The following is a 56070-nucleotide window of genomic DNA, read 5'->3' on the forward strand; positions in this document are numbered from 1 at the left end:
CCCGAGCACGACGTGGAGCGGACCCTGGACCGCGACCACTTCATGACCGCGCAGCAGGCGGTCGACTGGGGGCTGATCGACCGGGTGTTCGCGGAACGCAGCGCCGCCTGACGGTCTCTGGCGGCGGCCGTCCGGCAAACCTCGCCACGCTCCAGCTGGTTGGCCCGGTTGAGCGTATTCCGTGAGCATTTGTGCGAGGGGCCCGATATTCCGCAGCACGGCCAGCCCTGCAATAGGCGCCCGCCTTACAGAAATACCTTTCTGCTGCCCGACGCGTGAGCACCAATGTGTCGGCAGCTTGTCATGCCTTTATTTTAATCAGACGTGGTTAGGTATTGAGCGCGGCGTAATGGCGCACTGCACCGCAATACGCGTCAAACGCGAAAACACCCGTTTTCATAGTCCGTTAGGCAACACGCCCGATCTGGCACGGCATTTGATTCTATGGGTCCTGGCTGTGCCCGCGTAGTGAACTTTCTCCCTCGTGGCGAACCAGTCGAGAAACGCCCGGCCACGTCCGGACCGGGCCCAAGCGGGGATAGGACCCATGAAAATTGTTATGGCGATTATTAAGCCATTCAAGCTGGAAGAAGTCCGTGACGCCCTGACCGCCATCGGCGTTCACGGTCTCACGGTGACGGAAGTCAAGGGATATGGCCGCCAGAAGGGCCATACGGAAATCTATCGCGGCGCCGAATATGCCGTGAGCTTCCTGCCCAAGATCAAGATCGAGGTCGCTGTCGCCTCCGACCAGGTCGACAAGACCATCGACGCCATCACGTCTGCCGCGAAAACCGGACAGATCGGCGACGGCAAGATCTTCGTCATCAATCTCGACCATGCGGTTCGCATCCGCACCGGCGAGGCCGATGCTGCGGCCCTTTGATTTCGCGCTCTATCAAAATTCAATCAGGAGTAAATGAAATGACGTTTAAGCGTCCCTATGGCGCGGGATTGGCGGCTCTCGCAGTCGGCCTGTTCGCTGCGACCGCAGCCTACGCCGAGCCAACGGTCAACAAGGGAGACAACGCCTGGATGCTGACATCGACAGTGCTCGTGCTGTTGATGACGATCCCCGGCCTCGCGCTTTTCTACGGCGGCCTCGTCCGCTCCAAGAACATGCTCTCGGTCCTGATGCAGGTGTTCTACACCGTATGCGTCGTCACCGTGATCTGGGCCGTGTACGGCTACAGCCTCGCCTTCACCGGCGGCTCGGACTTCATCGGCGGGTTCTCCAAGGCCTTCATGATGGGCGTCACCACCGATTCGAAGGCAGCGACCTTCTCGGTCGACGCCAACATCTCGGAGCTCATCTATATGTGCTTCCAGATGACCTTCGCGGCGATCACGCCCGCCCTCATCGTCGGCGCCTTCGCCGAGCGCATGAAGTTCGCGGCGCTCGCGCTCTTCGTTCCGCTCTGGGTCACGCTGATCTACTTCCCGATCGCGCACATGGTCTGGTATTGGCCCGGCCCGGACATGATCCAGGATGCTGCCAAGGCTCTGGCTGCTGCGACTGACGCGGCGGCGAAGACCGCGGCGCAGGCCAAACTCGACGAGATCAACGCCGACGCAGGCTGGATCTTCAAGAAGGGCGCGATCGACTTCGCGGGCGGCACCGTGGTGCACATCAACGCCGGCATCGCAGGCCTCGTCGGTGCTCTCCTGATCGGCAAGCGCGTCGGTTACGGCAAGGAGCTGATGGCTCCGCACTCGCTGACGATGTCGATGATCGGCGCCTCGCTGCTCTGGGTCGGCTGGTTCGGCTTCAATGCTGGCTCCAACCTCGAAGCCAACGGCGGCGCAGCCCTCGCCATGACCAACTCCTTCGTCGCCACCGCAGCCGCCGCGCTGTCGTGGATGTTCGCGGAATGGATCATCAAGGGTCACCCGTCGGTGCTCGGCGTCATCTCCGGCGCTGTCGCGGGCCTCGTGGCCGTCACGCCTGCCGCCGGCTTCTCCGGCGTGATGGGTGCGATCGTCCTCGGCCTCGTGGTCGGCGTGGTCTGCCTGTTCTTCTGCACCGTCGTGAAGAACGCGCTCGGCTACGATGACAGCCTCGATGTGTTCGGCGTGCACTGCGTCGGCGGCATCATCGGCGCCCTCGGCACCGGCATCCTCGTCAATCCGGCGCTGGGTGGTGCGGGCATCATCGACTACACCGCGATCCCGCCGAAGGTTGCCGATTACGACTTCGCGGCGCAGATGATCTCCCAGATCTGGGGTGTCGGCACCACGCTGGTGTGGTCGGGTATCGGTTCGGCGATCCTCTACAAGGTCGTCGATGTGATCGTTGGCCTCCGCGCCAATGTCGAGAGCGAGCGTGAAGGCCTCGACATCACCGAGCACACCGAGCGCGCCTACAACATGTAAGTCTCCTCCCGGGCGCGGCCTCCTCGGAGGTCGCGCTCACAACTACGGTTTGGGGCACATACCCGGCAATGTCCCGACCGTTGAGGGGCTCCAGCGCAAGTTGGAGCCCCTTTCTTTTTGGTCCCGTGCCGCTGGGCCGTCATAAGTTAAATTGCATTGCTGCGAGCTTGCTGAATATCATGCTCCCCGTTTGGAGCAGGATTTCATGCGTCTGCCCTATTGCCTGGTCTGGTGTTTCCTGTTGCTCGCTTTGTCGAGCCTCGAGGCCCGCGCGGACAAGCGCGTCGCGCTGGTGATTGGCAACGGCGCCTACCGAAACGTTCCCACGCTCGCCAACCCGACCAATGATGCGGCCGATGTCGGCGCGGCCCTCAAGCGATCGGGGTTCGATCCTGTGGTCGCGACCGACCTCGACCAGCCCGCCATGCAGGACACCATTCTTCGCTTCGCGCGTGAGGCCCGCGGCGCCGATGTCGCCCTGTTCTACTACAGCGGGCACGCGCTCCAGTTCGCCGGCGTCAACTATCTGGTGCCTGTCGATGCCGTCGTTCGCGACGAGGTCGATCTGCGCCGCCTGGTACGTGCCGACGAGATCCTGGCGGATCTGCAGCAGGCCAAGAACCTGCGAATCCTCGTGCTCGACGCCTGCCGCGACAATCCATTTGCTGACGAGTTGCGGCGAAACGTCGGACAGGGCCGCGGCGTCACCGTCTCACGCGGCCTCGCCAAGATGGAAAGTCCCGAGGGCACCATCATTTCCTATGCGACACAGGCCGGCCGGACCGCCGACGACGGCAGCGGCCGCAACAGCCCCTATACCAGCGCGTTCCTGGAGCACATCGGCGACAAGGGCAACGTCAACACGGTATTTCAGACGATCAGCGCCGGCGTCTACCAGCGCTCGAAAGGCTCGCAAGTGCCGGAGCTGTCGCTGTCGTTCTTCGGCGAGTTCTACCTGAACGGCAAGCCCGAGACGGCGGCGTTGTCGCCTGCGACGCCTCAGGTGGATCCCTGCGCGGAGGCCGGAGACCATTGGCGCAGCGCGGAAGCGCTGGGAACGCTCGCGGCATTCAAGGATCACCTCGTACGCTTCCCGGCCTGCGCCTTCGCAGATCTGGCGAAATCACGCATCGAGAGCTTGGCGAAACCAGCGGACGCCGCCAAGCGCGTAACCGCGTTCGATGGAACCTGGATCGCGAAGGAGACTTGCGAGAACAAGCCTCCATTTTCCGAGGCCTATTTCCAGTATGCCCTGCGCGTCAAAGATGGCGTCCTGCACACTCTCTCCGGGGAAGAGGGCAAGCCCGGTGCGACAATCTATGACGGGAAGATTGAAGCGGATGGCAGCGCGACTGTCACCGTCAGCGGGCTGGTTGGTGAGAATGATCCGCTGCGCCGCACCGCCGGCGCGCCCTATCGGTACAAGCTCGCACTCGAGCTGAAAGGAACCACCGGCGCCGGCGTCCGCACCGAGACCAGCCGACCGTGTCGGATGGAACTCTCCAAGCTGACGACACAGAGCCCCGCCGCAAGTCCGGGCCAACCTGATTCGAAGCGGGCGCCCACGCGCGACGACAAGAGGGCGGTGCTGCCGCCAGATCAGGCCGGAGCAGGGCAACCGCGGCAGACCGGAAGCGGCATGAGCTGTTCGTTCATGCGAAGCAGGTGCGCCACGGCATGCGCCAGTATGGGCGGCCGCGCGGATTGCGCTTCAACCGCTTGTCCACGGCTGGAGGCCGAGTGCATGAGCAGCGGGTGCTGGCGCGGCCGGGGATTCAACGGCTGCGGACTTGCCAAGAAATAGATGCACGAACCGGCTGCGGATGGTCTGCCTTTGTCCGCTCGCAAAGAAAAAGATTGCCATTCCAAGCCGCCGGGGCAGAAATATCGACCTCAAGAATAACAAACCGGGAGGTCGTCATGCGTTTGGAAGGCGGATGCTATTGCGGCGGAGTGCGCTATGTCGCCGAAGGCGACCCGATGATGCAGGCGCAGTGTCATTGCCGCGAGTGCCAGTACATCTCGGGCGGCGCGCCCAACACCTTCATCGCGATGCCGGCGGCCGGCTTCAGCTACATCACCGGGCAACCCAAGCAGTTCACACGCAAGGACCTCGAACGCGCCGTGACGCGCGAATTCTGCGCCGAATGCGGCACGCATCTGGTGACCAAGGTCCCCGGATTGCCGGCCGCGATCCTGAAGGTCGGCACGCTGGACGAGCCTGCGCAGTTCCATCCGCAGATGGCAATCTACACCTGCGACAAGCAGGACTTCCACGCGATCCCCGCGGGCATGGCGACCTTCGAGAAGCTTCCGGCCCGCTAGGCGCGCCTGGTCACGAGCCCGTCGTGCCCGGGCCTGTCCCGCCTGCGCGGCCGAAGCCGCTTCGGCGAGGCGAAGGCCCGGGCATCCACATTCTTGGGCACAGCACGAAGTTCTTGGGCACAGCAGGAAAGGCCGCGGATGCCCGGGCCTTCGCCGCCCATCCCGTTGTTATCCGGCCTCATTATTCCTGCTCTGGACGGAGGCGGCGACCGATGGTTAATCGCGTCTTAACCTCGCCCTATCTATGGTGAACTGAACCGCTTCCCGCCGGCGCCGTGCTGCGACCGGCTGTTCCAAGAGTGCTGGCGTCCAGAATGGCTATGACCGCTTCATCCCGTGCGCCGCAGGACAGTGGAAGCTCCGATAGCGAACGCTCTCCCTTCGTCCGGCTGAACGAGCTGCTGGCACCCCATCAGCCGGGCAAGCCATTGATTTCGCTTGCCGTCGGCGAGCCGCAGCATCCCGTACCCGACTTCGTCGGCCCGGTGCTGGCCAAGCACATCGCCGATTTCGGCCGTTACCCCGCGAATAAGGGCACCGACCCGTTCCGCAAGGCAGCGGGCGCCTGGCTGTCGTTGCGCTTCAAGCTGCCGCGCGCCCTCGATCCCGAGAGCGAGATTCTCGTCCTCAATGGCAGCCGCGAGGGGCTGTTCCTCGCCGCGATCGCGGCGGCGCGCTATGTCGGCCCGCGTCCCGGCAAGCCCGCGATCCTGATGCCGAACCCATTCTATCCGGTCTATGGCGCCGGCGCCGGCGCCGCGGGCTGCGAGCCGGTGTTTCTGCCGACCACCGCCGAAAATGGTTTCCTGCCCGATCTCGACGCCATCGACGAAGCGACGCTGGCGCGCACGGTGGCGTTTTATCTGGCTTCGCCCGCCAACCCGCAGGGCTCGGTGGCCTCGCGCGATTATTTCACGCGCCTGAAGCAGCTCGCCGACCGCTACGGCTTCGTGATCCTCAGCGACGAATGCTATTCTGAGATCTACACCCGCGAAGCGCCCGGCAGCGCGCTCGAATGCGCAGGCCCTGATTTCACCCGCGTGGTTGCGTTCCAGTCGCTCTCGAAGCGCTCGAACCTGCCGGGCATGCGCGTTGGCTTCGCCGCCGGCGACAAAAAGTTCATTGGCATGTTCCTCGAGCTGCGCAACATTGCGGCGCCGCAGGTGCCGGTCCCGCTGCAGCATGTCGCGACCGTCGCTTACGGCGACGAGGCGCATGTCGAGGAGAATCGCAGGCTCTACCGGATCAAGTTCGATCTCGCCGACCAGATCATCGGCGATCGGTACGGCTATCGCCGACCTGACGCCGGCTTTTGCGTCTGGCTCAACACGTCCGCAATCGGCGACGACGTGTCTGTGTGCCTAAAACTCTTCACGGAAGCAGGCGTCCGCGTGGTGCCCGGCAGCTATCTGGCGCGGCTCCAGCCCGACGGCTTCAATCCCGGCGCGGGCTACATTCGCCTTGCGCTGGTGCAGGATGGCGAGACCACGGCGCAGGCGCTGCACCGCCTGGTCGAGACTCTGGGTTAGGCGGGGCCCGTGAGCATGTCGACGATCGAACGTGTTATTCCCCTGGTCGGCCATCTGCCGCCCTCGATCCGCGAGGGGCTGGCGCGGCGCGTGCGCGAGCTCAGCGGCCTCGGCCTGATCGCATTGTCGGGCGTCGCCTCGGCGGCGTTGATGACCTGGTCGGTGCAGGATCCCAGCCTCAGCCACGCAACGTCGCGGCCGATCCGCAACATTCTCGGCTATGCCGGCGCGATCGGCGCCGACCTTGCAATGCAGATCCTCGGGCTCGGCGCGATCATGCTGGTCCTGACGGTCGCGGTCTGGGGCTGGCGCATGCTGACCCATCGCCCGTTCGACCGCGAGGCGCTGCGGCTCGGCTCCTGGATTCTCTGCACGGTGATCGCGGCGGGCTTCGTCAGCTGCTGGCCGCATGGCGGCGCCTGGCCGCTGCCGACAGGCCTCGGCGGCGTGGTCGGCGATGCCCTGGTTCGCGCGCCCGCGGTGATCTTCGGACCGGCGGGCATGATCTATCGCATCGTGCTCGGCACGATCCTGTTCGCGGCGATGTCGGCGACCTTCCTGATCGCCTGCGGCCTTGGCGCACGCGAGCATGACGACGAACTCGCGGAAATCGAGGATGACGACAAGCCGCTCGACCAGGACGAGGAGGGCGATCGCGGTTCGGTATCGCTGGGCTGGCTGTTCCACGCCTTGATGAGCACGAAGGCACGGCTGACCTGGTTGCTTGGCGCTGCCTACCGCTCGCTGGTCTCGAGCGGACCGAAGACCAAGGCCGTTGCATTCAGCCGCCAGGAGCCGAAGCTCGGTGGCGGCCGCTCCGCGCCGCCGATCTCGCCGCAGTCGCAAGACGAGGACTACGACGACCAGCACGAAGAGGTCGAGGAAGACGAGGAGGAAGAGGAGGAGCCGGTTGCGCGCGCCCCACGCAAGAAGGCAGCGCCGAAAGCCGCTTCCAAGAAATCCTCCGACAAGTTCGAGCTTCCCTCCGTATCGGTGCTGGCCGCGCCCAAGGCCGGCGATCGCCAGCCGCTCAGCAAGGCCGAGCTGGAAGCCAATTCGCGCGCGCTCGAAGGCGTGCTGCAGGATTTCGGCGTTCGCGGCGAGATCGTGAAGGCCCATCCGGGTCCCGTGGTCACGCTGTACGAGCTGGAGCCGGCGCCGGGAATCAAGTCGTCGCGCGTGATCGGACTGTCCGACGACATCGCGCGTTCGATGAGCGCGCTGTCGGCGCGCGTCGCCGTCGTGCCCGGCCGCAACGCGATCGGCATCGAGCTGCCGAACGCCCATCGCGAAAAGGTCTATCTGCGCGAGCTGCTGGTCGCCAAGGAGACCGTCGATTCGGTTGCGAAACTGCCGCTTTGCCTCGGCAAGACCATCGGCGGTGATCCCGTCATCATCGACCTCGCGCGCACGCCGCACATGCTGATCGCCGGTACCACCGGCTCGGGCAAGTCGGTCGCCATCAACACCATGATCCTCAGCCTGGTCTACCGGCTGCGCCCGGACCAGTGCCGCCTGATCATGGTCGATCCGAAGATGCTCGAACTCTCCGTCTATGATGGCATTCCCCATCTGCTCACGCCCGTCGTGACCGACCCGAAAAAGGCGGTGGTCGCGCTGAAATGGGCCGTGCGCGAGATGGAAGAGCGCTACAAGAACATGGCCAAGCTCGGTGTGCGCAACATCGACGGTTACAACACGCGCCTGCTCGAATTGAAGGCCAAGGGCGAAGAGCCGACGCGCACGGTGCACACCGGTTTCGACAAGGAAACCGGCAAAGCGATCTACGAGGAAGAGAAGCTCTCGCTCGACCCGCTGCCCTACATTGTCATCATCGTCGACGAAATGGCCGACCTGATGATGGTCGCCGGCAAGGACATCGAAGGCGCGGTGCAGCGCCTCGCGCAGATGGCGCGCGCCGCCGGCCTGCACGTGATCCTCGCAACGCAGCGTCCGTCGGTCGACGTCATCACCGGCACCATCAAGGCGAACTTTCCGACCCGCATCGCCTTCCAGGTGACGTCCAAGATCGACAGCCGCACGATTTTGGGCGAGATGGGCGCAGAGCAGCTGCTCGGCCAGGGCGACATGCTCTACATGGCCGGCGGCGGTCGCATCAGTCGCGTGCACGGTCCTTTCGCGTCGGACGACGAAGTCGAGAAGGTGGTGCGCCACCTCAAGACGCAGGGACAGCCGGAATATCTCGAAGCTGTTACAGCCGAAGAACCCAGCGAGGACGAAGACGGCGCGGTGTTCGACGCTTCCGCCATGGGCGCGGATGGCGGCGGCGATTTGTTCTCGCAGGCCGTTGCGATCGTCAAACGCGACCGCAAGGCCTCGACCAGCTACATCCAGCGCCGCCTGCAGATCGGCTATAACCGTGCCGCATCACTGATGGAGCGCATGGAACTGGAGGGCATCGTCGGACCCGCCAACCACGCCGGCAAGCGCGAGATTCTGGTCGAGGAAGAAGACAGCCATATGTGAGGCGAGCCGCCTCAGACCACCATTTCACGCAAAAACGTTATCTGCTTTTGGCCGAAATCACGCTAAAAGGGCGCCCAGCCACACAGGACGACGCGTTGATCAGACATCCGGACATTCGATTCGCTGCCATCGTCGCCGCGCGGAGCGCGCGCATGGCGGGCGTGATTCTCGTCACCGCCGCGATGGTGATCACGGCGTCGTTCGCGCAGACCGTTCCCGTGCCGAAGCCCGCACCGAAGGGCCGCGATGGCGGTCCGGCCGGTGGCGGGCCCACTGTCACCGGCGCGACCCAGGCGCCGCCGAATCCGGTGATCCCGGACCCACGCCGCAACGTGCCGAGCAGCATCTTCCAGACCTTCGATGCGAACCAGAAGGCCCAGGCCGCCAAGGTCAGCGCCTACCTGTCGTCGTTGTCGACGTTGGTTGGAAACTTCGTCCAGGTTGGCCCCGACGGCAGCAAGACGCAAGGCGACTTCTACATCCAGAAGCCGGGCAAGGTGCGCTTCGAATATGACGCGCCGAGCCCGATCGACATCGTCGCCGACGGATCGTCGCTGGTGGTGCGCGACCGCAAGCTCGCGACGCAGGACGTCTATCCGCTGTCGCAGACGCCGCTGCGGTTCCTGCTGTCCGACCGCATCGACCTGATGAAGGACACCAACGTCGTCAACGTCTCGGCCGACGACGTCTTCGTCAGCGTCACCATCGAGGAGAAGCAGGCGCTGGTCGGCACCAGCCGCCTCTTGCTGATGTTCGGCGCCAAGGACGGCCAGTTGAAGCAGTGGACCGTCACCGACCCGCAGGGCTACGACACCACGATCGCGGTCTATAATCTGGACACGAGCAAGAAGCTCGATCCCGGCATGTTCAAGATCGACTTCACGAATTACGGCGCGTCGCCGGGATAGGTGCCGTAGGGTGGGTTAGCGAAGCGTAACCCACCGTCTCGGTCCGCAGATGTGGAAGCATGGTGGGTTACGCTGCGCTAACCCACCCTACGAATCCACTTGCTGTGGACAAGCATTTTCTCCGCATCAATCCATGCTAAGACGCATCCCTCATGCGTTTTTCCCTGACAACCTGGAACATCAATTCGGTGCGGCTGCGCATCGATCTGGTCGCAAAATTTCTCAAGAGCGCGCGGCCGGACGTGCTGTGTCTCCAGGAAACCAAGTGCATCGACGACGCCTTTCCCCTGAAGCGCTTCAAGCGGCTCGGTTATGAGCATGTCGCGTTGAACGGGCAGAAGGGTTATCACGGCGTCGCCATCGTCTCGAAGATTCCGTTCGAGTCGAAGGACATCCGCACCTTCTGCGACAAGGTGGATTCACGCCACATCTCAGTATCGTTCGGTGAGAAGGCTGGGATCGCGAAGCCCCTGGTCGTGCATAATTTCTACGTGCCGGCCGGCGGCGACATTCCCGATCCCGCGTTGAACGAGAAATTCGATCACAAGCTCCGCTTCCTCGACGAGATGAAGGCGTGCGAGCCGTTGCATCCGCGCGGCGAGGATCGCCACATCCTGGTCGGCGATCTCAACGTTGCCCCGCATGAGAACGACGTCTGGTCGCACAAGCAGCTTCTGAAAGTGGTGTCGCACACGCCTGTCGAAACCGAGAAGCTGCAAGCCGCGCTCGCCGCCGGCGAGTGGGTCGACGTCGCCCGCGAGCGCATTCCGCTGTCGGAAAAGGTCTACACCTGGTGGAGCTACCGCTCCGCCGATTGGACCGTCGGCGACCGCGGCCGCCGGCTCGACCACATCTGGGTCTCGCGCGCGCTGAAAGATGCGGTCAGTGATTTCAGGATTTTGCGCGACGCGCGGAGCTGGGAGCGGCCGTCGGACCATGTGCCTGTTACGGTGACGCTCGATCTGTGATTACCGGAGATCCGTAGCCCGGATGGAGCGAGGCGCAATCCGGGACGGACTTTCCGTAGGCGAGAATCCCGGATTACGCTTCGCTCCATCCGGGCGACGAAGCTAAGACACTCAACTCGTCAGCTTCGCACCGGCCATCAATATATCGCTGGCGATCTGGCTGGAGCGCACCGCGAATTCATCGCGCAGGCGGACGGCGGCGGCGGGATCGCTTTCGAGCACGCGCTGAAACAGGCTGCGCGCGACGCGGATGACGGAGGCGTGCTCGATTGCGATCGCGCTCGACGGCCGCTTCATCGGCACGATCAGCGCGAGCTCGCCGATCAGCGCACCGGGACTTGCGATCATCTCCGCGCCGGCGCCGTCGTCGACCCGGAAGGCGCCGCGCTGGACCACGAAGCCGGCATCGGCATCGTCGCCAAGATTGAACAGGACGTCGCCGCGGACGAAGTCACGCTGCTCGGAGCCGATCGCCAGCATGCGCAACGAAGCGTCTCCCAACAGGCGCAGTGTCGGGACACGCTCGAGAAGCGCTACATCGTCGTCGATTGACATTCAGGTCCGGGGCTCAAGGGCATGCGATCTAAAACGATTCGCACGCCCCAGAAGCGTATCACGGCACCAGCTTGTAGCCACCGGCTTCCGTGACCAGGATTTCCGGGTTGGCGGCGTCCTTCTCGATCTTCTGGCGAAGGCGGTAGATGTGGGTTTCCAGCGTGTGGGTGGTGACGCCAGAATTGTAGCCCCAGACCTCCTGGAGCAGGGTCTCGCGCGAGACCGGCATCTGGCCGGCCCGGTAGAGGAAGCGGAGGATGGCGGTTTCCTTCTCCGTCAGCCGGACCTTGCGCGCGTTGGCGGCGGTCAGCATTTTGGAGCCGGGCCGGAAGGAGTAGGGGCCGACCGAGAACACCGCGTCCTCGCTGGCTTCGTGCTGCCGGAGCTGGGCGCGGATGCGCGCCAGCAGCACGGCGAAGCGGAAAGGTTTTGCGACATAATCGTTGGCGCCGGATTCCAGCCCCAAAATCGTGTCGGAATCGGTGTCATGCCCGGTGAGCATGATGATCGGAGCCTTGAACCCACCCTTGCGTAACGAACGGACCACTTCGCGGCCATCCGTGTCGGGCAGGCCAACATCCATCAGGACGAGATCGGGGGCATTGGCCTTCGCGGCGCTCGCGCCCTTGGCGCCGGTATCGACCGCGGAGGCTTCGAATTCTTCGTGCAGCGACAATTGCTCCACCAACGTATCGCGCAGATCGGTATCGTCATCCACGATCAGGATCTTGCGGGCATTGGCCATAGGGGGTCATCCTTTTGGGGTCCGGCGCGGCGCGCATCCATGCTGCACCCAGCCGAGAGGGAAGTTTAGGGGTCGCAATTATTATTGTTGTTCGTCTTGAAGTAGTGGGCTGTTACCGATTCACAAGCCAGAACCACTCTAACCCAGAATAGCAGGCCGTTTTGATGAATGTCCTGTAATGAATTCGACATCGCACGTTCACATGAAAAATAAAGCTGCTTCAGCTAGTTACACCATGAACCGAAGCGCCGGGCCGCTCTCGGCGATCCGCGTTAAGCCTGCCGCCGGGAATCCGCGCCGGGGTTGGCTGACTGCCGGAGCGCTGACGATTCCGGTGGCGCTCGGACGCGGCGGCATTCTGGCGAACAAGCGCGAGGGCGATGGCGGCACCCCGAGGGGCAGCTTCCGTCCCAGGCGATTGTGGTGGCGGGGCGACCGGCACAGCCGCCCGCAGACCTTCCTGCCGGCCCGGATCATCACCGGCGAGGACGCCTGGTGCGAGGATCCCAAGGACCGCCACTACAATCAGGGAATCCGGCTCGGCGAGGGGCAGGGCGGTGACCGGCTCAAGCGGTCCGACCATCTCTATGACTTCATCATCGAGATCGACCACAATACGAAGCCGCGGATCGCCGGCCGGGGCAGCGCGGTGTTTTTGCATCTGGCGCGCGACAATTTCGGCCCGACCGCAGGCTGCGTCTCGATGAGCAAAGCGGCGATGCGACAATTGCTGCGGCGGCTGGGACCAAAAACAAAAATCATCATCGGGTGAGGACACATGCTCGACAGGGATCAGATCGCCGCCGCCTCGCAGGTTCTGGTCAAACATTGGCGCGACGGCACCAAGTTAGACGCACTGGAGCCACGGTTGCGGCCTCAGAACCGCACCGAGGGTTACGCCGTGCAGGCTGCGCTCAGCGGGACATTATTCGGCTGGAAGATCGCGGCGACGAGCGAGTCCGGACAGAAGCACATCAATGTCGCGGGACCGCTGGCCGGTCGGATCATGAGCGACACCGTGATCGCCGATGGCGGCACCGCCTCGATGAAGGGCAACGCGATGCGCGTCGGCGAACCCGAGTTCGCTTTCCGCATGGCGCGCGATCTGCCGCCGCGCGCGGCGCCGTATCCTGTCGACGAGGTGCTCGCCGCCGTGGACAGCTTGCATCCCGCGATCGAGATTCCCGATTCGCGCTTTGCTGATTTTGTCAGCGCCGGCGAGGCGCAGCTGATCGCCGACAACGCTTGTGCGCATCTGTTCGTGCTGGGCGCAGCGACGAATGCGAACTGGCGCGCCATGGATCTCGTCGAGCAGCGGCCGCAGATCACGCTGCGCGGCCAGCGCTATCTCGGTTACGGCAAGAACGTGCTCGGCGATCCCCGCATTGCCCTGGTCTGGCTGGCGAAGGAGCTGCGTGGCCTCGGCATCACCTTGCGGGCAGGGGAGGTGGTGACCACGGGCACGTGCCATCCGCCGCTGCCGATCCAGGCGGGCGATCATTTCGCGGCGGATTTCGGCGTGCTGGGGATGGTGTCGGTGAGGTTCGAATAGGTCCCGCATACACCACCGTCATTGCGAGCGCAGCGAAGCAATCCAGAGTCCCTCCGTGGAAAGATTCTGGATTGCTTCGCTGCGCTCGCAATGACGAAATCGATAGCCGTTGCCGGGCGCGACCCAGGCTTACAGCTCTCACCGGTGCCCGAAGATCGCACTTCCCACGCGCACATGGGTGGCGCCGAGCATGATCGCGGTCGCATAATCCGCGCTCATTCCCATCGAGAGCTTCTTCAATCCATTGCGCGCGGCGATCTTGGCGGTCAGCGCGAAATGCGCCGCCGGCGGCTCGTCTACCGGCGGGATGCACATCAACCCCGATATCGTCAGCCCATAGCTGTCGCGGCAGCTCGCGATGAAAGCATCGGCCTCGCCGGGGGCGATGCCCGCCTTCTGCGGCTCCTCACCGATATTGATCTGGACAAACAATTCCGGGTGCTTGTTCTGGGATTCGATTTCCTTGGCTAACGCCTGGCAAATGCTCGGACGGTCGACCGAATGGATGGCATCGAACAGCGCGACCGCCTCTTTCGCCTTGTTGGATTGCAGCGGCCCGATCAGATGCAGCGCGATATCGGAGTAACCAGAAGTTAACGCGGGCCACTTGCCTTTGGCCTCCTGCACGCGATTCTCCCCGAATACGCGCTGTCCGGCGTCGATGACCGGGGTAATTGCATCCGCGGCGAAAGTTTTCGATACCGCGATCAGCGTCACGGAGCCACGTTCGCGGCGCGCATCCTTGCAGGCGCGCGCGATTTCGGCTTCGACCGCGGCGAGCGCGTTTGGTGAATGGCCGGTTAGCGGCGCGGCGTTGGCTTCAGTCATGATGTCGCATCGGAGTTGTTGTTGCGGAGCTAGTTCTAATTTTACCGAGTTCAAGAAAGAGTTTTTGAACCCTTTGCTTTACCTTGGCTGCGGGGTGGGCAGCGAAGATGGCAAACGTCAGTTTCAACCGCAAACGAGCGAAACTCAAGCAGGTTCTCGGAATCCGGGCGCGGCTTGCGTTGCTCGCGGTGATTCTGGTGACGCCTCTGATGTTCGAGCGCATCCGTTCGCTTGAAGACACGCGCACGCGGCAGATCGCGCAGGCCACGGCCGAATTCACCACCGTTGCAAGGCACAGCGCCGATGCGCAGCGCGAGGTGATCTCGTCGGTCGAGACCATCCTGAAATCGGAAGCTTTCATCCGCGCCTCCGCCGGCGGCATCAGCAAGAGCTGTGACGTGCTGCGCGCGAGCCTGCCGTCAAATCTCCCCTGGATCCGCACGCTTCTGATTGCCGGCCAGGACGGACGCATCCAGTGCGCCACCAACAACATGTATGTCGGTCTCGACCTCAGCGACCGGCCCTACTTCCAGCAGGCGCAGGAAACCGGCCGTTTCGTGCTGAGCGACTTCATCCTGTCGCGCCCGGTGCTAACACCGACCGTCATGGCGGTCTACCCGGTGTCCGCCTTTAGCGGCGTAGCGGATGCCGTCGTGCTCGCCACCGTCAACCTCGACTGGATGTCGAAGGTCATGAGCAATCTGGGTGGCCGCGCCGGCATCACGGCCGTGCTGGTCGACAGCGCAGGCATCGTACTGGCGGCACCGGCCGACCAGCATAGCGCGATCGGCCGTCCGCTCGACAACATGCCGCTGATGTCCGCGATCGCCGACAAGGCGCTGAGGTCGGACCAGGACGAAGGCTCACTCTCTTTCCTCGCTGCCGACGGCTCCCGCCGCGCGGTCAGCTATATCCGCATCGCCGGGACCAATGCCCGCCTGATCGCCAGCATCGACGAGGACAAGGTGTCCGCGGCCGTGAGCCGCGACATCCGCACCGCCTATCTCCAGCTCGCTTTCGTCGTGCTATTCGTGCTGCTCGGCGCGCTGATCGCAGCCGAGAAACTGGTGATCAAGCCGATCAGGATGCTCGCCGACATGGCCAAGCGTCTGGGCGAGGGCGATCTGTCGGCGCGCGCCGCGCGCAATCGCCTGCCGGCCGAGTTCGTGCCGCTGGCCCGCGCGTTCAACGCGATGGCCGCGCAGCTCAGCCAGCGCGAACGCGAGCTGATGGCGAGCAATGACCGGCTCACGGTGATGGCCTCGATCGACATGTTGTCGGGGCTCGCCAACCGCCGCGGCTTCCAGAGCCGCCTCGACTTCGAATGGATGCGCGCGCAGCAATATGGCAGCGACCTCGCGCTTCTGATGATCGACGTCGACCATTTCAAGCTGTTCAACGACACCTATGGCCATCTCGAAGGCGATTCGTGCCTGACCAGGCTCGGCGAATCACTGTCCGGCATCGCCGCCGACACGATGGGCTTCGCGGCCCGCTACGGCGGCGAGGAATTCTGCCTGTTGCTGCCGAACACCGACGTGGCGCGCGCCGTCGAAATCGGCGAACAGGCGCGCGCGGCCGTGCTGAAGCTCTGCCTGCCGCACATCACCTCCGACCACATGATCGTCACCGTCTCGATCGGCGTTGCCGCGACCAAGCCCAACGAGAGCTTGCGTCCGGGCGATTTGATCGAAGCCGCCGACGCCGCGCTCTACGCCGCCAAGCACCGCGGCCGCAACAACGTCGTCGAACACGGCATCACGGTGATCGACAACGGCGCGGCGGAAATGATGATGGCGGGTTGAGGGCTAACCCGCAGCCCCGGTGCGATCGAGTTCGCTCTCGGTGACCACGCGATTGCGGCCGCTGTTCTTGGCGAGATAGAGCGCGCGATCGCAGCGCTCGATGAAATCGGTGATCGCTTCGCCGCTCCGGTACTGCGCAACACCAATCGACACGCTGATATGGGGAAGGACCTCGCCGGTCGACCGGCGCGTGATCCTGCATTCCGCGATCGCGTGCCTGATGCGCTCGGCAATCTGGGCGCAGACGGTGAGATCGGCATCCGGCAATACCGCGATCAGCTCCTCGCCGCCATAACGGGCCGACAGGTCCTGCTCGCGGACTTTTTCGCGCAGCACCTTGGCCATAAGGCGCAGCACCTGGTCGCCGACGCCGTGACCGAAACTGTCGTTGAAGGTCTTGAAGTGGTCGATGTCGAGCATCAGCACGCTGAGCGGCTCGCCCCAGTCCGCAGTTGTCTGCGCCTTGCGCAGGAATTCATCGAGCGCCCGCCGGTTGGCGAGACCTGTGAGCGTATCGGTCCGGGCACGCTCCTCGGATCTGGAGAGAGAGGCGCGGATCACGTCGAGCTCGCGGGTCTTTTCCGCGAAGCCTGCCTCGAGCCGCGTCGCGCGGGCGGCGGCGCGGCCCAACTCGTTCATGAGCTGGGCAACGAGCGCTTTGGGGTCGACACCGGCCTTGCCCTGGTCCGCGACCTCGTTGATCGCCTGCATCTGGGAGTGGTTGTCGGCAATCGCGGTTGCCAGAAAATCCTTCGCCGCGCCCATAAGGGTGTGGAGCCGCTCGGACGTGTCGACGACGATGGCACTCACCTGGGGCGCGACGTAGGTCTCGAACAGATCCTGATTGGTCCTGAGGTCGAAGGGCCGATTGTGATCGATCAGGAGATCGATCGCGTTGCGCAGATCGTCATGGCTTCCCGCGAAATATTGGAACCAGACGGCGAAATTGGCCGGCGTGGCAGGGATCCGCTGTTCGGCCATGCTCCGCATCGCCCGTTCGGCAACGGACGCGGCATAGTCGTAATCGGGATCGTCGAAGCTGGCGTCCATCACAAGTCTTGAGAATTCTGGTCAGTCGCAAACTCGCATCGACCCCTTAATCACGCCCCAACGCGGCCTCAGTAGTTATGCGGTGCAGCGCCGAAGGTTCCCGAATTGCGGCAACCCATTGACCCCTTGAGGACTTCTATGGCCTAGTCCGCCGTCTTTAGACGGCCCAGATCCACGAAAACCCAACGATTCCATGACCTCCGAACGCTATAACGCCCGCGACGCCGAACCGCGCTGGCAAGCCGCCTGGGACCAACAGGCGATCTTCGTCTCCAAGAACGACGATCCGCGGCCGAAATACTATGTGCTGGAGATGTTCCCCTACCCGTCGGGGCGCATCCATATCGGCCATGTCCGCAATTACACGCTCGGCGACGTGCTGGCCCGCTTCATGCGCGCAAAGGGGTTCAACGTGCTGCACCCGATGGGCTGGGACGCTTTCGGCCTGCCGGCCGAGAACGCCGCGATCGAGCGCAAGGTGGCGCCGAAGGCCTGGACCTACGACAACATCGCCGCGATGAAGAAGCAGCTCCGCTCGATCGGGCTGTCGCTGGACTGGAGCCGCGAGATCGCGACCTGCGATCCCAGCTACTACAAGCACCAGCAGAAGTTGTTTCTGGACTTCCTGCGCGAAGGCCTCGCCGAGCGCGAAAAGCGCAAGGTGAACTGGGACCCCGTCGACATGACCGTGCTCGCCAACGAGCAGGTGATCGACGGCAAAGGCTGGCGTTCGGGCGCCGTCGTCGAACAACGGGAAATGAGCCAGTGGGTCTTCAAGATCACGAAGTACTCGCAGGAGCTGCTGTCGGCACTGGATACGCTGGACCGCTGGCCCGACAAGGTGCGGCTGATGCAGCGCAACTGGATCGGCCGGTCCGAGGGCCTGCTGATCCGTTTCGCGCTCGACGCGGCGACGACGCCGGCCGGCGAGAGCGAACTGAAGATTTTCACGACGCGCCCCGATACGCTGTTCGGCGCGAAATTCATGGCGATCTCGGCCGATCATCCGCTGGCACAGGCGGCCGCCGCGAAGAATCCGAAGCTCGCCGAGTTCATCGGCGAGATCAAGCGGATGGGCACGGCGCAGGAGATCATCGACACCGCCGAGAAGCAGGGATTCGATACCGGCATCCGCGCGGTTCACCCGTTCGATCCAAGCTGGAAGCTGCCGGTCCATGTCGCCAACTTCGTGCTGATGGAATACGGCACCGGCGCCATTTTCGGCTGTCCCGCACACGACCAGCGCGACCTCGACTTCGTCAACAAGTATGCTCTCGGCAACACGCCGGTGGTGTGCCCCGAAGGCCAGGATCCCAAGAGCTTTGTCATCACCGATACCGCCTATGACGGTGACGGCCGCATGATCAATTCGCGCTTCCTCGACGGCATGACCATCGATCAGGCCAAGGACGAGGTGGCGAAGCGTCTCGAGAGCGAGCTGCGCGGCAACGCGCCGGTCGGCGAGCGCCAGGTGAATTTCCGCCTGCGCGACTGGGGCATATCGCGCCAGCGTTATTGGGGCTGCCCGATTCCTGTCATCCACTGTCCGAGGTGTGACGTGGTGCCGGTGCCGGATGCCGACCTCCCGGTGGTGCTGCCGGAGGATGTGAGCTTCGACAAGCCGGGCAACGCGCTCGATCATCACCCGACCTGGAAGCACGTCAGCTGCCCCAAATGCGGCGGCAAGGCTAGCCGCGAAACCGACACCATGGACACCTTCGTGGATTCGTCCTGGTACTTTGCGCGCTTCACCGATCCCTGGAACGAGAACGCGCCGACGACGCCAGAGGTCGCCAACCGCATGCTGCCGGTCGACCAGTATATCGGCGGCGTCGAGCACGCGATCCTGCATCTGCTCTACAGCCGCTTCTTCACCCGTGCGATGAAGGCGACCGGGCACATCGCACTGGACGAGCCGTTCGCCGGCATGTTCACGCAGGGCATGGTCGTGCACGAGACCTACCAGAAGGCCGACGGCACCTACGTCCAGCCGGTCGAGGTGAAGGTCGAGACCGGCGCGAACGGTCGCCGCGCCACGCTGCTGACGTCAGGCGAAGACATCCAGATCGGCCCGATCGAGAAGATGTCGAAGTCGAAGAAGAACACGGTCGACCCCGACGACATCATCGAGACCTACGGCGCCGACGTTGCGCGCTGGTTCATGCTGTCGGACTCCCCGCCCGAGCGCGACGTGATCTGGAGCGATGAGCGCGTCCAGGGCGCCTCGCGGTTCGTGCAGCGGCTGTGGCGGCTGGTGAACGACTCAATTGAGCCCGGCAAGACCGCGCCGGCGGCCCGGCCGGCCAGCTTCGGCCCGGACGCCACCGCCTTGCGCAAGGCCGCCCATGGCGCGCTGGACAAGGTCACCACCGGGATCGAGCGGCTGCACTTCAACGTCTGCCTCGCCCATATCCGCGAATTCACCAATTCGTTTGCGGAGGTCTTGCAGCGTCCCGGCCAGCCGGCTCCAGACTTGGCCTGGGCGATCCGGGAGGCCAGCCAGATCCTGGTCCAGCTGTTCTCCCCGATGATGCCGCATCTGGCCGAGGAGTGTTGGCAGGTTCTGGGCCACAGCGGGCTGGTTTCCGAGGCCAATTGGCCCCAAATCGAACGCGATTTGCTGGTTGAAGACAGTGTGACCCTGGTGGTTCAGGTCAACGGCAAGAAGCGAGGCGAGGTCACAGTTGCAACAGCGGCCGAGAATCCGGAAATCGAGGCTGCCGTTTTGGCCCTCGATGCGGTAAAACTGGCCTTGGACGGCAAGCCCGTCCGCAAGGTGATTATCGTCCCCAAGAGGATCGTGAATGTTGTCGGCTAGGATCCGCATCGCAGCCCGCTTGCTGGCGGTCGCCGCACTGGCGGCCATGACGGCCGGCTGCTTCCACCCGATGTATGCCGAGCACACCGACGGCACCCCCGGCCTGCGCGAAAAGCTGATGGGGGTCGATCTGCCCCCGATCGCCAAGGCCAATGCGTCGCGCGAGGCCCGCGTCGGCGTCGAGGTCCGCAACGCGCTGGCCTTCAAGCTCTATGGCACCGCCACCGGCATGCCGCCGACCCACCGCCTCGAGATCCGCTTCGCAAGCAGCAAGACGTCGCTGATCGTCAATCCCAATACCGGCCTGCCGAGCAGCGAAAACTACGGCCTCGACGCCCAGTACAATCTGATCGAGGTGGTCAGCGGCAGGTCGGTGATGACCGGCACGACGTTCTCCCGCGTGTCCTACGACATGCCCGGCTCCTATCAGCGCTTCAGCCGCAACCGCGCGATACGTGATGCCGAGGATCGTGCCGCCAACGAGATCGCAGAGAACATCACGACTCGCCTCGCCTCGTTCTTCACCGCGGGCACTTAATTCATCCCGTCATCCCGGTTCGCCCGGAATGACGAAGCCCAGGCAACATGGTCGCGCTGCGCGGAAAAGAGATCGACGCCTTTCTCGCCCGCCCCGATGCGGGCCGTCCGATCATCCTGCTCTATGGTCCTGACGCCGGCCTGGTCCGCGAACGCGCGGATGCGCTGATCGCCTCGGCTGTCGACGATCTCAACGATCCCTTTTCACTGGTCAAGGTCGACGGCGACGAACTCTCTGCCGAGCCGTCGCGCCTCGTCGACGAAGCCATGACGGTGCCGCTGTTCGGGGGCCGCCGCGCCATCCGGGTGCGCGCCGGCTCGCGCAGCTTTGCGAGCGCTATCGACACGCTGGCGGAGATGGGCGTCAAGGATTGCCGCATCGTGATCGAGGCCGGCGAGCTGCGCCCGGAATCGCCACTGCGCAAGGCCTGCGAACGCGCCAAGACGGCCGTCGCGATCGCCTGCTATCCCGATACCGAGCGCGACCTCGCCAAGCTGATGGAAGACGAGCTTCGCATCGCCAATTTGCGCATCGCGCAGGATGCCCGCGCGGCGCTGATGTCGTTCCTCGGCGGCGACCGCCAGGCCTCCCGCAACGAGCTGCGCAAGCTCACGCTCTATGCCCATGGCAAGGGCGAGATCACGCTGGATGACGTGATGGCTGTCGTCGCCGATGCGTCGGAGCTGAAGCTCGATCCGATCGTCGATGGTGCCTTCGCCGGCCGGCCCGAGATCGTCGAGAACGAGTTTGCCAAAGCCATGATCGCCGGCACCTACCCCGGCGTGATCATTTCTGCGGCGCAGCGTCAGGCGGCGTGGCTGCACAAATCCGCGCTCGCAATCGCCGACGGCACGCCCACTTCCGCAGTGCTCGACAGCGGCTACCCGCGCCTGCATTTTTCGCGGAAGCCCGCGGTCGAAACCGCACTGCGTAATTTCAGCGTGGCGCGGCTCGCTGCCATCATCGAGCAGCTCGCGACCGCCGCGCTCGACACCCGCAAGCAATCCACCCTCGCCGCCGCCATCGCCCAGCGCACGCTGATGGCGATCGCCGCGAACGCGAAGCGGCGGGGCTGAGCACCCGCTCTGTCCCCTCGTTATTGCGAGGAGCCCTTGCGACGAAGCAATCCAGAATCTCTCCGCGGAAAGATTCTGGAGTTCTTCGCTACGTTCGCAATGACCTGTCGATCGGCATGTCGTCCTGGCTTTCGCAGGACGACACCAAGCGGCTTACACCGCGCCCTTTGCCAACCGCCGCATGACCTCGTCGAGCTGATCGAGGTTGCGGTAGTTGATCTGGACAGAGCCGCCGGGATCGCGGTGGCTCACCGTGACCTTGAGCCCGAGCGCGTCACTGACGCGCTTCTCCAGGTCGACCGTATCAGGGTCCTTTTCCTTCGCTCCCGTGCGCGCCTTCTGCGGCTTGCGCTCCGGTACGCCTTCTTCATGCGCCAGCGCCTCGGTCTGGCGGACGTTGAGGCCCTCTTCGACGATGCGCTTGGCAGCCGCGAGCGGATCAGGCACGCCGATCAGCGCGCGGGCGTGACCGGCGGTCAGTTCGCCGCTCGTGATCAACGCTTGTACCTCCGCAGGAAGCTTCGTCAGCCGCATCATGTTGGCGATGTGGCTGCGGCTCTTGCCAACGACTTTGGCGATGTCGTCTTGGCTGCGTTTGAACTCGTTGGCGAGCGCGTGATAGCCGAGCGCCTCTTCCATCGGGTTGAGGTCTTCGCGCTGCACGTTCTCGACGATCGCGAACTCCAGCGCATCGCTGTCGCTGATGTCGACGGGAACGATCGGCACTTCGTGCAGGCCGGCCATTTGCGAGGCGCGCCAGCGCCGCTCGCCGGCGATGATCTCGAAGCGGTCCTGCGCCCCCTTCACCGGGCGCACCACGATCGGCTGGATCACGCCGTGCTGCCTGATCGAATCGCTAAGCTCCCTGAGCTCGGCTTCCGAAAAGGTGCGGCGCGGGTTGCGCGGATTGGGCTTGATGAACTCGATCGGCACCTTGCGCTGCGCGCGCGGCCGATCGACATGCTGAGCCTCGCCCCCGACGTCACCGATCAGACTCGCAAGACCCCGGCCCAATCGCGAACGCGCTTCGTCGGCCATCGCCAGCTCCCTTGGATTCACGCTGCAGCACTCCAGAACTGAATTTCGAATCGTAGGGTGGGTTAGCCCTGCAGATGCGCGAAGCGTATCTGCTCGGCGTAACCCACCTCTTCTGTTTCCGCGGAGATCGACAGTGGTGGGTTACGCCTTCGGCTAACCCACCCTACGGCAACATCAATGCGTCGTCCGCAGCTCGCGCTCGCGCTGGATTACTTCGGTGGCGAGCCGCAGATAAGCTTCGCTGCCGACGCATTTGAGGTCGTAGACCAGCACCGGCTTGCCGTAGGACGGCGCCTCCGAGATGCGCACGTTGCGCGGGATCATGGTCTTGTAGACCTTCTCGCCCATGAACTGCCGGACGTCGGCAACGACCTGGTTCGAGAGATTGTTGCGCGAGTCGAACATGGTCAGCACGATGCCGTGGATCGACAGGTTCGGATTGAGCGTCGAGCGTACCTGCTCCACCGTCTGCAGCAATTGCGACAAACCTTCGAGCGCGAAGAACTCGCACTGGAGCGGCACCAGGATCGCGTCGGAAGCCGCCATCGCGTTCACGGTGATCAAGTTGAGCGAGGGCGGACAGTCGATCAGTACGTAGGTATAATCGGCGTCGGGAGAGACGTTGTTGTTGAGCGCGCTGATCGCGTCACGGAGCTTGTACGCACGACCGGGCGTGGTGCCGAGCTCGAGTTCAAGGCCGGAGAGATCCATGGTCGAGGGCGCAATATGCAGCCGCGGCACAGCCGTCGAGACCACCGCTTCCCGCAGGCTCGCCTCCCCGACAAGAACGTCATAGGTCGAGCAGGAGCGATTGCGGCGATCGATGCCGAGGCCGGTCGAGGCGTTGCCCTGCGGATCGAGATCGACGATCAGGACACGTTCGCCGATCGCAGCGAGCGCCGTGCCGAGATTGATCGCCGTGGTTGTTTTTCCCACGCCGCCCTTCTGATTGGCCAGCGCCAGGATGCGCGGATGGCCCTGCGGGACGGCGGCGGTCTGTTCTTGCTGCGGCTCGTCAATCACGCTCATCGCAAATTCCCCACTCAGCCCGTGACGCCTCACCCGCGCCGCTCGACGGAAGCCAGCTCGACGATCCAACCGTCGCCTGTTCGGCTTTGGTGGAGCTGCGGCTGAATATTCCAATATTTAGTAGCTTCGGTCAATTCAGACTCTACATCTTGACCCTTGAGAAACAACGCTTTTGCGCCCTGGCGCATCAGCGGCTCCGCAAAGCCGATAAGTTGATGTAGCGGAGCCAGCGCACGCGCGGTGACGCAATCGACCGGGCCGGTGATTCTATCCACATTATCCCCGATCTCAGCGAGATGTACGACTCCGGGAGATGTAGTTATGCGGACGGCTTCGCGCAGGAAGGCCGCCTTCTTGGCGATTCGCTCGACCAGATGGACGCTCGCGCCGGCCGTTCCTGCCATGGCGCAGGCCAGGATGATTCCGGGAAAGCCGCCGCCGCTGCCGAGGTCGGCCCAGCGTTGGGCGGACGGGGCGAGAGCGACGAGCTGAAGCGAATCGGCGATGTGCCGGGTCCAGAGATGCGGCAATGTCGAGGGCGCGACTAGGTTGGTCTTGGCCTGCCACTCCCGGAGCAGTGCGATGTAGCGATCGAGCCGGGCCTCGGTTTCATGTGAAACGGGCGCGAGCTTGAGCGCCGCAACCTTGTCGGCCGCGATCACGGCGTCCAGGGATCGATCGTTGGCGCTGGCCTTGTCGATCTTCGGCCGGGTTGGCGCCGGGTCGGAGCGACGACCGGCACCCTCACCCGCCGGGGGTTTTCCTGATGACGATCTGCCGCCGCCCGGCCCGCGCTGTTTCACGTGAAACCTATGCGATTGCTTTGGAAGTCTTCCGCGCTTCGCGGCGAAGATAGGCCGCAAGGATACCGAGGGCCGCCGGCGTCATGCCGTCGATTCGACCGGCTTGGCCAACGGTGAACGGCCGCGCCTTCTCCAGTTTGGCCCTCACCTCGTTGGAGAGACCGGGGACCTGCTGGTAATCGACGTCGGACAGCACCATCCCCTCGTCTCGCCTGAAGGCTTCCACGTCGGCGCTCTGGCGCTCCAGATAGACGTCGTACTTCGCGTCGATCTCGAGATGGGTGGCAATGACGGGATCAATGGCGGCGAGCTCCGGCCAGATCGCACGGACCTGGCTCCAGCCGATGTCGGGATAGGCCATCAGCTCGAAGGCCGACCGCCGCTGGCCGTCCCGGTTCAGGGACAGACCGTGCTTGATCGCTTCGTTCGGAGTGATCGTGAGCGACTTCGAGAGCGTCCGGGCGGCGTTCAGGGCGTCCATCTTGGCGCGATGATGCACGGTCCGGGCGCTCCCGACGCATCCCAACGCGATGCCCTTCTCGGTCAAACGCTGATCGGCATTGTCGGCCCTCAGCGTCAGCCGGTACTCGGCCCTGGAGGTGAACATCCGATAGGGTTCGCTGATGCCGCGGGTGACGAGGTCGTCGATCATGACGCCGAGATAGCCCTCCGCCCGGTCGAACACCGTCAGCGCGGCGCCGCTCGCCGCCAACGCCGCGTTCAGCCCGGCCACGATGCCCTGGCCGGCGGCTTCCTCGTATCCGGTCGTGCCGTTGATCTGCCCGGCCAGGAACAAGCCGCGCAGACGCTTGGTCTGGAGGGTCGGATCGAGCTCACGGGGATCGACGTGGTCGTATTCGATGGCATAGCCCGGCCGGACCATCTTCACTCGCTCCAGGCCGGGAATGGTTGCGAGGATGGCGAGCTGAACGTCCTCCGGCAGCGAGGTCGAGATGCCGTTGGGATAGACAGTGCTGTCGTCGAGCCCTTCCGGCTCCAGAAAGATCTGGTGACCGTCGCGATCGCCGAAGCGAACGATCTTGTCCTCGATCGAGGGGCAATAGCGCGGTCCGGAGCTCTTGATCTGGCCGGAGTACATCGGAGAGCGATGGACATTGGCCCGGATCACGTCGTGGGTGGCGGAATTGGTCCGGGTGATCCCGCACTGGATCTGCGGCGTCGTGATCCGATCGGTCATCACCGAAAACGGCTCCGGAGGCTCGTCCCCCGGCTGCCTTTCGACCGCCGACCAGTCGATCGTCGTGCCGTCTAGACGCGGCGGAGTCCCTGTCTTCAGCCGTCCAAGCGTGAACCCGGCGCGCTCGAAGGAGGCTGAAAGACCCATTGCCGGCGCCTCGCCAACCCTGCCGGCCGGCCAGTTCTTCTCTCCGAGATGGATCAGACCGCGGAGGAAGGTGCCGGTGGTGACGACGACAGCCCCTGCCCGAAGTTCGCGGCCGTCTGCCAGGCGCAGGCCGGTCACCCGCCCCTCGACCACGATCAGCTCTTCCGCCTCGCCTTCGACAACGGAAAGACCCTCGGTCTCCCGGATCGCTGCCTGCATCGCGGCGGCATAGAGCTTCCGGTCGGCCTGCGCGCGCGGACCACGGACCGCGGGGCCCTTACGGCGATTGAGGACGCGAAATTGGATGCCGCCGGCGTCGCCGACCCGGCCCATCACACCATCGAGCGCGTCGACCTCGCGAACCAGATGGCCCTTGCCGAGGCCGCCAATGGCGGGATTGCAGGACATCGCGCCGACCGTGGAGAAACGATGCGTCACCAAAGCGGTCGCCGCGCCCATCCGGGCTGAGGCCGCCGCAGCCTCACAGCCGGCGTGGCCGCCGCCAATCACGATGACGTCGAAGCTCTCTCGCTCTGTTCGCATGGGCGGACTTCTAACTCACAGGCAGGGAAGCCGGAAGTGGAAACTGGAGGGGGCGGTTGTTTCACGTGAAACGAGGCAAGGGGAGCCCAAGTGTTTTCCGCAAAAACAACCCCATGCACAGTAGAATGGCCCTTGGAAAGATTACCATTTTTAGTGAGGGGAAAATGGGGATTATGAAGGGAAACGCGTGGTCCGTAGGTCGCAACCCGTGAGGGGGACGATTGGAAAGGCCAACGGCAGAGCCGTACTCCCGACATTGCGCCCCTTCCGCACACCAGCTCCTTAAAGGCGCCATCGCGGAACAGCGCCGGCTGCGTTTCACGTGAAACGAAGAATTGGAACAAAGGCTAGTTCTACAATGAAGAACTAGTTCTACTTTCCAACACAGAATTTCTGGAAAATGGCCCCAAGGACGTCCTCGACATCCACCCGACCCAGCAGCCGGCCCAAGGCATAGGCGGCGGCGCGCAGCTCTTCGGCGGCAAGCTCCTCGCCGTCTTCTACAAGCTCTAGACTCCGGCGCAAGCTGTCCGACGCCCGGCGCAGCAAATCCCGCTGCCGGGCCCGGGTTACCAACGCGCCCTCGGTTGTTCCGAAAAACTCGGCGGCGAATTTCACCAGGGCATCGACCAGCTCGGGAATGCCGTCCCCCCGGCTCGCCGCAATTCCGAATTCACCGCGCAGGCCGACGTCCTCGACCCCGCCGAGATCGATCTTGTTGCGCACGATCCAGACCGAGCCGCCGGAGGGACTGCTTGCGTTGCCAGACTTCCCCAGCAGCGGCATCGCGGCTTGGTCGACGGCGCGCCCAGCCTCCACCAGCCACAATACGAGGTCGGCGTCTTCGGCTCGCGCTCGCGCCCGGCGTACACCCTCCTGCTCGACCGGATCGTCAGTCTCGCGAATGCCGGCGGTGTCGATCACCGTGACGGGGTAGCCATCGAGATCGAGCTGCACCTCGATCACATCGCGTGTCGTGCCGGCATGCGGCGAGACGATCGCGACGTCGCGGCGCGCGAGCTGGTTGATGAGCGTCGACTTGCCGACATTCGGCTCGCCGGCGATCGCGACCACCAAGCCGTCGCGCAAACGTTCAGCTTGTCCCTGTGCCGCAAGGACTTCTGCGATTTCGTCGTGCAGCGCACTGATCGCCTTCACGGCAGGCGCCATCAACTCGGCGGGTACATCGCCCTCGTCGGAGAAATCGATGCCGGCCTCGATCAGAGCCGAAGCCTCGATGATGCGCTCGCGCCAGTCGCGCGCGCGATTGCCGAGGAGGCCCTGCAACTGCCTTAACGCCTGGCGGCGCTGGCGGTCGGTGTCGGCATGAATGAGATCGTCGAGGCCCTCCGCCTCGGTCAGATCGAGCTTGCCGTTCTCGAAGGCGCGCCGGGTGAATTCGCCGGGCTCGGCGGCCCGCATATTCGGAATGGCGGACATAGCGGTGAGGAGTGCGGCCAGCACCGCGCGACCACCATGGACGTGAAATTCGGCGACGTCCTCGCCAGTCGCGCTGGCGGGGCCTGGAAACCACAACACCACCGAATCGTCGATCGGCCGGCCCGCGCCGTCATGAAGCAGCCGGCGGCTGGCCTGTCTCGGCGCCGGCAGCTTGCCCGCCAGCGTCGTCAGCGCCAGGCTGGCGCATGGCCCGGAGACGCGCACCACCGCAAGCGCGCTTGGCGGACGGCCGGACGACAGTGCAAAGATCGTGTGGTCTCGCGGATGCATGGCCTATTTGTCCGGCTGACAGGAAAAAGGCAAACGTCCGTTTTGGCCGACAAATCGCGTGATTTTGCTGCACCAATTCCTGCAGCAAAACCTATGTTGCGATGCACCAATTCGCGAGCGTCTGCTGCAAAAGCCACTCCCAACGGAATGAGCAGCGCTCCTCTATCAAATCATTCAACAACTATATCAATATGTTAGACGACATGTAGTCCAAGCGACGAAAACCCCGCCGTGTTGCACCTTCGCTGCAGCAAAGCCGCACAACGAAAAAAGGGCGCCCGGAGGCGCCCTTTGATCATGTTGCACTGCAATCAGGTGTTCATCGAGTCGAAGAACTCGGAATTGCTCTTGGTCGAGCGCAGCTTGTCGAGCAGGAAGTCGATTCCGTCCATCGTCCCCATCGGGTTCAGGATGCGGCGGAGCACGTACATCTTCTTCAGGACCACCGGATCGGTGATCAGCTCTTCCTTGCGGGTGCCGGAGCGCGAAATGTCGATCGCCGGGAAGGTCCGCTTGTCCGAAACCTTGCGGTCGAGGATCAGCTCCGAGTTGCCGGTGCCCTTGAACTCTTCGAAGATGACTTCGTCCATGCGGCTGCCGGTATCGACCAGCGCGGTCGCGATGATCGTCAACGAGCCGCCCTCTTCGATGTTGCGGGCGGCGCCGAAGAACCGCTTCGGCCGCTGCAGCGCGTTGGCATCGACACCGCCGGTCAGCACCTTGCCCGATGACGGCACCACCGTGTTGTAGGCGCGGCCGAGGCGCGTGATGGAGTCCAGCAGGATCACGACGTCGCGGCCATGTTCGACCAGACGCTTGGCCTTCTCGATCACCATCTCAGCGACCTGGACGTGGCGCACCGCCGGCTCGTCGAAGGTCGAGGACACCACCTCGCCCTTCACCGAGCGCTGCATGTCCGTGACTTCTTCCGGACGTTCGTCGATCAGGAGCACGATCAGATAGCACTCGGGATGATTATGCGCGATCGAATGCGCGATGTTCTGCATCAGCACGGTCTTGCCCGTGCGCGGCGGCGCGACGATCAGCGCGCGCTGGCCCTTGCCGATCGGCGCGACGATGTCGATAACCCTTGCAGACAGGTCTTTCCGCGTCGGGTCGTCGATTTCCATGCGGAAGCGCTGATTCGGAAACAGCGGCGTGAGGTTGTCGAAATTGACCTTGTGCTTGGCCTTTTCCGGGTCCTCGAAATTGAGCGTGTTGACCTTCAGCAACGCGAAATAGCGCTCGCCCTCTTTCGGGCTACGGATGTGGCCTTCGATGGTATCGCCGGTGCGCAGGCCAAAACGGCGGATCTGCGAGGGCGAAACGTAAATGTCGTCCGGTCCCGGCAGATAATTCGCATCGGGGGAGCGGAGGAAGCCGAAGCCATCGGAGAGAACCTCGACGACGCCTTCGCCGACGATGTCGGTCTCAGCGAGCGCAAGCTGCTTGAGGATGGCGAACAGCAGCTCCTGCTTGCGCATGGTGCTGGCATTCTCGACCCCGTTCTCTTCCGCGAACGAGACGAGCTCGGCCGGCGTCTTCGACTTGAGGTCCTGGAGTTTGATTTCCCGCATTGGGGTGGTCCTGTGGGGTAACCTGGGGAGGGGGTGCGAGGAGGCTCTGAAATGCGGACGCGAAAAGGCAAGGTCCGCAGGTCTGGCAAGGAGAGTGCCGGTGAGGCTTCAAACCTGATGGGGTGTCCGGCCTCTGGAAAGCTCAGACACAACCACATCCGCCTGCGTTGGGTGGGATATTGCTAATATAGAAAATCGCCTCACACTCCGCAAGCAGAAGCACTGAGCGATTGTTCACGACCCTGCCTAGAACGGCTTCACGATCACCATGATGACGATCAGAATCATCAAGGCAGTCGGCACTTCGTTGATAATCCGATAGAATTTCTGACTCCGGGGGCGTCGGTCCGCCGCGAAATCCTTCAACCAGCGCGAAAAAAAGCCGTGGACCGCGGACATCGCTAGGACCAGTGCCAGTTTTACGTGCAGCCAGCCGAAAGTGAACCAGTGTCCGGCCCAGGCGAGATAAAGCCCGGCGAGCCAGGTCACGATCATGGCGGGGTTGATGATGGCCTTGAACAGCCGCCGTTCCATGACCTTGAACGTTTCCGACTGCTTCGAGCCGATTTCGGCCTCGCAATGATAAACGAATAGCCGTGGCAAATAGAGCATGCCCGCCATCCAGGAGATGACGGCGATCACATGCAGCGCCTTGATCCAGAGATAGACGTCTTCAAACATGTCTGGGGTCCGGATTCCTGCCCAGCGGAGGGGAACGCTGGGGATAGTAAGGAGTCGTTAAGGTCTTGCCTGCACACATATCCGTCCGTAGCGCCCTTCTCCAATAAGAATCTTAGATTCTTAAGGTTTGAGTCTATGTGACGGTGAATTGGACTCACACATTTCCGTCCGCCCGTTCACACGCGCTTGTTCACATCCATCAACATATCCCTGATCGCTCTGGCCGCTCTCGATAAGTCGGTCAGCTTCAAAGGCTTGCGCGTTTCTGTCGGCAGCTTATCAAGAGGGTTATCGACGCAATCCCGTTTCCCTTTCGGCAGGGCGTCGAAGTTGTTCTCAGGGGCAGTGGTGTGAAGAAAATCGGCACTTGTCCCGCCCCCGGTGTCGCACATCCCTTTCCGAGCGGTTAAGGTCCACAGAAATCCACAAACCACACCGACTTCATACAAAGGGCTTTTGTGCCGACCTCGAACAATTATTTCCATCTGCACCTCGTGTCCGATTCCACCGGTGAGACGCTGATCACGGTCGCGCGCGCCGTTGCCGCCCAGTACGCCAACGTCACGCCGGTCGAACACGTCTATCCGCTGGTGCGCAGCCAGAAACAGCTCGATCGCGTGCTCGACGAGATCGAGGAAGCACCGGGAATCGTATTGTTCACGCTGCTCGAGAAGGATCTGGTCTCCAGGCTCGAGGACAAGTGCAAAGGAATCAATGTTCCGAGCTTGTCGATCATCGGCCCGGTGATGCAGTTGTTCGAGGCCTATCTCGGAGCTGCCACGACCGGCCGGGTCGGCGCCCAGCACGTGCTCAACGCCGAATACTTCAAGCGCATCGACGCGTTGAACTACACGATGATCCACGATGACGGCCAGCATGTCGAAGGGCTCGACGATGCGGACGTGGTGCTCGTCGGTGTCTCCCGCACCTCCAAGACCCCGACGTCGATCTATCTTGCCAACCGAGGCATCCGCACTGCCAACGTGCCGCTGGTTCCCGGCATTCCGGTGCCGTCGCAATTGGAAACGTTGACGCGACCGCTGGTGGTGAGCTTGCATGCGACGCCAGAACGCTTGATCCAGGTGCGCACGAACCGCTTGCTCTCCATGGGCGCCGATTCCAGCAGCGACACCTATACCGACAAGCAGTCGGTCGCCGAGGAGGTCGCATTTGCCCGCAAGCTGAGCGCCAAGCACGATTGGCCGCTGCTCGACGTCACGCGGCGCTCGATCGAGGAAACCGCCGCGGCGATCATGAAACTCTACAGCGATCGCCAGCGTAACCGGCCTTCTGAATAGTTTTGGGATAGTTTCGCGATGGGTCTGTGGCTCGGCAAATCTTCGTTGATCCTGGCCTCGCAGAGCAGCGCGCGAAAGATGCTGCTGGCGAATGCCGGGCTCGAGTTCAAGGCGATCACGGCTGATATCGACGAGCGCGAGATCCAGGCCGCCTCCGGGCTTTCTGATCCGCGCGAGATTGCCCTGCTGCTGGCGCGCGAAAAGGCCAAGGCAGTCTCGACCCATCACGCCGGAAGCACCGTCATCGGTGCGGATCAAACGCTGGCGCTTGGCGATCGCCTCTTCAACAAGCCTGCGGGCCGCGCCCAGGCGCTGGCGCAACTGCGCGATCTCTCCGGCCATAGCCATGAGCTGAATTCCGCCGTGGCGATAGCACGCGACGGCGAGATCATCTTCGAGGACATCTCGGTCGCGCGCCTCACCATGCGGCAGATGACGGAGGCCGAGCTTTCGGCCTATCTCGACATCGCCGGCGATGCCGTCACCACCAGCGTCGGAGGCTATCAGCTCGAAAGCCTGGGTATCCATTTGTTCGAGCGCATCGAGGGCGACCACTTCACCATTCTCGGTTTGCCGCTGCTGTCGCTGCTTGCGTTCCTGCGGCGCGAGCGGCTAGTTGCGGTGTGAATGGCAGATATGGCTGGGTGCTGATGCGGATCCTGGGACTGACCGGCTCGATCGGGATGGGCAAATCGACCACCGCGAAATTATTCGCGGAGGCTGGCGTCCCTGTCTACGATGCCGATGCGGCCGTCCATCAGCTCTATGAGGGTGAGGCTGCGCCCGCGATCGAGGCGGCCTTCCCCGGCACCACCGCGAACGGCAAGGTCGATCGGCCAAAACTCTCGGCGCGTGTGGTGCACGATCCTGCCGCCATCAAGCAGCTGGAGCAGATCGTCCATCCGATGCTAGGCGCTTCCCGGAAGAAATTCTTCGCTGACGCCGAAGCCGCCAACGCGCCGGTGGTGGTGCTGGACATTCCACTGCTGTTCGAGACGGGCGGCGAGACGAGGGTCGATGCCGTGGTCGTCGTAACCACGTCTCCGGAACTGCAGCGCGAGCGCGTGCTGGCGCGCGGCACCATGGACGAGGCCAAGCTCGACGCCATCATCGCCAAGCAGACACCCGACGCGGAAAAGCGCAAGCGTGCCGATTTCGTGGTGGATACGTCACACGGACTCGAGCCGGTGCGCGCCCAAATCGCGCACATCCTGGCTGAGGTCGTTAAGATGCCGCAGCGGCGCGCCTGATTCGCCGCCTGACACGGCTTTTCAGATCATGCGCGAAATCGTTCTCGACACCGAAACCACCGGCCTCGACCCGCTGCGGGGAGACCGCCTGGTCGAAATCGGCTGCGTCGAGATGCTCAATCGCATGCCGACGGGACAAAGTTTCCACGTCTACATCAATCCCGAAAGGGATATGCCAGCAGAAGCTTTTGCGGTGCACGGGCTGTCGGCCGAGTTTCTGGCGACGAAGCAGCTGTTCCACGAGGTCGTCGACGATTTTCTGGAATTCATCGGCGACGCGCCGCTGGTGATCCACAATGCCTCGTTCGACATCAGCTTCATCAATGCCGAGCTCGACCGGATCAAGCGCGCGGCGATCCCGCGCGAGCGGCTGGTCGATACGCTGCTGCTGGCACGGCGCAAGCATCCCGGCGTGTCGAACCGGCTCGACGATCTCTGCTCACGCTATGCGATCGACAATTCACGCCGCACCAAGCACGGCGCATTGCTCGACGCCGAGTTGCTTGCGGAAGTCTATGTGGATCTGGTCGGGGCGCGGCAATCGCAGCTGCTGCTGGCTTCGGAATCCGAGGAAACTCGCGCCAATGGGGCTGCCGATGCGCCCCGGCGTCAACGGCCGGCGCCGCTTCCACCGCGGATTTCAGACGCCGAGCGCGAGGCCCACCGGGCCTTCATCGCAACGCTCGGCGACAAGGCGATCTGGAACGAGTTCTTGCCCGCTCCAGCGGTCGCTTCGGCTGGTTAAGCCTGGCCGCCCGGCTGAGCGGCCATTTGCCGCTCCATGTTCTGACGATAGAGGCCGACGAAGTCGACCGGATCCAGCATCAAAGGCGGGAACCCGCCGTCGCGCACGGCAGTGGCGATGATCTCACGGGCGAACGGGAACAGCAGGCGCGGGCATTCGATCATGACCAGCGGATGCAAATTGTCCTTCGGCACGTTGGAGATGCGGAACACGCCGGCATAGGCGAGCTCGAACGAGAACATGATCTTGCCGGCGGTCTCGGCCTTGCCCTCGACTGACAAAGTCACCTCGAACTCCTGTTCGCTGAGGTTGTTGGCGCTGACATTGATCTGGATGTTGATCTGGGGCGGCTGGCTCTGCTGCTGGAGCGAGCTGGGCGCATTCGGGTTTTCGAAGGAGAGGTCCTTGGTATATTGCGCCAGGACGTTGAGCTGGGGAGCCTGGGCCGCCTCGGGAGGGGTGCCGTTACCGTTGGTCATAAGAGTGTCTCCTTACCCGATTGGGCTGAATTTCGCGGCGGTTGGCTAACATAGGGCTACCTCGTTCCACAAGGACGAACGGTCCCGGATGGGGAATTCCGGCCACGCCCACAACTGTGGCGTCCATCCCACCGATCCAGCGCAACCGCGGCTTAAACGATTGAAGATGCGCGATTTCCGGGCAGGATCGGGTTTCCCCTTAAGCATAAAACGCGCTACACTCGGTGCTGTGCCAAAAGGCGCCATTGGCCGGGCAAGATTTCGTGCCTACATCCCACGGACCTGACGCGCGGACCCGAAATGGTGATGTAGACTTGCCGTTCCGGTATGGAACGGTCTACTGGCCGGATCGATTTTCCCGGCACGACCCTTCGAGACGGCCCCTTCTACAGACGACCAGAAAGCGAATACGACGTGGACATCTACACCATCATCTTCCTGGCGCTGGCGGTCTTCATCTTTCTGAGGCTGCGCAGCGTGCTGGGGCAGCGCACCGGCAACGAGCGGCCGCCGTTCGACCGCAACGCGCTCCAGGGTGCCCAGGACAAGAACGTCGTCACCATGCCGGGCAAGGTCATCGACCAGGCCCCCTTGGCGCCGACGGCCGAGCCGACCCCGCCCTCCGACCGCTGGAAGGGCCTGACCGAGCCGGGCACCGTGCTCGCCCAGGGTCTCGACTCCATCGTCGAAAAGGATTCCACCTTCGATCCGCGCCATTTCATCTCCGGCGCCCGCGGCGCCTATGAGATGATCGTGCTGGCCTTTGCCAATGGCGACCGCCGCGCGCTGCGCGACCTGCTGTCGTCGGAGGTCTATGAAAGCTTCGACGCCGCGATCAAGGAGCGCGAGAAGAACGAGCAGAAGACCGAGACGCGCTTTGTCTCGATCGACAAGGCCGAGCTCGTCGGCGCCGAGCTGCGCGACCGCACCGCCCAGCTCACGATCCGCTTCGTCTCGCAGATGATCTCGGCCACCCGAGACAAGGCCGGCAACATCGTCGACGGCAGCGCCGACACGGTCGCCGACATCACCGACATCTGGACTTTCGCCCGCGACATCACCTCTCGCGATCCGAACTGGAAGCTGGTTGGCACCGGAAGCGCGAATTAAGGTTTTCCTGAAGACCAGCGCGACGGCGCTTTGCGCAGGTGCCGTCGCGCTGTCGTCGTTTTCACTCGGCGCCGAGGCGGCGCGGCGCCACTATCGCAGCCATCACCATCATCTCCCGGAATTGCCTGCCGCGCCGTCGCGCGCCTTGCCGTATCCGCAGCTTCCCCTGCCGTTCGAGATTCCCGGCGCGCAATATCTGCCGCTGGCCTGGGCCGACGTGAAGGGCTGGAGCGACGACAATCATCTCGCCGCCTACAAGCCCTTTCGCGCGAGCTGCCGTCCAATCAGCGCGCAGACCGGCGCTCCCGAACCCAAGGCTTTAGGCGCCTCGCTGGGCGAACCCTGCCGGGTCGCCAAGTCGCTCGAGCTTGCCGACGACGCCAAAGCCAAAACCTTCTTCGAAGAGAATTTTGCACCGCTGCGGATCTCGCGCCTCGGCGAGCCCGACGGTTTCGTCACCGGCTATTACGAGCCGGTGCTGGAGGGATCGCGCACGCAGACCGAGGTCTACAACGTCCCGGTCTATCGCCGCCCCTCGAACCTGTTCGTGCGCGGCTACAAGCAGGATTCGGTCAGCCTGCCCAACAAGGGCCCGGTCTATCGCAAGATCGGCCGCCGCAAGCTCGTACCCTATTATGACCGCGCCGAGATCGAGGACGGCAAGATCGCCGGCCGCGGACTCGAGATCGCTTGGCTGAAGGACCCGACCGATCTGCTGTTCGCCCAGATCCAGGGCTCGGCGCGGATCAAGTTCGACGACGGCGGCACGGTCCGGCTCAATTACGACGCCTATAACGGCTATGCCTACACGGCGGTCGGTCGCATCCTGATCGAGCGCGGCATCATTCCGAAGGAAGAGATGTCGATGCAGAAGATCAGGGAGTGGATGGCCCAGACCCCTGACGGTGCCAGGGAGCTGCGCCGCCAGAACCGCTCCTACATCTTCTTCCGCGAGGTCAATCTGTCCGACAAGGAAGAGGCGGTCGGCGCGCAGGGCATTCCGCTGACGGCCGGACGTTCGATCGCGGTCGACAAGTCGCTCCACGTCTACGGCACTCCGTTTTTTATCGAAGGCGAGCTCCCGATCGATTCCGAACGCGCGAAGACGCCGTTCCATCGGTTGATGATCGCGCAGGACACCGGCTCGGCCATCATCGGGCCGGCGCGCGCAGATCTCTATTTCGGCGCGGGTCAGGAGGCCGGCCGCGTCTCCGGGCGGCTGCGCCATGCCATGCATTTCGTGATGCTGGTGCCGAAGGGCCTCGATCCCACGGCGCGCGGCGCGCGGCTGCCTGTGCCGGATCCGCGGCCCTCGGAGAAAATTGCAAAACTGTTTCCGCAAACCGATCCTGCGAAGGACAAGCCGGCGGCAGCCGTGGCGCAAAGCAAGAGCGAGACGGTCGCTGTCGCTGGTCCAGTCCCGCTGCCGGTGCCGCGTCCCGTGATCGAGCCAGTTCAGGAGCCGCGGCGGCCGGTGAAAAGTCGTTCCCATCGGCAGCAATGAAGCGATCGTCCCGTCCGCCCGTGCTGGAGCCTCGTCCCTCGCCGCGCCGTCGCGCGCTGAGCGAAGAAGAGCGCGCGCTGTGGGATACGATCGCAAAGCAGGTCAAGCCGCTGAGGAAGCCTCGTGCGGCGAAGGCGCAAGCTGCGCCGCGCTCTGAGCCTTCCCCCGCAGCGCCCGCCACGCGGCCTGCGCCATCGCCACGTCCGATTGCCGCTGCCCCGGCGGCGCGTGCAGCGAAGCCGGCGGTGCCGCCGCTGGCGCCGCTCGGCAAGCGCGAGCGCACCAAGTTGTCGCGCGGGCGCAGCGAGATCGAGGCGCGGCTCGATCTGCACGGCATGACCCAGATGCGGGCCCATCGCGCTCTGAGCGGCTTCCTGCACCGCGCGCATCATGACGGCCTGACTTTCGTGCTCGTCATCACCGGCAAGGGCCGCAGCGGCGGCGAAAGCGGTGTGCTCCGCCGTCAGGTGCCGGAATGGCTGAGCCTGCCGGAATTCCGCGCGTTCGTCGTGGGGTTCGAAGAAGCCGGTATCGGCCATGGCGGCGAGGGCGCGCTTTACGTGCGGATCAGGCGGGCGAGATATTAGGGAGCATGATCCGGAAAAGTGGGCCCCGGTTTTCCGACCGGATCATGCTTGGCTAGAAAGGCCGCACGATTCCGACGCGCGGGATCAGCGTGAGGATCAGACCGAAGATATTTGTCTTCTGATCTTCCGCCGGAATCAGCGGCGTCTCGCGAACTGCGGGTAGCATCTTCACCGCGTGCAGGATCAGGAACATGCAGACCGCCCAGTTCGAGATCCAGCGCGAATAGTCGAACACCATCGCGAACATCACGAGACAGGCGAGGCTGACGCCGGCGAGCGCCGCGACCACGAGACGGCGATGCGTGTCGTTTGCGAGCGCGCCGATCAGGTCCGCAAAATAGCGCCACAGCGGAGTGTGCAGCCAGATCAGCAGCAAGAACACGGGCACGCCGAGGATGTTGTGCGGTAGGCGGCCCCAGGTGTCGGAAATCTCCTTCGCCAGCGGCTGATACCAGATGTAGGCAAACTGCAGCAGGTCGGTCCGGGACGGATCGGCCATCCGGCTCTTCAGATAGGCGACGAAATCCGCCTCCGGGATCGGCATCGTTCCCCAAAATTGCGCGGCGAAGAACAGCGCGGAGACGGCAAGCAGGGCGATGATACCGAACGCGACATTGGTGCGATCGCAGCCGTGCGTCAGATAATGCCTGATCATGACGATGGTGATGATGGTCGGCACATACATCAGGAGATGGATGTGGTGGATCAGGACGAGAACGATCGAGAACAGCGCAGCCAGCGCCACGAACAGCAGCGAGCCGGCCGGCACCAGCAGCAGGACGATCGCCAGCGCGCAGCCATAGATGTCGAAATGACCGAGCGTGTGCATGAAGTTCTTGAGGAAGAACGGCGAGCCCGCGATGAAGACGAACAGCGGCAATGTCTTCGCGGTGAAGCCGAACGTCGTCTGGAATAGTCTTGCGTACAGTCCCAGCGTCACCAGCCATGTCGCGCCGCCGAGCGCGAACACCAGCCATAGCGGCACCTTGTCGGTGAACAGCGCGACGATCGCCCCGATCAGCGCGCGCTTGATGAAGCCGAAATGATAGTCGACGAGGAGGTGGATGTAGGGGACGTAAGGCGGCAGATGGATCTTGTGAACGAAGACGCCGACGATGATCGCGGCGTTGACGGCGAGCAGGATGCGCCAGGGGTTTTGCAGGATGCGTGCGGTCACGCCGCATCCATAGCGCGGCCGCCCGGATTTACAAAATGAACCGGCTCAAATCGGCGTTCTTGGCGAGGTCGCCGACGTGCTTCTGCACGAAATCGGCATCGACCCTGACGGTCTCGCCGCTGCGGTCGGGGGCGGTGAAGGAGATCTCGTCCAGCACCCGCTCCATCACGGTCTGCAGCCGCCGCGCGCCGATGTTCTCGACGGTGGAATTGACGGCCACTGCGACGTCCGCCAGCGCGTCGATGGCGTTGTCGGTGATGTCGAGCGTGACGCCCTCGGTCTGCATCAGCGCGATATATTGCTTGATCAGCGAGGCCTCGGGCTCGGTCAGGATGCGACGCATGTCGTCGCGGGTCAGCGCCTGCAGCTCGACGCGGATCGGCAGGCGGCCCTGCAGTTCCGGCAACAAATCGGACGGCTTGGCGACGTGGAAGGCGCCGGAGGCAATGAACAGGATGTGGTCGGTCTTCACCGCGCCGTGCTTGGTCGAGACCGTGGTGCCCTCGATCAGCGGCAGCAGGTCGCGCTGCACGCCCTCGCGCGAGACGTCGCCGCCGGCGCGGCCTTCGCGGGCGCAGATCTTGTCGATCTCGTCCAGAAACACGATGCCGTTGTTCTCGACCGCGCTGATCGCCTCCAGCGTCAACTGATCGCTGTCGAGCAGCTTGTCGGATTCCTCGTTGACGAGGATCTCGTGCGAGCTCTCCACCGTCAGCCGCCGCGTCTTGCTGCGTCCGCCCAGCTTGCCGAAGATGTCGCCGATCGAGACCGCGCCCATCTGCGCGCCGGGCATGCCCGGGATCTCGAACATCGGAAAGCCGCTGCCGCCGCCTTGCGTCTCGATCTCGATTTCCTTGTCGTTGAGCTCGCCCGCGCGCAGCTTCTTGCGGAAGGAGTCCCGCGTCGCCGCGCTGGAATTGGCGCCGACCAGGGCGTCGAGGACGCGCTCCTCGGCGGCGAGCTGCGCGCGTGCCTGCACGTCCTTGCGCTTGCGCTCGCGGACCTGGGCGATCGCGACCTCGACGAGATCGCGCACGATCTGCTCGACGTCGCGGCCGACATAGCCGACCTCGGTGAATTTCGTTGCTTCCACCTTCAGGAACGGCGCGTTGGCCAGCTTGGCGAGCCGCCGCGCGATCTCGGTCTTGCCGACGCCGGTCGGGCCGATCATCAAAATGTTCTTCGGCAGCACCTCCTCGCGCAAGGAACCTTCGAGTTGCTGCCGCCGCCAGCGGTTGCGCAGCGCGATCGAGACGGCGCGCTTGGCATCGGCCTGGCCGACGATGAAACGGTCGAGTTCGGAAACAATTTCGCGGGGGGAGAAGTCTGTCATGGGACCTTAGCTAGGATCAGATGCGGGGCGGGACAAGCCGCTTTTTTTGCCGTCAGATGATCGGCGGACCCGATTGCCATTGTTTCACGGCTTCGATCGGATGGATCAGCATCAGGATATTGAGCGTCAGATTGTCGCGAATATGGAGCGCCAGCATGATTTCGAAGGCGAGCCCGAGCAGAACGGTCACTGATACAGGCAGCAGGCGCGCCGCGAGGAAGCCCAGCATCATGGACAGATTGTCAGAGACCGAATTGACGATGCTGTCGCCGAAATAATCCAGCGAGATCGTGCCGGCGCGGTAGCGTTCGATGATGAAAGGCGAGTTCTCGACGATCTCCCAGGCGCCTTCGATCAGCATTGCGATGATCAGGCGCGCGGGCCAGGATAGAGACACGAATGGCAGCCGCGCGAACAGCAGCCAAGTCAAGCCATAGAACAGGAAGCCGTGCAGGATGTGCGAGAAGGTGTACCAGTCGGCGATGTGCTGCGAATTTTCCGAGCTGTTCACCACGCCATGCCACAGCTTGACGTAGCCGCAGGTGCAGATCGGCACCCGGCCCATCGCGAGCAGGATCGAGGCCTGCATCGCCAGCAGCAGCAGCGCGATGCCGACCCAGGCGAGCGGCGGAAACGCGGCCCTGCTCTCATGCGTGGTTGCCAGCGTCATGGCGCGCGCACCATCAGCAGCGCCGGGCCGTCGGGCGTCTCGACGATGCGGTCGCGGACAAAGCCGGCCTTCTCATAGGCACGCACGGCGCGCGCGTTGAGCGGATCAGGATCAGTGACGATGCGCGGCAGGCCCTGCCGCAACTGCGCGTCGGCGAATTGGCGGATGAATGCCGAACCGTGCCCGCGCCCGATCATGCCGCTTTCGCCGATGAATTGATCGATGCCACGGGTGCCCTCCGGTTGCGGCCCAAGACCCGTATTCCAGGCGGTCAGGCGGTAGCATTGAAGATAGCCGAACAGCTTGCGGTCGGCCAACACGATGAACTGGTCCATTGCAGGCTCATCAAGATCGCCGCTCACGAGCGCGAACTGCTCGTCCGGATCGCCCCACCAGTCCCGCACATGTGCCTCGCCCAGCCATCGCCGGATCAGCGGCAGGTCGTCCGCGGTCATCGGGCGGAAGGTGTAGGCGAGGGCCAAGTCCTACCCGGCCGACAGCGCTTCGACGGTTACATTGCGGTTGGTGTAGACGCAGATGTCGGCGGCGATGTCGAGGGAGCGGCGGACGATGGTCTCGGCGTCCTTGTCGGTGTCGAGCAGGGCGCGGGCGGCTGCCAGCGCGTAATTCCCGCCGGAGCCGATCGCCATCACGCCGGCTTCGGGCTCCAGCACGTCGCCGGTGCCTGTCAGCACTAGGGAGACGTCCTTATCGGCCACGATCATCATGGCCTCCAGCCGCCGCAAATAACGGTCGGTGCGCCAGTCCTTGGCGAGCTCGACCGCGGCCCGGGTCAATTGCCCCGGATATTGCTCGAGTTTGGCTTCCAGACGCTCAAACAGCGTGAAGGCGTCGGCCGTTGCGCCGGCAAAGCCGCCGATGACGTCGCCCTTGCCGAGTTTCCGGACCTTCCGGGCGTTGTGCTTGATCACGGTCTGGCCGATCGAGACCTGGCCGTCGCCGCCGACCACCACCGTGCCGCCCTTGCGGACCGTCAAAATCGTGGTGCCGTGCCAGACCGGCGAGCTGTTCTGGGAAGCCTGCATGAATGATCCTCGTTGTCCGGCCTGATTTAGGCGGTCGGGGCCAAGGGGACAACTGGCGCACAACGGGCCGCTCCGGGACCAATTTCGCTCACTATAGGCAGAAGTAGAGGCCCGGCCAGCCGTTCCCGCAGTAGCGAAGGCGTCATTTGGCTGTTAAAAGACCGGCGTTTTCGGCCCCGAACGAGGATGAAAGCTAGTTTTGATGCGCACCGCGACGATCAAGCGCAAGACCAAGGAAACCGACATCGAGGTCACCGTGAACCTCGATGGCTCCGGCGTGTCCAATATCGCGACCGGCATCGGTTTTTTCGACCATATGCTCGATCTCCTCGCCCGCCATTCCCGCATCGACCTCACGGTCAAGGCGGTCGGCGATCTGCACATCGATCATCACCATACCACCGAAGACACCGGCATCGCGCTCGGCCAGGCCGTCAAGCAGGCGCTCGGCAACATGGCGGGCATCACCCGCTATGCTGGCGTGCACATGCCCATGGACGAGACGCTGTCGCGCGTGGTCATCGACATCTCGGGCCGCCCGGTTCTGGTGTTCAAGGTCGACTTCCCCCGCGACAAGATCGGCGAGTTCGACACCGAGCTGGTGCGCGAGTGGTTCCAGGCCTTTGCCATGAACGCTGGCGTGACTCTTCACGTCGAGACCCTATATGGCGATAACAGCCACCATATCGCCGAGTCCTGCTTCAAAGGTCTGGCACGGGCGCTGCGGACGGCCATTGCGATCGACCCGAAGACGGTGGGCGAAATCCCCTCCACTAAGGGCTCGCTCGGCGGCTGACGTCTTTCGGCCGGCGGCGCGCGCCGCTTGCGGTATCACTGAATTCCTAGGGAACGGGGCATCGCCATGTCCGTCTACACAGTTCATGCTCCCTCACCTGCCGGAGCCGATCTGCGCGCGACCGACAAGTTCGTCTTCGTGCGCGATGGCTTCCATTTCTGGGCGATGATCTTCGGACCGTTCTGGCTGCTGTGGAATCGGCTGTGGCTGGCGCTGATCGGCTGGCTGATCTTCGTTGCCGCCTTCAATGTCGGGCTGTCCAGCCTCGGCGTCGGCCGGTCGTCGATCTTCTTCGCCGACGTCATCGTCGCGCTCCTGATGGGATTCGAGGCCTCCAGCCTGCGCCGCTGGACGCTGTCGCGCGGTAAATGGCGGCAGCTCGACGTGGTCATTTCCGACGATGAGGATACCGCCGAGCACCGCTTCTTCGAGCGCTGGAGCCAGAAGCAGCGCGGCATCGTCAACGATCAATGGGCCGTCGATCGCGGCGGCCCGCCGCCGACCCGCAACGTGCCGGGTCAGCAATTCTCCAATCCGCCGCCGATGCCGGCGGGTGGCATCATTGGTTTGTTTCCAGAACCGGGAGGGTCAAGATGAGCGTCGCCATCATCGATTACGGTTCCGGCAATCTGCATTCGGCCGCCAAGGCGTTCGAGCGCGCCGCGCGCAGCATGGACAACCCGCAAAAGGTGTTCGTCACCAGCGATCCGGACCAGGCCTACAGCGCCGACCGCCTGGTGCTGCCGGGCGTCGGTGCCTTCGCCGATTGCCGGCGCGGGCTCGATGCCGTCAACGGCATGGTCGAGGCGATCACCGAAGCGGTGCGCGTCAAGGCGCGGCCGATGTTCGGCATCTGTGTCGGCATGCAGTTGTTCGCCACCCGCGGCAAGGAGCATGTCATCACGCAAGGCCTGAACTGGATCGGCGGCGACGTCGAGAAGATCACGCCACGCGACGAGAGCCTGAAGATCCCGCACATGGGCTGGAACACGCTCGATGTGCTGCGCGAGCATCCGGTGCTGGACAGGCTGCCGCTCGGCCCCAAGGGCCAGCACGCCTATTTCGTGCACTCCTACCACCTCAACGCCGCCAACGAGGCGGACGTGCTCGCGCGCGCCGATTACGGCGGGCCTGTCACCGCGATCGTCGGCAAGGATACCGCCATCGGTACACAGTTTCACCCCGAGAAGAGCCAGCGCTTTGGTTTGGCCCTGATCTCGAACTTTTTGCGATGGAAACCGTGATTCTCTTTCCCGCGATCGACCTCAAGAACGGCCAATGCGTGCGCCTCGAACAGGGCGACATGGCGCGCGCGACGGTGTTCAATCTCAATCCCGCCGCGCAGGCGGCGAGCTTCGTCGCGCAGGGCTTTGAGTATCTCCACGTCGTCGATCTCGACGGCGCGTTTGCCGGCAAGCCGGTCAACGCGCAGGCCGTCGAGGCGATGCTGAAGACGATCACGATTCCGGTGCAGCTCGGTGGCGGCATTCGCGATCTCGCGACTGTCGAAGCCTGGCTCGACAAGGGCATCACCCGTGTCATCATCGGCACCGCCGCGGTGCGCGACCCCGAATTGGTGAAGGCGGCCGCCAGGGAATTCCCCGGCCGCGTCGCGGTCGGGCTCGATGCACGTGACGGCAAGGTTGCGGTCGAAGGCTGGGCTGAGACCTCGCAGGTGACGGTGCTGGAGATCGCACGGCGTTTCGAGGATGCCGGCGTGGCCGCCATCATCTTCACCGACATCGCGCGCGACGGCCTGCTCAAGGGCCTGAATCTCGACGCGACCATCGCGCTGGCGGATGCGATCTCGATTCCCGTGATTGCCTCCGGCGGCCTCGCCTCGATCGAGGACGTCAAGGCGATGCTGACCCCGCGCGCCAAGAAGCTCGCCGGCGCGATCGCCGGCCGCGCGCTCTATGACGGCCGGCTCGATCCCGCGTCCGCCCTCAACCTGATCCGCAACGCGCGCGCCGCCTAGGAGACATCCAATGTTCAAGGTGCGCGTGATCCCCTGCCTCGACGTCAAGGACGGCCGCGTCGTCAAGGGCGTCAACTTCGTCGATTTGCGCGATGCCGGTGACCCCGTTGAAGCGGCGATCGCTTATGACGCCGCCGGCGCCGACGAGCTCACCTTCCTCGACATCACCGCGACCCATGAGAATCGCGGCATCATGCTGGACGTAGTCCGGCGCACCGCTGAAGCCTGTTTCATGCCCGTGACCGTGGGCGGCGGCGTCCGTGAGGTCAACGACATCAAGACCCTCCTGCGCGCGGGCGCCGACAAGGTCTCGATCAACAGCGCCGCGGTGTCGCGGCGTGAGTTCGTCAAGGAAGCCGCCGAGAAATTCGGCGGGCAGTGCGTGGTGGTTGCGATCGACGCCAAGCGGGTCAAGCGCGCCGGTGGCGGAGAGCGCTGGGAGATATTCACCCATGGCGGCCGCAACTCGACCGGCATCGACGCCATCGAATATGCCCAGGAGGTGGTCTCGCTCGGCGCCGGTGAAATCCTGCTCACCTCGATGGACCGTGACGGCACGCGGCAGGGTTTTGACATCCCGCTGACCCGGGCGATCGCCGACAGCATTCCCGTTCCCGTGATCGCCTCGGGCGGCGTCGGTAATCTCGACCACCTCGTCGACGGTATTCGCGACGGCCACGCCACCGCCGTGCTGGCTGCCTCGATCTTCCACTTCGGGGAATTCACCATCCGCGAAGCCAAGGAGCACATGTCCCGGCGCGGGCTGCCCATGCGCCTCGATGCCTGACGACTCCCGTCCATAAAAATGCTACATGATCGGCGGGGAGCGAATTATCCCGCCGGATAGACGGCCAATACCGGCCAAGGCGCGTTTTCCGAGTATTTGTATGCCGCGTTTCACGATTCACGATCTGGCCGAGACCATCGACGCCCGCGCGGCAGCGGGTGGCGAGGCGTCCTATACCCGCAAGCTCCTCGACAAGGGCGCCGAACATTGCGCCAAGAAGTTCGGTGAGGAAGCAGTCGAAACCGTAATCGCAGCAGTCGAAAACGATCGCGCGCATCTGATCGCCGAAGGCGCCGACCTGCTCTACCATTTCCTTGTGCTGCTCAAGGCCCGCGGCGTAAAGCTGGAAGAGGTCGAGGCCGCATTGGACAAGCGGACCAATATGTCAGGGTTGGAAGAAAAGGCGTCGCGCAAGGGCGGCAGCTAGCCGAGGTGGAGAATCGCGTCATGGATATCCGCGCACCCGAGCAGCAGTATAATCCGTACCGCGTCTATACGCGCGAGGAGTGGTCGCGACTCCGCGACGACACGCCGATGACGCTGGAGCCGGGCGAGTTCGACCGGCTGCGCTCGCTGCACGACCGCCTCGACTTGCAGGAAGTCGAGGACATTTACCTGCCGCTGTCGCGCCTGCTGTCGATCTATGTCGATGCGATGCAGCGGCTTTATTACGCGGAGCGCCAGTTCCTCAACATCCGCGACCGCAAGATGCCCTACATCATCGGCGTCGCCGGTTCGGTCGCGGTTGGAAAATCCACCACGGCCCGCGTGCTTCAGGCGCTGCTGGCGCGCTGGTCGCCGCGCCCCAAGGTCGAGCTGATCACCACCGACGGATTTCTGTACCCCAACGCCGTGCTGGAGCGGCAGGGCATCATGCAGAAGAAGGGTTTTCCGGAGAGCTACGACCTGCCGTTGCTGCTCAGCTTCCTCTCCGACATCAAGGCCGGCCGCCGCCATGTGCGCGCGCCGGTCTATTCGCATTTGACCTACGACATCGTGCCGAACCAGTGGGCCGAGATCGACCAGCCCGACATCCTGATCGTCGAGGGCGTCAACGTGCTGCAGACCGGCAAGCTGCCGCGTGACGGCAAGGCCGTGCCCGTGGTGTCCGACTTCTTCGATTTCTCGGTCTATATCGACGCCGACGAGGCCGCGCTACGGCAGTGGTACATCCGGCGCTTCCTGTCGCTGCGCGACACTGCGTTCACGAATCCGAAATCCTACTTCAACCGCTACGCGCTGTTGTCGGACGAGGAGGCCACCGCCACCGCGATCGCGATCTGGGAACGCACCAACCTTGCCAATCTCGAGGACAATATCCTGCCGACCCGCCCCCGCGCGACCCTGATCCTGAAGAAGGGCGCCGACCACACGGTGTCGAGCGTGGCGCTGAGGCGGCTGTAACAGCCTTGATGAACGCGGCTCTTTAAATTTCGGGCTGAGTATCTTTTGTTGCAGACCGGCGAGGGGTAGTTGGCTATGGCTTTCGGAAACGCACACGGGCCCCATGGTTGATCGTCTCAGAAGCGCTGCCGAGCATCTCGAAGCACCGATATGCCCGGACTGCCATATCGAGATGAAGTGGTTCCGTTCCGAGCTGCTGGCGGACGAGCCGACCCCGATCATCGCGCATCTCTTCGTGTGTCCACATTGTAAGCGCGCGGTCCAGGCAGACACCAAATTCAAGGGCACGGCAGTGCCGCCGGCCAAGCTGTCCGCGCCGCGCTTTGCTGCTCACGCCGCCTAGCATTCGGCGTCGGCCGAATTCGGCGCTCGGCTGACCGCCGGGTCGTCGCTCGACATGACCGTCATTTCCGGGTCTCCTGTCGCGCTTTCGAGCCGATGAAGATGTGCCACGTCGTGAGAAACATCGCCGCGACGAGTGGGCCGATGACGAACCCGTTCGCTCCGAAAGCCGCAAGGCCGCCCAAGGTGGCGAGCAGCACGACATAGCTCGGCATTTGGATCGACTGGCCGACCAGGATCGGGCGGAGAAAATTGTCCGCAAGACCGATCACGAAGGTTCCGAATGCGAGCAGGATGATCCCTTTCGTGACTGAGCCTGCCACAAGCAGATAGAGCGCGACCGGAACCCAAACCAGGGCGGAGCCGAGCACGGGCAGGAGCGAGAGCAGCGCCATGAGGGCGCCCGCGAGCAGCGGCGCCGTCAAGCCGAGCAGCCAGAAAATCAGCCCGCCAAGCGCTCCCTGAATCAGGGCAACGAGAACGATCCCCTTGATCGTCCCGCGAACCGCGAGGGTGAACGCATTCAGAATCTCGGTGGTGTGGCTCGGCCGCAGCGGGAGCGCGTCACGGATCCGTGCGTTGAGCTCGTCACCATCGCGGAGCAGGAAGAACAGCAGGTACAACATCACGAGCAAGCTTGCGACGAACTCCAGCGTCAACTGGCCGATGTTGATGGCGTGCCCCGCCAGCTGTTGGCCGGCAGGGACGACCAGACTCGACAGACGTTCCTTCAGGGCCGAAAAGTCGATGCCGGCCAAGCGATCCGCCAGGGAAGCGGCCCAACCGGGCAGCGCGGATTTCAGCTGCTGCAGGGGATGAGCGAAACTGATCTCCCCAGTCTGCGCGCGCTGATATAGCTCCCCACCCTGATCGATGAGCGAGGCGATGACGACCGCCACGGGGATGAGGACCATGACGATCACGACGACGACAGTGAACGATGCGACCAAGTTGCGCCTTCCCGGAAGGGCTTCCAGGGCGCGTCGATAGAGTGGTGCGAAGATGATCGCTAGAAGCGTGGCCCACAACAGCGCGCCGGAGAACGGCCAAAGCACCCACCCGAACGCAAGGGAGACCGCGGCAAGCAAGATGAGGAATGAGCGGTCTTCCGATGTTCTCACTGGTTCGCCAGCCCTTCTGTTGCCAAAGCATGATCCGGACTGATGTCCGGGCCGTCACTTGTCTGCTTTCGCAGTCCAGTCGGCAAGCTTGATGCGTCCTGCAAGGGTTGCTGGACCCGAGCTGCCGGCTTTGTAGACGAAAGCTTCGCCTTCCTGCACGTCCCCGGCCTCCTTGCCGAAGGCATCGGCGATGTTGGTCTTGTGGGTGACCAGGAAGGTGTTGGTGCCGGCTTTAGGCGGCGCGTCGACGAGCTGCCGCACGGCCTGGCCCGCCTTTGCATTTGCACCCGTCGGATTTGCCATGCCCGACGCATTCGCGTTGCTGCTGTCCGTCAACGCATCGATCGGCTTGACCTCGCGGCCGGAGATCAGTCTCCCCGCCTCGATCGCGCGGTTCAGCCGGCTGGTGTAGATGTCGCCGATCGGGATCGCGAGTTCCTTGATGGCCGCCCCGATCTGGCGCGCCATGTCGCGACCCTTCTCACTGAGCTGACGCTGGGCGCTCATGTCGTCGAATTTGAAAGGGTAAAGATCCTTTTGGCTGTCGTCGGTGGCGGTGTGGCGAAACACCAGCACGTAGCCGCCTTGCTTGAGCGAGGCGATCAGTTCCGGGCTAGCGGCCGCGGTGGCTTGAGTGGAACCCCAGAGAAGGATCACGAAGGCGAGGCGGCAAAGCACGTTCATGCGAAATCCTCTGTTTAATATTCCCCAGAGGATGGTGATGCGCGACGCGGTCGATTTCAATTGCCGATTGCCGGCCGAGATCGGGTTCCTATGAAATCCCGGTCAAACCGCCAGCTGCCGCGCCGCCGCCAGTCCGGCCAGCGCCTCTTCCAGCTTCTCGCGATCGAGCGGCTTGATCAGAAATCCGTTCATGCCCGCCTCAAAGCAGGCGTAGCGATCTTCCACCAGCGTATTGGCGGTGAGCGCGAGGATCGGCGTGTGGTGGCCGCCTGTGGCGGCCTCGTGCGCACGGATGCGTTTTGTCGTCTCGATGCCGTCGAGTTGCGGCATCTGGATGTCCATCAGCACGAGATCATAGGGCGTGCCGGCCGATGCCGCGCCGAGCCAGGATTCCAGCGCGGCCTCGCCATTGATCGCGATGACGACACGGTGGCCGAGTTTCGTCAGCAGCGAGCGCATCAACAGCGCGTTGATCTCGTTGTCCTCGGCGACGAGAACCGACAGGCCTTTCGCCGGTACCGCGCCGGTGGGTTGGGCCGATGGCTCCGGTGCGAGATCGGGCGAGGCGACCTCCGGCGGCAGCGTCAAGCGTGCGGCGAGTGAGGCCGCGCGCAGCGGCTTCACCAGGAAGCCGGTGAAGGCCGGCGAGAGCTTCTCGTGGCGCGAGCCCGACGTCAGCAGCACGAGGCGTTGCGTCGCGTGCATGCGTGCGGCTTCTCCGAGACGGTCGGCGATGGCAGCGCCGAGCGCGCGATCAATCAGCACCGAATGCCATGAGCGCTCGGGCAGCAGCGCTTCCGCCACCGCCGCGTCCGTCACCATGCAGGTCTGGCCACCCCAGCGCTCCAGCCGCCGCGCGATCAGGGAGGCCTCGATGCCGTCGGCGATCAGCAGGATCGACTTGCCCGCGAGATCGGGACTCGGGAACGCCGTCTGTTCCGCGCCGACGGCGGATGACGCCAGCGGGACCGCGACCTCGAAGGTCGCGCCCTTGCCCGGTTCGCTCGTGAGCGTGATGCGGCCGCCCATGCGCTTGACGATGCGCTCGCTGATGGCGAGACCGAGGCCGGTGCCGCCATGAGTGCGGGCAACGCGTTCGTCGGCCTGCTCGAACTCGCGGAAGATGCGCTGTTGCGCTTCCGGCGCAATGCCGATGCCGGTGTCGCGCACCAGAAAGCTGATCTCGTTCGGCCAGATGCCGGGTTCGACGATCAGCGCAACGCCGCCGCCCGCAGTGAACTTGATGGCGTTGCCGGCAAGGTTGAGCAGTACCTGGCGCAGCCGCGCGGCATCGCCGACCACTTCGAGCGGCAGCCGCTCGTCGACATAGGCGGCGATCTCGAGCTGCTTTGCCTGCGCGCGCGGCGCGAGCAGTTCGGTGATGTCCTCGATCAGGCCCGAGAGCGCGAAGGGACGCTGCTCGAGATCGAGCTTGCCGGCTTCGATCTTGGAATAGTCGAGCAACTCCTCGATCAGCGCCATCAGCGCTTCGCCGGAGGTCTTCACGGCCTTGGCGTAGGTCGACTGCTCCGGCGTCAGCGTGGTGTCGAGCAGCAGCCCGCCCATGCCGATGATGCCGTTGAGCGGCGTGCGGATCTCGTGCGACGCCATCGCCAGGAAGCGCGATTTGGCGCGGTTGGCGGCGTCAGCCTGGTCGCGGGCGTCGGACAGCGCACGCTCGGTCTCGGTGCGGTCGGTGACGTCGCGTCCGACGCTCTGCAATTCGGCGGGTTGGCCGGCGTCGAGGCGGACATAGCCTTCGCGCCAGGCGATCCAGCGCGCACCGAGCTGGGTTGCGATCTTCTGGTCGTGAATGCGCGTGCCGTTGCTCTCGCGAGCGCTGTCGCCCTGCTCCAGTACATCGAAGTCAAAGCGCGTGCCGACCAGCGCGCCGCGCGCCTGTCCGGCAAGCGCGCAATAGGCGTCGTTGGCGAAGGTGATGCGGCCGCTTGTGTCGCGCAGCACGATCAGATCGCCCTGCTGTTCGAACAGGCTGCGGGCGCGCTCCTCGGCCTCCTTCAGCTCCCAATTGCGGTCGATCAGCGTTTCGTTGTGGGCGGCCAGCGCACGCATGCGCTTGTTGACGAAGCGCAGGCGCATGCTGAGCGTGGCGAGGCCGAGGCAGGCGAGCGCGAACAGGAAGCTGACGCCGATCGCAAACGCATTGGGATCGTAGCCGGACGTCTCGGACCGGCTGCCCGAGACAAACCCATAGGCGCCGCCGAAGGTCGCCGAGAAGATCATGAAGGAGCGGATCGCGAAGGCGCTTCTGGGGTACTGTCGCCTGAAGCGGCGCATGCGCACCTTGATCCGGAACGTCCGATCCATCGCCACCGACCCGACTCTTTTCTTAAAACGCTGTGCTCGCTGTAAACGACGATGTGCCGCCGAGCTTGCGAACAGTTTGATGCCCTGCGACCGCCTCCAAACAGGGTTGACGATGCGTTAACGGCGCCAAGCGAGGGGGCTCAAAGCGAAGCGGCCTGGAGATGGCGGTGGCCGCCGCGGGCGCCGACGATGAGCGCCGCCGCCTCGCGCTGCGAGAACGTCTTCGAGCGGACATAGATGCGGTAATCCGCCGGCCCCTCGGTGGAGAGATAGACCACCTGACCGCCGTCGACGGGTTGTGCGGCAATCGAGATCAGGCGAGTCGAGGGGTTGGCCTGGCAGGATTCCGATTCCGAACCGGGCCCGTCGTCGACGACGGCGAAGTCGGCAGCGTCCGCGTCCTCGGTGATCTGAACCCGCACCGTGGCGCGCGCGGGATCATCGGTGAAGGCGACATGCATGCCGGCGGTCCAGAACAGCGACGTCAGCTCGACCGAGGTGTCGCCGAGGACGATGCAGGGATGCGAGACCGATCCGATCTCACTGCGCGCGAACACCGCGGCCGCCAACAGGGGAACAACCGAGGCCAGGATCTTGAAACGCAACATGACACGCTACTCGCCGGGCCCTGGGGAAACTCATGGCGGGAACTGATGGGCCTTATGGTTTGCAGAGCGTAAAGGAAACTCGTTACCGCCGGGTTGATGCGCTGGATGATCACGCCAACTGGCGCACATCCTCTGCGAGTGCGCGGTAGGACAGCGCCTCGGCGAGATGCAGCCGGCCGATCCTGTCGGCGCCGTCGAGATCGGCAAGCGTGCGCGCCACCCGCAGCACGCGGTGATAGCCGCGCGCCGACAGCCGCATGGTCTCGGCGGGGTCGCGCAGCAGCTTCTGGCCTTGCGCATCCGGCTTGGCGATCTCCTCCAGCACCGAGGCCGGGGCTTCGGCATTGGTGCGGACCTTCGGCAGGCCGGCATTAGCGTAGCGCGCGAGCTGGATGTCGCGCGCGGCGGCCACGCGCGCGGCGACTTCGGCAGAGCCCTCCGCCGGCGGCGGCAGGATCAAATCGGCAGCTGTCACCGCGGGAACCTCGATGCGCAAATCGATACGGTCCATCAGCGGCCCCGAGATGCGAGCCTGGTAGTCGCCGGTGCAGCGGTCGATGCGGCCGCGCTTGCAGGCATAGCCGGGCTCGAACGCATTGCCGCAGCGGCACGGATTCATCGCCGCGACCAGCATGAAGCGTGCCGGATAGGTGACGCGGTGATTGGCGCGCGACACCGAGACCTCGCCGTTCTCCAGCGGCTGACGCAAGGAATCCAGCACGCGCGGATCGAATTCGGGGAGCTCGTCGAGGAACAGCACGCCCTGATGCGCAAGCGAGATCTCGCCGGGCCGTGCGCGCATGCCGCCGCCGGTGAGCGCGGCCATGCTGGCGGAATGATGCGGCGATCGGAACGGCCGCCGCGCCGTCAGCGCGCCGCCCTCGATCTCGCCGGCAACAGAGGCGATCATCGAGACCTCGAGCAACTCGCCCGGGGACAGCGGTGGCAGGATCGAGGGCAGGCGCGCCGCCAGCATCGATTTGCCGGCGCCCGGCGCGCCGATCATGAGCAGATGATGGCCGCCGGCGGCCGCGATCTCCAGCGCCCGCTTGGCGCTCTCCTGTCCCTTGATGTCGCGCAGGTCGAGCGGCGAGGCTGCGGCTTCGTGCACCTTCGGCACGGGCCGCGACAGCACCTGCGTTCCCTTGAAATGGTTGGCGATCTGGATCAGTGAACTTGCGGCGATGATCTGGATGTCCGGGCTCGCCCACGCCGCTTCCGAGCCGCAAGCTGCCGGACAGATCAGCCCCTCCTCGCGCACATTGGCGCCGATCGCGGCGGGAAGAACGCCGGCCACCGGCGCGATCGATCCGTCGAGGCCAAGCTCGCCCAGAACCGTGAAGCCGGTCAGCGCATCCGGTGGAATCGCGCCGATCGCCCCCATCAGCCCAAGCGCGATCGGCAGGTCATAATGGCTGCCCTCCTTGGGCAGATCGGCGGGCGCGAGATTGACGGTGATCCGCCGCGCCGGCAGCGCCAGCCCCGAGGCGATCAGCGCCGAGCGGACCCGCTCGCGCGCTTCCGACACCGCCTTGTCCGGGAGCCCTACGATCGCAATGGTGAGGACTATTAATCCCGCACCGAAATGCAAGTTCAGATACTGATGCTACCCAGCGATGGCTACGTGTTGAGCTAATCGTGCGTTCGCCCGATAGTCGCTTAACAGGATGGGCTGATGACGATTCGGCGAAAAAAAGCTGCGAGAAGCAACCGCAACGCATGTGCCGCTAAGGCTCCGATCGTCTTCATAGAGCCCGCCAGAATGCCCGATGACGTTTGGCACGCAATTTCCCAAACAACCAAATTGCCCGATAATGCCCGTTTGAATATCTGCGCAGCTGTAGGCGCCTATCGCTCAGAAATCGCAGCCACCACACTCCCCCTGCAGACAAAACGGCGCGTTCAGAAGATACGCCAGAAAGTTTCGGATCTAAGAGAGCTGGTAGAAAAACTGGCCGACGATGAGGCCTTTTATCGAATTGGGATCCCTTACTGGCATAGTCGAACTGGCCCACAAAAAGCCCATCTCTCGGATGTCTTACTAGCGATGCGTAGACTAAATGAAATGATGGCGGACGCTGAGGATCGCTTCTCCTCAGTTAGGCGCGGGCAAAAATCCCCTCTGCCACTCGAACGCTTCCTAACCTGGCTTGTCTGGATACAAGCCGAAGCTACGCAGCGCCCCCTCAGACGATCGACGAAAATATTGGGAGATGTGCCGCACGAGCGGTTCGTTCACGCCTGCGCAAAATTTGCTGACGCCAAATTAGCAGAATCGAAAATCGATCAGGCACTGAAGCGGGTGATCGCCCAGCGACATGCAATTCTCCGCGACTTCGGTTTCGACACAGCAACGGGAGAGCAAGGCCCTATAACCGTGAGAGATGAGTTTCTCCCGATTCGGTAAAACAAATCGACGGGTTTCTGTCGATTTGACCACCATCGACTTTTGCTGCATCCAGCGGCTCCGTGTGCGAATTGGACAACCGTTCTCGGCCATTCCGGCCACTGCAAGGGGAACGGTGAATGTCTGGAACTACGCGACCCAGAGCATTGGCTGCGTCGGTGTCGGAGCCGCCGAAGGCATCAAATCTCAAAGAACCTTCAACAAATATAGAGGCCCTCAAGCCTGCGCTTGAGGATGCGGGCCTGGTTGATCCCAGGAATGAAGTGCTCACGCGTGCTCCGGTTCAGAGTCCGAGCGCGCTCTTGGTCGCCCAGAGTGGGACCAAGTCATGAGTCTTACGGGCAAGAACGCAGAGGGCCGGGCCAGGTGGATCGCTCAGCACCTTAGTTCGGATACCACAGGCGAGACGGGGTCCCACCACGATGCCGATCGACCCCTTTCGGACGAAGAAGCTGCCGCCGATCGAGTTGCTGAGCATTGGGCGAAGGCCGCCGAAGCCCTCGTTACTGCATGCTGCTATCTGGTTAAGGGGCTGGACGCTTTCGACGGACAATCAGAAAAGCTCGATGCGTTTTTGCAGCGCTTGGTAACCAAGCGGGTTCTAGCCGAGAACGACGTCCTTGCGCGGCTAAAGGCAAACGGCAAACTAGCGATGCTGACAAAGATCGGCCGCCACGCCGAGACGCTTTTCCAGGAGTCGTTCCTGCCTCTTCTGCCAGCTCACTACTCTATCATTTATCAGATTTGTCTCTTGATTGAAGAGGTCGGCCCCGACCAGGCGGTAGCCGAGCTGACGAAATACCCGGAAGTGACCCGCGACGACGTGGTCAAGGTGCGAGCGGCCTTGAAGCCGCCGCCGGATACTGCACACAACCCGCAACCGGCCCCGCAAATCGACGGCTCAGCTGAGCTGTTCGCGCTTCGTCTGACGACACAGGACGCGCGTCTCTTCGCCAATGAATATGGCCGCTTAGACACATTGGACGAGTGCCTGCGGCGTCCGCCTCCGGCTGACGATGCCGGCTTCGTGGCGATCATCCCTATCCTCATGATGGGGACCATCGAGCGGACACTAATGCCTCTGCTAGGGTTCAGCGCACCTCAGGGGCTCTTCTTCGAGAGCCCGGTGCAACAGCCCGAAATCACGGACCGCGAGGTTATCGTGGTCGCCAAGCGGGGAAACTTTCGGCCTTGCCCCCTCACGGCCTTTCCCTCGTCCAAGAACATCTTGGTCCTCGCCGAATCCTTCTTTCCGAGCTGTGCTGTCAAGATTCAGATGTTCGCGCAGACGCGGGCCGACGGCTGGTCGACCCTCATCGAAGACGAGAACTGGACGGAAAGGCCGACCGTCCGATGAGTGAAGATCTTCGAACCATTCTCCGCAACCATGTTCTTGCGCGGAGTTCCTGCAGTCGCGTCGCCCTACTCCTGTCTGGCGGCGCTGACAGCTTCATTGTCGGCTATAGTTGTGAGGAGGTCGGCAAAGAGGTCGTCGCCTACACCTATGAACTTGACGGCATCCCTTCGATTGAGCGGCCGGCTGCAGAAGCGATCGCCCGCCACATGGGCTGGCGACTTCGGGTCGTTCGCGTGCCGACTGCGGGACTAAGAGCGGCGTTCCTGCGGTTAGCGATCCAACACGGTTGTTCGAAGAAAACGCAGTTCGAGGTCACATACCCGATCGCTCACGTGATCCCTGAAATTGCAGAACGCGAGGTCTTAACGGGCTGGAACTTTGACGACCACTTCGGCAACACGCGGGAAGACATTATGGAGATGGCGCGGCTCAAGCGAGCCGGGCTCTCCCGCCCCGAGCTGCAAGTGCATTTCGACGCTTTTCGTGACGCAAGGTATGCGAAGTCGGACGCTACCGATTCCCCCGACACGCTTTGGTTCGCTGCCCGGATCGCTGCGGCACTTGGCAAACGGCTGATCGACCCTTCCACCGCCGAACCGGTGCGCCGCTTCTTTCGCCAGTTCTCCCATGACGAGCTGTCACCGTTGGACAAGTCCGTCATGAGGAAGATCTTTGCCGACGCTTTTCGCCGCCTCCCTGCAGGTCTGGTCGCGAAGGGCGTCAAGTTGCAAAAGGGCGGAGGCGTCCACGAGCTG

At 63.7% G+C, this 56070-nt stretch carries 56 protein-coding genes (2 of these 56 cut by a window edge); 33 read left to right on the top strand and 23 right to left on the bottom strand.

The features are described 5' to 3' along the window. From ABIC03_RS35005 to xth, 9 genes are all read left to right on the top strand, one after another. Positions 1-111, top strand: partial view of an ATP-dependent Clp protease proteolytic subunit gene (locus ABIC03_RS35005; RefSeq protein WP_354064931.1) — the 3' end only. Its footprint begins 492 nt before the window's first position; the window shows 111 of its 603 coding nt (coding positions 493-603); the start codon falls outside the window, past its left edge; the stop codon is at positions 109-111. Between the two features lie 436 nt (positions 112-547). After that, positions 548-886: a P-II family nitrogen regulator gene (locus ABIC03_RS35010; protein WP_008142813.1), complete on the top strand. Its 339-nt coding sequence runs from the start codon at positions 548-550 to the stop codon at positions 884-886. 38 nt (positions 887-924) lie between these two features. Next, a complete protein-coding gene (locus ABIC03_RS35015) occupies positions 925-2373 on the top strand; it encodes an ammonium transporter (protein WP_275169018.1) in 1449 nt (482 codons plus the stop codon). Positions 2374-2578: 205 nt separating this feature from the next. Beyond that, positions 2579-4177 (top strand): caspase family protein, encoded by a 1599-nt coding sequence (locus tag ABIC03_RS35020; RefSeq protein WP_354064933.1) that lies wholly within the window; start codon positions 2579-2581, stop codon positions 4175-4177. A gap of 116 nt (positions 4178-4293) precedes the next feature. Next, on the top strand, positions 4294-4698 hold the full coding sequence (locus tag ABIC03_RS35025; RefSeq protein WP_275169014.1) for a GFA family protein: 405 nt from the start codon (positions 4294-4296) through the stop codon (positions 4696-4698). Between the two features lie 314 nt (positions 4699-5012). Continuing rightward, on the top strand, positions 5013-6227 hold the full coding sequence (locus tag ABIC03_RS35030; RefSeq protein ID WP_354064936.1) for an aminotransferase class I/II-fold pyridoxal phosphate-dependent enzyme: 1215 nt from the start codon (positions 5013-5015) through the stop codon (positions 6225-6227). Between the two features lie 9 nt (positions 6228-6236). Continuing rightward, entirely contained in the window at positions 6237-8714 is a 2478-nt protein-coding gene (locus ABIC03_RS35035) for a DNA translocase FtsK (protein WP_354064938.1), read from the top strand. A gap of 152 nt (positions 8715-8866) precedes the next feature. Further along, a complete protein-coding gene (locus tag ABIC03_RS35040; RefSeq protein WP_354064940.1) occupies positions 8867-9622 on the top strand; it encodes an outer membrane lipoprotein carrier protein LolA in 756 nt (251 codons plus the stop codon). Between the two features lie 152 nt (positions 9623-9774). Continuing rightward, complete coding sequence (gene xth / locus ABIC03_RS35045; protein WP_354064942.1) at positions 9775-10590, top strand: exodeoxyribonuclease III; 816 nt, start codon at positions 9775-9777, stop codon at positions 10588-10590. A gap of 111 nt (positions 10591-10701) precedes the next feature. Here xth and ABIC03_RS35050 read toward each other — a convergent pair whose 3' ends face one another. After that, positions 10702-11145, bottom strand: a complete 444-nt coding sequence (locus ABIC03_RS35050; protein ID WP_007598631.1) for a cyclic nucleotide-binding domain-containing protein — start codon at positions 11143-11145, stop codon at positions 10702-10704. Between the two features lie 58 nt (positions 11146-11203). Next, the gene (locus tag ABIC03_RS35055; protein ID WP_007598630.1) at positions 11204-11890 is read right to left on the bottom strand and encodes a response regulator transcription factor; all 687 of its coding nucleotides are present in this window, start codon (positions 11888-11890) and stop codon (positions 11204-11206) included. A gap of 235 nt (positions 11891-12125) precedes the next feature. Here ABIC03_RS35055 and ABIC03_RS35060 point away from each other — a divergent pair, with 235 nt between their 5' ends. Next, the gene (locus tag ABIC03_RS35060; protein WP_354064944.1) at positions 12126-12662 is read left to right on the top strand and encodes a L,D-transpeptidase family protein; all 537 of its coding nucleotides are present in this window, start codon (positions 12126-12128) and stop codon (positions 12660-12662) included. A 6-nt stretch (positions 12663-12668) separates the two neighbouring features. Continuing rightward, entirely contained in the window at positions 12669-13442 is a 774-nt protein-coding gene (locus ABIC03_RS35065) for a 2-keto-4-pentenoate hydratase (RefSeq protein ID WP_354064946.1), read from the top strand. Positions 13443-13580: 138 nt separating this feature from the next. On the opposite strand, the gene ABIC03_RS35070 is transcribed toward ABIC03_RS35065, so the two are convergent. Next, the gene (locus ABIC03_RS35070; protein ID WP_354064948.1) at positions 13581-14270 is read right to left on the bottom strand and encodes a YggS family pyridoxal phosphate-dependent enzyme; all 690 of its coding nucleotides are present in this window, start codon (positions 14268-14270) and stop codon (positions 13581-13583) included. 107 nt (positions 14271-14377) lie between these two features. On the opposite strand from ABIC03_RS35070, the gene ABIC03_RS35075 reads away from it, so the two are divergent. Continuing rightward, positions 14378-16075: a diguanylate cyclase domain-containing protein gene (locus tag ABIC03_RS35075; protein ID WP_275169001.1), complete on the top strand. Its 1698-nt coding sequence runs from the start codon at positions 14378-14380 to the stop codon at positions 16073-16075. 3 nt (positions 16076-16078) lie between these two features. Here ABIC03_RS35075 and ABIC03_RS35080 read toward each other — a convergent pair whose 3' ends face one another. Then, positions 16079-17125: a GGDEF domain-containing protein gene (locus tag ABIC03_RS35080; RefSeq protein ID WP_354064950.1), complete on the bottom strand. Its 1047-nt coding sequence runs from the start codon at positions 17123-17125 to the stop codon at positions 16079-16081. Positions 17126-17318: 193 nt separating this feature from the next. Between ABIC03_RS35080 and leuS the strand changes: the two genes are divergently transcribed. Genes leuS through holA form a run of 3 tightly spaced genes read left to right on the top strand, consistent with a single transcriptional unit; the run spans position 17319 to position 21557 of the window. Further along, the gene (gene leuS, locus ABIC03_RS35085; protein ID WP_354064952.1) at positions 17319-19943 is read left to right on the top strand and encodes a leucine--tRNA ligase; all 2625 of its coding nucleotides are present in this window, start codon (positions 17319-17321) and stop codon (positions 19941-19943) included. Further along, a complete protein-coding gene (lptE, locus tag ABIC03_RS35090) occupies positions 19930-20481 on the top strand; it encodes an LPS assembly lipoprotein LptE (RefSeq protein ID WP_275168995.1) in 552 nt (183 codons plus the stop codon). Before leuS ends, lptE begins: the two co-directional genes overlap by 14 nt. 47 nt (positions 20482-20528) lie before the next feature. Continuing rightward, the gene (holA, locus tag ABIC03_RS35095) at positions 20529-21557 is read left to right on the top strand and encodes a DNA polymerase III subunit delta (protein ID WP_354064954.1); all 1029 of its coding nucleotides are present in this window, start codon (positions 20529-20531) and stop codon (positions 21555-21557) included. Between the two features lie 153 nt (positions 21558-21710). Here the strand turns inward: holA and ABIC03_RS35100 are convergent, their stop codons facing one another. From ABIC03_RS35100 to ABIC03_RS35135, 8 genes are all read right to left on the bottom strand, one after another. After that, positions 21711-22595 (bottom strand): ParB/RepB/Spo0J family partition protein, encoded by an 885-nt coding sequence (locus tag ABIC03_RS35100; protein ID WP_354064956.1) that lies wholly within the window; start codon positions 22593-22595, stop codon positions 21711-21713. Positions 22596-22769: 174 nt separating this feature from the next. After that, a complete protein-coding gene (locus ABIC03_RS35105; protein ID WP_007598621.1) occupies positions 22770-23624 on the bottom strand; it encodes a ParA family protein in 855 nt (284 codons plus the stop codon). Positions 23625-23653: 29 nt separating this feature from the next. Continuing rightward, positions 23654-24427 (bottom strand): 16S rRNA (guanine(527)-N(7))-methyltransferase RsmG, encoded by a 774-nt coding sequence (gene rsmG, locus ABIC03_RS35110; protein WP_354064959.1) that lies wholly within the window; start codon positions 24425-24427, stop codon positions 23654-23656. 7 nt (positions 24428-24434) lie between these two features. Next, complete coding sequence (gene mnmG, locus ABIC03_RS35115; RefSeq protein WP_354064961.1) at positions 24435-26315, bottom strand: tRNA uridine-5-carboxymethylaminomethyl(34) synthesis enzyme MnmG; 1881 nt, start codon at positions 26313-26315, stop codon at positions 24435-24437. A 372-nt stretch (positions 26316-26687) separates the two neighbouring features. Continuing rightward, the gene (gene mnmE / locus ABIC03_RS35120) at positions 26688-28046 is read right to left on the bottom strand and encodes a tRNA uridine-5-carboxymethylaminomethyl(34) synthesis GTPase MnmE (protein ID WP_354064963.1); all 1359 of its coding nucleotides are present in this window, start codon (positions 28044-28046) and stop codon (positions 26688-26690) included. 311 nt (positions 28047-28357) lie between these two features. After that, positions 28358-29623: a transcription termination factor Rho gene (gene rho / locus ABIC03_RS35125; RefSeq protein ID WP_007598612.1), complete on the bottom strand. Its 1266-nt coding sequence runs from the start codon at positions 29621-29623 to the stop codon at positions 28358-28360. 246 nt (positions 29624-29869) lie between these two features. Next, the gene (gene hemJ, locus ABIC03_RS35130; protein ID WP_027514824.1) at positions 29870-30304 is read right to left on the bottom strand and encodes a protoporphyrinogen oxidase HemJ; all 435 of its coding nucleotides are present in this window, start codon (positions 30302-30304) and stop codon (positions 29870-29872) included. Positions 30305-30480: 176 nt separating this feature from the next. Continuing rightward, a complete protein-coding gene (locus ABIC03_RS35135; protein WP_354064965.1) occupies positions 30481-30696 on the bottom strand; it encodes a hypothetical protein in 216 nt (71 codons plus the stop codon). Between the two features lie 66 nt (positions 30697-30762). Between ABIC03_RS35135 and ABIC03_RS35140 the strand changes: the two genes are divergently transcribed. Genes ABIC03_RS35140 through dnaQ form a run of 4 tightly spaced genes read left to right on the top strand, consistent with a single transcriptional unit; the run spans position 30763 to position 33597 of the window. Beyond that, on the top strand, positions 30763-31602 hold the full coding sequence (locus tag ABIC03_RS35140) for a pyruvate, water dikinase regulatory protein (RefSeq protein ID WP_018459640.1): 840 nt from the start codon (positions 30763-30765) through the stop codon (positions 31600-31602). Between the two features lie 18 nt (positions 31603-31620). Continuing rightward, positions 31621-32229, top strand: coding sequence for a Maf family nucleotide pyrophosphatase (locus tag ABIC03_RS35145; RefSeq protein WP_275168983.1), 609 nt, complete (start codon positions 31621-31623; stop codon positions 32227-32229). 23 nt (positions 32230-32252) lie between these two features. Further along, positions 32253-32852, top strand: a complete 600-nt coding sequence (gene coaE / locus ABIC03_RS35150; RefSeq protein WP_275169152.1) for a dephospho-CoA kinase — start codon at positions 32253-32255, stop codon at positions 32850-32852. Between the two features lie 28 nt (positions 32853-32880). Beyond that, positions 32881-33597, top strand: a complete 717-nt coding sequence (gene dnaQ, locus ABIC03_RS35155) for a DNA polymerase III subunit epsilon (RefSeq protein WP_275168982.1) — start codon at positions 32881-32883, stop codon at positions 33595-33597. Here the strand turns inward: dnaQ and secB are convergent. Further along, the gene (gene secB / locus ABIC03_RS35160) at positions 33594-34076 is read right to left on the bottom strand and encodes a protein-export chaperone SecB (protein WP_275168980.1); all 483 of its coding nucleotides are present in this window, start codon (positions 34074-34076) and stop codon (positions 33594-33596) included. The genes dnaQ and secB overlap by 4 nt on opposite strands. Positions 34077-34490: 414 nt before the next feature. Here secB and ABIC03_RS35165 point away from each other — a divergent pair, with 414 nt between their 5' ends. From ABIC03_RS35165 to ABIC03_RS35175, 3 genes are read left to right on the top strand one after another with little or no spacing between them, the layout of a single operon-like run. Continuing rightward, a complete protein-coding gene (locus ABIC03_RS35165; protein WP_027566245.1) occupies positions 34491-35186 on the top strand; it encodes a Tim44/TimA family putative adaptor protein in 696 nt (231 codons plus the stop codon). After that, positions 35164-36690: a murein transglycosylase A gene (gene mltA / locus ABIC03_RS35170; protein ID WP_354064969.1), complete on the top strand. Its 1527-nt coding sequence runs from the start codon at positions 35164-35166 to the stop codon at positions 36688-36690. The genes ABIC03_RS35165 and mltA overlap by 23 nt, the downstream gene beginning before the upstream one ends. After that, positions 36687-37277: a Smr/MutS family protein gene (locus ABIC03_RS35175; protein ID WP_354064971.1), complete on the top strand. Its 591-nt coding sequence runs from the start codon at positions 36687-36689 to the stop codon at positions 37275-37277. The genes mltA and ABIC03_RS35175 overlap by 4 nt, the downstream gene beginning before the upstream one ends. A 52-nt stretch (positions 37278-37329) precedes the next feature. On the opposite strand, the gene ABIC03_RS35180 is transcribed toward ABIC03_RS35175, so the two are convergent. From ABIC03_RS35180 to hslV, 5 genes are read right to left on the bottom strand one after another with little or no spacing between them, the layout of a single operon-like run. Further along, on the bottom strand, positions 37330-38454 hold the full coding sequence (locus tag ABIC03_RS35180; protein WP_354064973.1) for a hypothetical protein: 1125 nt from the start codon (positions 38452-38454) through the stop codon (positions 37330-37332). A 28-nt stretch (positions 38455-38482) separates the two neighbouring features. After that, positions 38483-39787: an ATP-dependent protease ATPase subunit HslU gene (gene hslU, locus ABIC03_RS35185; RefSeq protein ID WP_354064975.1), complete on the bottom strand. Its 1305-nt coding sequence runs from the start codon at positions 39785-39787 to the stop codon at positions 38483-38485. A 52-nt stretch (positions 39788-39839) separates the two neighbouring features. After that, positions 39840-40457 (bottom strand): DUF2585 domain-containing protein, encoded by a 618-nt coding sequence (locus ABIC03_RS35190; RefSeq protein ID WP_354064977.1) that lies wholly within the window; start codon positions 40455-40457, stop codon positions 39840-39842. Beyond that, entirely contained in the window at positions 40454-40939 is a 486-nt protein-coding gene (locus tag ABIC03_RS35195; protein ID WP_354064979.1) for a GNAT family N-acetyltransferase, read from the bottom strand. Before ABIC03_RS35195 ends, ABIC03_RS35190 begins: the two co-directional genes overlap by 4 nt. Before the next feature lie 3 nt (positions 40940-40942). Further along, positions 40943-41503: an ATP-dependent protease subunit HslV gene (gene hslV / locus ABIC03_RS35200; RefSeq protein WP_354064981.1), complete on the bottom strand. Its 561-nt coding sequence runs from the start codon at positions 41501-41503 to the stop codon at positions 40943-40945. A gap of 202 nt (positions 41504-41705) precedes the next feature. On the opposite strand from hslV, the gene hisB reads away from it, so the two are divergent. The 8 genes from hisB to ABIC03_RS35240 all read left to right on the top strand — a co-directional run bounded on the left by hisB (position 41706) and on the right by ABIC03_RS35240 (position 46811). Further along, positions 41706-42299, top strand: a complete 594-nt coding sequence (gene hisB / locus ABIC03_RS35205; RefSeq protein WP_354064983.1) for an imidazoleglycerol-phosphate dehydratase HisB — start codon at positions 41706-41708, stop codon at positions 42297-42299. Positions 42300-42365: 66 nt separating this feature from the next. Continuing rightward, complete coding sequence (locus tag ABIC03_RS35210) at positions 42366-42896, top strand: DUF2628 domain-containing protein (protein ID WP_275168967.1); 531 nt, start codon at positions 42366-42368, stop codon at positions 42894-42896. Further along, positions 42893-43543 (top strand): imidazole glycerol phosphate synthase subunit HisH, encoded by a 651-nt coding sequence (gene hisH, locus ABIC03_RS35215; protein ID WP_354064986.1) that lies wholly within the window; start codon positions 42893-42895, stop codon positions 43541-43543. The genes ABIC03_RS35210 and hisH overlap by 4 nt, the downstream gene beginning before the upstream one ends. Continuing rightward, entirely contained in the window at positions 43531-44277 is a 747-nt protein-coding gene (gene hisA, locus ABIC03_RS35220; protein ID WP_354064988.1) for a 1-(5-phosphoribosyl)-5-[(5-phosphoribosylamino)methylideneamino]imidazole-4-carboxamide isomerase, read from the top strand. Before hisH ends, hisA begins: the two co-directional genes overlap by 13 nt. A gap of 10 nt (positions 44278-44287) precedes the next feature. Then, the gene (hisF, locus tag ABIC03_RS35225; RefSeq protein ID WP_007604055.1) at positions 44288-45064 is read left to right on the top strand and encodes an imidazole glycerol phosphate synthase subunit HisF; all 777 of its coding nucleotides are present in this window, start codon (positions 44288-44290) and stop codon (positions 45062-45064) included. A 100-nt stretch (positions 45065-45164) separates the two neighbouring features. After that, positions 45165-45491, top strand: a complete 327-nt coding sequence (locus ABIC03_RS35230) for a phosphoribosyl-ATP diphosphatase (protein ID WP_007598445.1) — start codon at positions 45165-45167, stop codon at positions 45489-45491. A gap of 20 nt (positions 45492-45511) precedes the next feature. After that, positions 45512-46468: a type I pantothenate kinase gene (gene coaA / locus ABIC03_RS35235; protein ID WP_027514807.1), complete on the top strand. Its 957-nt coding sequence runs from the start codon at positions 45512-45514 to the stop codon at positions 46466-46468. A 103-nt stretch (positions 46469-46571) separates the two neighbouring features. Then, entirely contained in the window at positions 46572-46811 is a 240-nt protein-coding gene (locus tag ABIC03_RS35240) for a hypothetical protein (protein ID WP_275168963.1), read from the top strand. Between the two features lie 61 nt (positions 46812-46872). Here ABIC03_RS35240 and ABIC03_RS35245 read toward each other — a convergent pair whose 3' ends face one another. The 5 genes from ABIC03_RS35245 to ABIC03_RS35265 form a co-directional block, all read right to left on the bottom strand. Continuing rightward, positions 46873-47931 (bottom strand): AI-2E family transporter, encoded by a 1059-nt coding sequence (locus ABIC03_RS35245; protein ID WP_354064992.1) that lies wholly within the window; start codon positions 47929-47931, stop codon positions 46873-46875. Between the two features lie 54 nt (positions 47932-47985). After that, a complete protein-coding gene (locus ABIC03_RS35250) occupies positions 47986-48615 on the bottom strand; it encodes a histidine phosphatase family protein (RefSeq protein ID WP_354064994.1) in 630 nt (209 codons plus the stop codon). A 102-nt stretch (positions 48616-48717) separates the two neighbouring features. After that, on the bottom strand, positions 48718-50943 hold the full coding sequence (locus ABIC03_RS35255) for an ATP-binding protein (protein ID WP_354065031.1): 2226 nt from the start codon (positions 50941-50943) through the stop codon (positions 48718-48720). Positions 50944-51083: 140 nt separating this feature from the next. Then, positions 51084-51551: a hypothetical protein gene (locus ABIC03_RS35260; protein ID WP_354064996.1), complete on the bottom strand. Its 468-nt coding sequence runs from the start codon at positions 51549-51551 to the stop codon at positions 51084-51086. A gap of 109 nt (positions 51552-51660) precedes the next feature. Then, on the bottom strand, positions 51661-53148 hold the full coding sequence (locus ABIC03_RS35265) for a YifB family Mg chelatase-like AAA ATPase (protein WP_502917357.1): 1488 nt from the start codon (positions 53146-53148) through the stop codon (positions 51661-51663). 78 nt (positions 53149-53226) lie between these two features. On the opposite strand from ABIC03_RS35265, the gene ABIC03_RS35270 reads away from it, so the two are divergent. From ABIC03_RS35270 to ABIC03_RS35280, 3 genes are all read left to right on the top strand, one after another. Next, complete coding sequence (locus tag ABIC03_RS35270; RefSeq protein WP_354064998.1) at positions 53227-53958, top strand: hypothetical protein; 732 nt, start codon at positions 53227-53229, stop codon at positions 53956-53958. Positions 53959-54286: 328 nt separating this feature from the next. After that, entirely contained in the window at positions 54287-55315 is a 1029-nt protein-coding gene (locus ABIC03_RS35275) for a hypothetical protein (RefSeq protein WP_354065000.1), read from the top strand. Continuing rightward, positions 55312-56070, top strand: the start of a protein-coding gene (locus tag ABIC03_RS35280; protein ID WP_354065001.1) for a DNA cytosine methyltransferase. 1317 nt of this gene lie beyond the right edge of the window; 759 of the gene's 2076 nt are visible here — the first part of the coding sequence; the start codon lies at positions 55312-55314; the stop codon falls past the right edge of the window. Before ABIC03_RS35275 ends, ABIC03_RS35280 begins: the two co-directional genes overlap by 4 nt.

Origin of the sequence: Bradyrhizobium sp. RT6a (genome assembly GCF_040547675.1) — a bacterium.
Taxonomy (GTDB): domain Bacteria; phylum Pseudomonadota; class Alphaproteobacteria; order Rhizobiales; family Xanthobacteraceae; genus Bradyrhizobium.

Coding starts and splice junctions, on each gene's coding strand:
- ABIC03_RS35010 (WP_008142813.1), top strand. CDS start 548: ATGAAAATTGTTATGGCGATTATTAAGCCATTCAAGCTGGAAGAAGTC.
- ABIC03_RS35015 (WP_275169018.1), top strand. CDS start 925: ATGACGTTTAAGCGTCCCTATGGCGCGGGATTGGCGGCTCTCGCAGTC.
- ABIC03_RS35020 (WP_354064933.1), top strand. CDS start 2,579: ATGCGTCTGCCCTATTGCCTGGTCTGGTGTTTCCTGTTGCTCGCTTTG.
- ABIC03_RS35025 (WP_275169014.1), top strand. CDS start 4,294: ATGCGTTTGGAAGGCGGATGCTATTGCGGCGGAGTGCGCTATGTCGCC.
- ABIC03_RS35030 (WP_354064936.1), top strand. CDS start 5,013: ATGGCTATGACCGCTTCATCCCGTGCGCCGCAGGACAGTGGAAGCTCC.
- ABIC03_RS35040 (WP_354064940.1), top strand. CDS start 8,867: ATGGCGGGCGTGATTCTCGTCACCGCCGCGATGGTGATCACGGCGTCG.
- xth (WP_354064942.1), top strand. CDS start 9,775: ATGCGTTTTTCCCTGACAACCTGGAACATCAATTCGGTGCGGCTGCGC.
- ABIC03_RS35050 (WP_007598631.1), bottom strand. CDS start 11,145: ATGTCAATCGACGACGATGTAGCGCTTCTCGAGCGTGTCCCGACACTG.
- ABIC03_RS35055 (WP_007598630.1), bottom strand. CDS start 11,890: ATGGCCAATGCCCGCAAGATCCTGATCGTGGATGACGATACCGATCTG.
- ABIC03_RS35060 (WP_354064944.1), top strand. CDS start 12,126: ATGAACCGAAGCGCCGGGCCGCTCTCGGCGATCCGCGTTAAGCCTGCC.
- ABIC03_RS35065 (WP_354064946.1), top strand. CDS start 12,669: ATGCTCGACAGGGATCAGATCGCCGCCGCCTCGCAGGTTCTGGTCAAA.
- ABIC03_RS35070 (WP_354064948.1), bottom strand. CDS start 14,270: ATGACTGAAGCCAACGCCGCGCCGCTAACCGGCCATTCACCAAACGCG.
- ABIC03_RS35075 (WP_275169001.1), top strand. CDS start 14,378: ATGGCAAACGTCAGTTTCAACCGCAAACGAGCGAAACTCAAGCAGGTT.
- ABIC03_RS35080 (WP_354064950.1), bottom strand. CDS start 17,125: ATGGACGCCAGCTTCGACGATCCCGATTACGACTATGCCGCGTCCGTT.
- leuS (WP_354064952.1), top strand. CDS start 17,319: ATGACCTCCGAACGCTATAACGCCCGCGACGCCGAACCGCGCTGGCAA.
- lptE (WP_275168995.1), top strand. CDS start 19,930: ATGTTGTCGGCTAGGATCCGCATCGCAGCCCGCTTGCTGGCGGTCGCC.
- holA (WP_354064954.1), top strand. CDS start 20,529: ATGGTCGCGCTGCGCGGAAAAGAGATCGACGCCTTTCTCGCCCGCCCC.
- ABIC03_RS35100 (WP_354064956.1), bottom strand. CDS start 22,595: ATGGCCGACGAAGCGCGTTCGCGATTGGGCCGGGGTCTTGCGAGTCTG.
- ABIC03_RS35105 (WP_007598621.1), bottom strand. CDS start 23,624: ATGAGCGTGATTGACGAGCCGCAGCAAGAACAGACCGCCGCCGTCCCG.
- mnmG (WP_354064961.1), bottom strand. CDS start 26,315: ATGCGAACAGAGCGAGAGAGCTTCGACGTCATCGTGATTGGCGGCGGC.
- mnmE (WP_354064963.1), bottom strand. CDS start 28,046: ATGCATCCGCGAGACCACACGATCTTTGCACTGTCGTCCGGCCGTCCG.
- rho (WP_007598612.1), bottom strand. CDS start 29,623: ATGCGGGAAATCAAACTCCAGGACCTCAAGTCGAAGACGCCGGCCGAG.
- hemJ (WP_027514824.1), bottom strand. CDS start 30,304: ATGTTTGAAGACGTCTATCTCTGGATCAAGGCGCTGCATGTGATCGCC.
- ABIC03_RS35135 (WP_354064965.1), bottom strand. CDS start 30,696: ATGTGCGACACCGGGGGCGGGACAAGTGCCGATTTTCTTCACACCACT.
- ABIC03_RS35145 (WP_275168983.1), top strand. CDS start 31,621: ATGGGTCTGTGGCTCGGCAAATCTTCGTTGATCCTGGCCTCGCAGAGC.
- coaE (WP_275169152.1), top strand. CDS start 32,253: ATGCGGATCCTGGGACTGACCGGCTCGATCGGGATGGGCAAATCGACC.
- dnaQ (WP_275168982.1), top strand. CDS start 32,881: ATGCGCGAAATCGTTCTCGACACCGAAACCACCGGCCTCGACCCGCTG.
- secB (WP_275168980.1), bottom strand. CDS start 34,076: ATGACCAACGGTAACGGCACCCCTCCCGAGGCGGCCCAGGCTCCCCAG.
- ABIC03_RS35175 (WP_354064971.1), top strand. CDS start 36,687: ATGAAGCGATCGTCCCGTCCGCCCGTGCTGGAGCCTCGTCCCTCGCCG.
- hslU (WP_354064975.1), bottom strand. CDS start 39,787: ATGACAGACTTCTCCCCCCGCGAAATTGTTTCCGAACTCGACCGTTTC.
- ABIC03_RS35190 (WP_354064977.1), bottom strand. CDS start 40,457: ATGACGCTGGCAACCACGCATGAGAGCAGGGCCGCGTTTCCGCCGCTC.
- hslV (WP_354064981.1), bottom strand. CDS start 41,503: ATGCAGGCTTCCCAGAACAGCTCGCCGGTCTGGCACGGCACCACGATT.
- hisB (WP_354064983.1), top strand. CDS start 41,706: ATGCGCACCGCGACGATCAAGCGCAAGACCAAGGAAACCGACATCGAG.
- ABIC03_RS35210 (WP_275168967.1), top strand. CDS start 42,366: ATGTCCGTCTACACAGTTCATGCTCCCTCACCTGCCGGAGCCGATCTG.
- hisH (WP_354064986.1), top strand. CDS start 42,893: ATGAGCGTCGCCATCATCGATTACGGTTCCGGCAATCTGCATTCGGCC.
- hisA (WP_354064988.1), top strand. CDS start 43,531: ATGGAAACCGTGATTCTCTTTCCCGCGATCGACCTCAAGAACGGCCAA.
- hisF (WP_007604055.1), top strand. CDS start 44,288: ATGTTCAAGGTGCGCGTGATCCCCTGCCTCGACGTCAAGGACGGCCGC.
- ABIC03_RS35230 (WP_007598445.1), top strand. CDS start 45,165: ATGCCGCGTTTCACGATTCACGATCTGGCCGAGACCATCGACGCCCGC.
- coaA (WP_027514807.1), top strand. CDS start 45,512: ATGGATATCCGCGCACCCGAGCAGCAGTATAATCCGTACCGCGTCTAT.
- ABIC03_RS35240 (WP_275168963.1), top strand. CDS start 46,572: ATGGTTGATCGTCTCAGAAGCGCTGCCGAGCATCTCGAAGCACCGATA.
- ABIC03_RS35250 (WP_354064994.1), bottom strand. CDS start 48,615: ATGAACGTGCTTTGCCGCCTCGCCTTCGTGATCCTTCTCTGGGGTTCC.
- ABIC03_RS35255 (WP_354065031.1), bottom strand. CDS start 50,943: ATGGATCGGACGTTCCGGATCAAGGTGCGCATGCGCCGCTTCAGGCGA.
- ABIC03_RS35260 (WP_354064996.1), bottom strand. CDS start 51,551: ATGTTGCGTTTCAAGATCCTGGCCTCGGTTGTTCCCCTGTTGGCGGCC.
- ABIC03_RS35270 (WP_354064998.1), top strand. CDS start 53,227: ATGACGATTCGGCGAAAAAAAGCTGCGAGAAGCAACCGCAACGCATGT.
- ABIC03_RS35275 (WP_354065000.1), top strand. CDS start 54,287: ATGAGTCTTACGGGCAAGAACGCAGAGGGCCGGGCCAGGTGGATCGCT.